We start from the raw sequence: 55,323 nt of genomic DNA on the forward strand, positions 1-55,323 counted from the left end.
GGCTCCCGCTGCCCCGGCCGCTCCGGCTCCGGTCGCCGCTCCGGCCGCTCCGGTTGCCGCCCCGGCGCCGGTCGCCGCTGCCCCGGCCGCCCCGGCGCCGGCCCCGGTCGCCGCCCCGGCGCCCGTTGCCGCTCCGGCTCCGGTTGCTGCTCCGGCTCCGGTTGCCGCCCCGGCCCCGGTTGCCGCCCCGGCCGCTCCGGTGGCCGACAGCGGTGACGCCTACGTCACCCCGCTGGTGCGCAAGCTCGCCGCCGAGCACGGTGTCGCGCTGGCCTCCGTCGCCGGCACCGGCGTCGGCGGCCGCATCCGCAAGCAGGACGTCATCGCCGCCGCGGAGGCCGCCAAGGCCGCTCCGGCCCCGGTCGCCGCTGCCGCCCCGGCCGCCGCGCCGAAGGCCGCCGCCTCGCCGTCCGCCCTGCGCGGCCAGACGGTCAAGATGACCCGCATGCGCAAGGTCATCGGCGACAACATGCTGAAGGCCCTGCACGAGCAGGCCCAGCTGACCAGCGTGGTCGAGGTGGACGTCACCAAGATCATGTCGCTGCGCGCCAAGGCCAAGGAGGGCTTCCTGGCCCGCGAGGGCGTCAAGCTCTCCCCGATGCCGTTCTTCGTCAAGGCCGCCGCCCAGGCGCTGAAGGTCCACGCGGTCGTCAACGCCCGGATCAACGACGCCGAGGGCACGGTCACCTACTTCGACACCGAGAACATCGGTATCGCGGTGGACTCCGAGAAGGGTCTGATGACCCCGGTCATCAAGGGTGCGGGCGACCTCAACATCGCCGGCATCTCGAAGAAGACCGCCGAGCTGGCCACCAAGGTCCGCGACAGCAAGATCACCCCGGACGAGCTGTCCGGCGCCACCTTCACCATCAGCAACACCGGCTCCCGCGGTGCGCTGTTCGACACCGTGATCGTGCCGCCGAACCAGGTCGCCATCCTGGGCATCGGTGCCACCGTCAAGCGCCCGGTGGTCATCGAGGCCGACGGCGGCACCGCCATCGGCATCCGCGACATGACCTACCTGTCGCTCTCCTACGACCACCGCCTGGTGGACGGCGCCGACGCCGCCCGCTACCTGGTCGCGGTCAAGGAGATCCTGGAGGCCGGCGAGTTCGAGGTCGAGCTCGGCCTCTGACCCCACCAGGTCCCCGCGGAACCCCGCGCACGGAACCCCGCGTCGTCCCCGGACGGCGCGGGGTTCCGCCGTTCCCGGCCCCCGGACACGCCGAGTCCCGGAGTCGCGCCGAGTCGCGGCATGCACGGACGCGGCGGAACGGGGATGCTGGAGCGGTGATGGACGAGACGGACTTCTGGCAGATCATCGACGACACCCGGGACGACGCCGACGGCGACCCCGACGAGCAGGCAGACCTCCTGGTGGAACGGCTCCTCCAGCTGACCCCGGACGATGTGATCGACTTCGCCCGGCTGTTCCAGGCGCGGTTCCAGCGCGCCTACCGCCACGACCTGTGGGGCGCGGCCTACCTGATGCTCGACGGCGCCTCCGACGACACCTTCGACTACTTCCGGTCCTGGCTGATCGGCCAGGGCCGGGAGGTCTTCGAGGGCGGGCTCACCGATCCGGACGACCTGGCGGACCTGCTGCCCGAGTTCGACGAGGAGGAGGACGGCGAGGCCGAGGACCTCGGCTACGCCGCCGACGAGGCGTACGAGCGGCTGACCGGGCTGCCGCTGCCCGAGGTGGGCGTGCGGCAGCCCGAGCGGCCGGCCGGGCCGGTGCTGGACTTCGACGATCCGGACGTCATGGCGAAGCGCTTCCCCAAGCTCTGGGAGCGGTACGGGGACTGAGGGCGGTCAGGTGCTGCTGCCGGAGGAGCTGTCCTGCTTGATGCCCTTGAGGATCTGGTCCAGCACCGCGAAGTCCGGCGCGGCCGGACTGTCGTCCACGCCGCCCTCCATGACCACGTAGCCACCGCCCTTGGCCGGGAGGGCGGCCAGCAGGACGTAGCCCTGGGTGCCGTCCGTGGTGCGGATGTGCCAGCGGGTGGCGTAGCCGAGCACTCCGGCCACGCTGATGTACCCGGAGCCGGCGTCGGTGTGCGAGCTGACGCCGGAGAAGACCTGCCCGGCGTAGGAGGGCATCTGGGCGTCGGCGGCGGCCTTGGGCGTGGTGCCCTGGACGATGTCCTTCTCGACCGAGAACTGGCCGCGGATGCAGGAGCTGCCGTCGGGGCAGGTGTAGCGGTCGGTGCCGAGGTAGACCGTCGAGTGCGGCGGGTTGTCGGACACCACCCAGCCGTCGAGGACCGACACGGTGATCGCGTGCTCCGGGTCGGGGACGGTGCTCTTGACCGCCGGCAGGGGCTTGGGCGCCGCGGGGCTGCTGGTGGGCGCGGTGGGGCTGGGGCTCGGCGTGGGGCTGCTGCTCCGGGGCGCGGTGACCGTGGGGTCCGGGGTCGGGTCCGCCCGGTGGTCGCCGCCGCTGTTGAAGACGACCCCGGCGACGATCCCGGCCACCGCCAGCACGGCGACCGCGATGCCGATGATCAGACCGGTCTTCGGTCGGGCCGGGCCGGCCGGCGGCGGGTAGCCCGGGCCCGGGTAGCCGTAACCGGGGCCGTAGCCGGGGCCCTGGGGCGGGTAACCGCCCTGGGGCGGGCCCGGATAGTCGCCCTGGGCCGGGCCGGGGTAGCCGCCCTGCGCCTGGTAACCGCCCTGGGCCTGGGCCTGGTACGCGTCCTGGCCGGGGTAGCCGTAGGCGGGTGCCTGGTGGGCGTCCTGGCCCGGGTAACCGTAGGTCGGGGCCGCCGGGCCGCCCGGGTACCCGTAGCCGGGCTTCCGGTCGGACGGCGACCCGGTCTGGGTGGGGGCGTCGGCGAGCCCGCCCGCGACGCCGCCCTGGAGCGGTCGGACCTCGGCCGTCCAGGCGTTGCCGTCCCACCAGCGCTCGTGACCGGGGGTGCCGTCCGCACCCGGGACCGGGTACCACCCGGGAGGCGTCGAGTTGCTCACGGGCGTACGGTACCCGGCACGGCGGCGCTCCAGACAGGTCGGGACCGTCACGACTCTGCACCGCCCGGCGAACGGCCAACCTCCCTTGGCGGCAAGCCTGTTCGAACGGCTGGCGCGCGGGCGGGACGGGAAGGTGCGGGCGGGACGGGAAGGTGCGGGCGGGACGGGAAGGTGCGGGCAGGGCGGCGCGGGCGCGGGTGCCCTGCCGCTCAGTCGGCCAGGCCGCGGGCCATCCAGATGTCGTCCACGTACCGGCCGTCGATCAGGAACTCCTCGGCCAGCGAGCCCTCGACGACGAAGCCGCAGCTCTCGTAGAGGCGGCGGGCCGGAGCGTTCCAGCCGAGCACCCGCAGGCTCATCTTGCGGGCGCCCTCGGCCCGGGCCGCCGCACAGGCCGCGTCGACCAGTCGGCGGCCGATGCCCCGGCCGCGGACGGTGCCGTCGACGGCCAGGCCCTGGATCTGCCGCACGTGCCGGTTGCTCGCCAGCCGGGTGGCCGGGACCTGCCGGATGTAACCGACGATCCGGCCGTCCAGCACGGCCAGCAGGTAGTGCTCGGGGGCGTGCCGCTCGTCGAAGAGCGGGTCCTCGACGGGCGGTTGCGGGGAGACGTCGGACAGGACGGACCAGGCCGCGTGGTTGAGGACGGCGAGTTCGCGCTCGTCCTCGCTCCGCGCCGTACGGATGATCAGATCGTCGTCAGGCATGCGCGTCATGCTAACGGCGCATGCGGAGGTGACGGCCGGTCGGGAACACCGCGGGAGCGCGCGGGAGCTGCGAGGATGGGCGCATGCGCATCGCTGTCACGGGTTCCACGGGTTTGATCGGTTCGGCGCTCGTCCGCTCCCTGCTGGCGGACGGCCACGAGGTGGTCCGGCTGGTCCGGCACCGCTCGAAGACCGGCCCACGGCCGGACGGCAGCACCGCGATCGGCTGGAACCCGCTGCTCGGCGAGGTCGAACGGGACGGACTGACCGGGGTTCAGGCCGTGGTGCACCTGGCCGGCGCCGGGGTCGGCGACCGCCGCTGGACGGACTCCTACAAGCGGGAGATCCGGGAGAGCCGGGTGTACGGCACCGAGACGCTGGCCGTCGCCCTGGCCGGGCTCAAGGAGCCGCCGCAGGTCCTGGTGAGCGCCTCCGCGGTCGGCTGGTACGGGCAGACCGGCGACCGGGTGATCGACGAGGACTCCCCCGCCGGCGACGACTTCCTGGCCGAGGTCTGCCGGGAGTGGGAGGACGCCGCCCGGCCGGCCGAGCGGGCCGGGATCCGGGTCGTCCACCCGCGCACCGGCATGGTGCTGTCCGCGGCCGGCGGGGCGGGCGGGCGGCTGTTCCCGCTGTTCAAGCTGGGTCTCGGCGGGCGGCTCGGCGACGGGCGGCAGTACTGGAGCTTCATCTCGCTGCACGACGAGGTGGCCGCGCTGCGGTTCCTGATCGACCACGACGACCTCTCCGGCGCCTTCAACCTCACCGCTCCGAACCCGGCGACCAACGCCGAGCTGACCACCGCGCTGGGCCGGGCGCTGCGGCGGCCGACGCCGTTCCCGGTGCCGGAGGCGGTGCTCAAGGCGGTACTGGGCGAGCTGGCGATCGAGGTGGTCGGCAGCCACCGGGTGGTGCCGCGACGGCTGCTGGACGCGGGCTTCCGCTTCACCCACCCGGACGTGTACTCGGCGGTGCTCGCCGCGATGTGACGGGTGCGCGGGGCGGCGTCAGGGGCACGCGCGGAGCGGGTGCCGGGTGCTGGCCGGCGGGGCGGGCGCGGTCGACGGGGCGGGCGCGGTCGGCGGGGCGGGTGCGCGGGTCGGTGCGGCCCCTGGGGCGGGTGCTGGGCGGCGGGCGCGCGGGGTGGCTGCGCGCGCCGGGAGGGTAGGCGGGCGCGCGGGTCGCGCGAAGCCCGTACGTACTCCGACGACGGTATCCGCCCTGGCCAGCGGCATATGCCGAGCGGGGCCCGAGGGGGCCCGAGGAGGGGGCGCACGGGAGCACATGGTGGGCGCGTCGCACGCCCCCGGTGACCGTACGCGCCCACCGACCCCCGAACCCGGCCACCACGGCGCACTGTCCGTGACCACTCCCCCGCCCGATGCCTCAGGACCCTCCGCGGCCTTCGGATCCGGCCCGATGCGCTTGTCTGATGCTCACACTGACTGGGCATCACCCTCCACGGACCGTGTCCCGGCACCCCGCTGCCTGCGTCGGCCGGAGCCCCGGGACCAGGGAGGGAGCACCCCAGTGCCCACGTACGACTTCACCCGCCGCGCCCGCCGGCCGTCCGACCCGGACGTCGTCGTGGTCGGCGCCGGACTCGCGGGCCTGGCCGCCGCCCGCGCGCTCACCGGCCACGGCCTCACCGTTCAGGTCCTGGAGACCACCGACCGGATCGGTGGCCGGATGGCCACCCGCGAACAGGACGGATTCCGGCTCGACGACGGCAGTCACCTGTTGAACACCGCCTTCCCCGAGCTGCGCCGCACGCTCGACCTCGACCGCCTCGACCTGCGCCCGCTCGCGCCCGGCGTGCTGGTGCACAGCGCCGGCCGCCGGTACCGCGCCGGGGACCCCCAGCTCACCGTCGCCCGGCAGGCCGCCGCCCGGTCCCCGCTCGGCAGCCCGCTGGACAAGGCCCGGCTGGCGGGCCGGCTCGGCCGGCTCGCCGCCACCCCGGTCGGCCGGCTCCAGGCCCGTCCGGAGACCACCGCCGCCCGCGCACTGACCGGCCACGGCCTGGCCCAGCGCACCGTGGACGGCTTCCTGCGACCGCTGCTCAGCGCCCTGCTCTCCGATCCGGCGCTCGGGACCAGCAGCCGGGTCGCCGACCTGGTGCTGCGCTCGTACGCGCGCGGGCGGCTCTGTCTGCCCGCCGCCGGGATCGCGGCGGTACCGGCCCAACTGGCCGCCGCCCTCCCCGCCGGCACCGTCCGCACCCGGGTGCGGGTCACCTCGATCGCCGCGGACGGCGTGGAGACCGCCGCGCACGGGCGGATCGGCGCCCAGGCCGTCATCGTCGCCACCGACGCCCGCTCCGCCGCCGAACTGCTGCCCGGGCTGCGGCTACCGGACTTCCACCCCGTCACGACCTTCTACCACGCCGCCGACGCCGCCCCGCTGGGCGAGGCCGTCCTGCTGCTCGACGGCGACCGGCCGAACGGGCACCCGCCGCTGGTCTCGCACTCACTGGTGCTCAGCGAGCTGCACCCGTCCTACGCCCCGGCCGGCCAGTCGCTGATCGCCACCACCGTGCTCGGGCGGCGCGCCTTCGACGTGGGCGGCCCGGCCGGTCTGGAGCCGGCCGTCCGGACCCGGCTGGCCGAGCTGTACGGCGGCTCGACGTCGGGCTGGCAGTTCCTCGGCGTGCGGCACGTCCCGGACGCGCTGCCCGCGATGCCGCCGCCGCACAACCCCCGCCGCCCGGTGCGGCTGCTGGCCGGGCTGTACGTCGCCGGGGACCACCGGGACACCAGCACCGTGCAGGGCGCGCTGGTCTCCGGGCGGCGGGCGGCACAGGCGGTGCTGGGCGACCTCGGTGTCCCCGCCGACGCCCGGGAGGCGGAGGCGGCGGCCTGACGACCGGGCCCGCGCCCGGGCACAGGCGCGGGCACGGCGAGCGGCATCGGCCGGCTCCTCGGCCTCGGCGGGCGTCGCGGCGCCCCGCCGGAACGACGGGCACCGCGTGGCCGGTGCCCGTGTTCCTGCCGCCGTTCCCAGCCGTTCCCGGCCGTTCCCGCCCGTCCGCGGGCCGCTCCGCGCCGGTGACGGCCGCCGCGGAACGGCCGGAGGTCCGGGCCGGGGCCGCTGGGCCCGGACCTCCGTGCGCCGGGTGCGTGGGGCGGGCCCCACCCGCCCTTCGGTCAGATCACCCCCGCCTGCCGGGCCGTCTCCTCGAAGGCGCGGGCCACCGGGCTGCCGCGGTAGGGGGTGAGGCGGCGGTGGAAGTCCCGGACGTACTCCAGCGAGCGGGCCGAGCGCATCTCCCCCGCCGCCCGCAGCGCGTCGGTGGCCATGGTGCAGGCCTCGTCGAGGTCCCCCATGCCGAGCCGGGCGGTGGCCAGCACCAGACGGCAGAAGATCCGGCTGCGGGCGTAGGCGGGCGAGCGCAGCCGCAGCGACTTCTCGGCGTGCTGCGCGGCCGTCCGCCACTGCTGGAGGTCGCGGTAGCAGTGGGCGAACTCGTCGGAGAGCTGGGCCTCGTCGAAGTACCGCGCCCAGGAGGGCAGTTCGTCGCCCGTCCGGGCCGCCGCCAGGGAGCGCTCGGCGCGCACCAGGGCGGTGGTGCAGGACCGGACGTCGCCCAGCAGCCCGTGCCCGCGCGCCTCGGCGGCGTGCATCAGCGACTGGACGACCGGCGGCACGGCGGTGCCCACGCCCTGCTGGGCGACCCGGGCGAGCTGGACCGCCTCCCGGCCGTGGCCCAGGTGGACGGCCTGCTGGCTCATCGTCACCAGCACGTAGCCGCCGAGCGCGCGGTCCCCGGCGGCCTGGGAGAGGCGCAGCGCCTGGACGAAGTAGCGCTGGGCGAGGCCGTGCGCGGCGATGTCGAAGGACGTCCAGCCGGCCAGCCTGGTGAGGTCGGCGACCGCGCCGAACAGGGCCCGGCCGATCTGTTCCCCGTAGCGGCCGCGCAGCATCGGCTCGGCCTCGCTCTCCAGGTAGCGGACCAGCGCCTGGCGGGCGTGGCCGCCGCCGTAGGCGTGGTCGAGCGCGCGGAAGAGGTCGCCGACGGCGCGGATGGCGGCGATGTCGCCGCGGCCGACCCGCAGGGTGGGGCGGGACTCGCGGGCCGGGTCGGTGTACGGCGGTTCGACGGCGACCGGCGGCCGGCGGCTCTGGATCGGCACCCGGCCGATGGTGGGGGCGGTGCCGGTGGTCCCGGCCGTGCTGCGGGCGGTGGGGGCCCCGGGGACGCCGGGGGCGGGGCCGCGTGCCGGGCTCCCGGGGGACGCGCCGGGCGCGCCCGGCGCCGGGGCGCCGGTGATGGCCGCGGAGGTGGCGCTGCCGGACGGCGGGCCGGCGGCGGCGTCCGAGCGGGTCAGGGTGGAGCCGTCCCGGGCGACCCGCTCGTCGGTGCGGCCGATCAGCCAGTCCCGGCTGGGGACGACCAGGCCGGCCGGGGTGAAGGCGATCCGGCGCAGCTCGGACTGCGGGCCGTTGTCCTTGCGCCACATGCTCGCCACGATGTCCACCGCTTCCTGCGGCGTCTCGGCGAACTCCAGGCCGGCGTAGACCGGGGCGCAGGCGTCCAGGCCGAGGTCCTGGGCGGTGAGGCGGCGGCCGAGGCGGCGGGTGAAGACCTCGGCGATCAGCGCCGGGGTGGCCCCGCGCGGCTGCTGGCCGCGCAGCCAGCGGGTGACCGAGGTCTTGTCGTAGCGCAGGTCCAGGCCGTGCTCCAGGCCGAGCTGGTCGACCCGGCGGGCGAGGCCCGCGTGCGAGAAGCCGGCCTCCTCGATCAGCGCCGCGAGCTGGCCGTTCTGCGGGGCCGGGCCGGAGTGGCCGGGGCCGCGGGGAGGGCCGGGCACGGGCGCGGCGGGGTTCTCGTGCCGGTCGGGTGTGGCCTGCACCGGCAGCCGCCGGTCCTCGGCGTCCGGGGCGTCGGCGGTCAGCGTGTCGGCGGTCAGGGCGTCGGGGGCGTCCGGAAGGGTCCGGCCGACCGTCCCTCGGTGCTGGCCGAGCGGGTCGAGCGGTCCGTACGCCGGGCTGTCGGTTGCAGGCCGTTGGGGCATGTCTGTCAACACCTCTCGGACGTCGCACCGGGCTTCACCAGCACTTCGGCGGCCCGGGGCGGCGCCCCCTGTCGGGAATCGGCGTGAATGTAGCGAGCATTCGGGCGCTATGGGTGGATCTGACCGAGCAATCCACCGAACGGGTGAAGCAACCGCGCCCATTTCGGGGAAGCGGGGCCATCTCGGGTTTGGTCGTCCGGGGTCGAACCACCGGCCGTTCCGAGGGCTTCCCCGAGGGCCTCTCCGAGGGTCGATCCACCGTTCGGACCCCGCTCCGGTGTCATGGCGGACAGCACCACAGCCCAACGGACTGCTGTGGCGTTCCGCCACATGGGAGCGGGGCCGCCGGATTCCTACCGTTCTCGGCCATGGACACCTCTACTGCCCGCCCGCTCGCCGGCCGCACGGCCATGGTCACCGGGGCCGCCTCGGGCATCGGCCGGGCCTGCGCCGAGGCCTTCGCCGGGGCCGGCGCCCGGGTCTACGTCGTCGACCTCGCGGCCGGCCCGGCCGAGGAACTCGCCGAGCGGATCGGCGGCCGCGCGATCGTCGCCGACCTCGCCGACCCCGGGGCCGTGGACGCCCTGCCGGACGACGCCGACATCGTCGTCAACAACGCCGGCCTTCAACACGTCGCGCCCGTGCACGAGTTCCCGCCAGACCGCTTCACGCTCATCCAGCGCGTCATGGTCGAGGCCCCGTTCCGCATCCTGCGCCGCACCCTGCCCCACATGTACGAGCAGGAGTGGGGCCGGGTCGTCAACGTCTCCTCCGTCCACGGCCTGCGCGCCAGCGCCTTCAAGTCCGCGTACGTCACCGCGAAGCACGCGCTGGAGGGCCTCAGCAAGACCGTCGCCCTGGAGGGCGCGCCGTACGGCGTCACCAGCAACTGCATCAACCCGGGCTACGTCCGGACTCCCCTGGTGGAGAAGCAGATCGCCGCCCAGGCGCTCGCCCACGGCATCCCCGAGGACGAGGTGGTCGAGCGGATCATGCTCGACCGCACCGCCGTGAAGCGCCTCATCGAACCCGACGAGGTCGCCCAACTCGCCCTCTGGCTCTGCTCCCCCACCGCCTCCTACATCACCGGCGCCAGCCTCCCCGTCGACGGCGGCTGGACCGCCCACTGAGCGGGGAGCGCCCGGCGGTCAGGCCTCCCCTCTCATAGGACAGGAAGGCACATTCGACCCCGGGACTGTGTGGGCCGTCCACATAGTCCCGGGGTCGAGTGCTTCCTACCTTGTGGCGACATCGTCTCCCCCCTGGTTCTGGAAGTGGTGGCCATGAGCACCTCCGCACGAGGTACGGCGGCGAGCAGTTCACTCCCGAGAGTGGTGGCTGCGAGCCTGATCGGCACGACCATCGAGTGGTACGACTACTTCTTGTACGGAACGGCGGCGGCGCTGGTGTTCGGGAAGCTGTTCTTCCCGCACAGCGATCCGCTGACCGGGACGCTGCTGTCCTTCCTGACCTACGCGATCGGGTTCGCGGCACGGCCGCTCGGGGCGCTGGTGTTCGGTCACTTCGGGGACCGGGTGGGACGGAAGAAGCTGCTGGTGGTGAGCCTGCTGCTGATGGGCGGGTCGACCACGGCGATCGGGCTGCTGCCGACGTACGACTCGATCGGGGTCGCGGCGCCGGTGCTGCTGACGGTGCTGCGGCTGGTGCAGGGCTTCGCACTCGGCGGCGAGTGGGGTGGCGCCGTGCTGCTGGTGTCGGAGCACGGGGACCAGCGGCGGCGCGGGTTCTGGGCGTCCTGGCCGCAGGGCGGGGCGCCGGCCGGGAACCTGCTGGCGGCCGGGGTGCTGTCGCTGATGACGGCGGTGCAGTCGGACGCGGCGTTCCTGGCGTGGGGCTGGCGGGTGCCGTTCCTGCTGTCGGCGGTGCTGGTCGTGGTCGGGATGTGGATCCGGCTCGCGGTGGACGAGTCGCCGCTGTTCAAGGAGGCGCTGGCGGCGCAGCACAAGCGCCAGGAGGAGCGGAACACGGCCGAACGGCTGCCGCTGGTGGAGGTGTTGCGGGACCACTGGCGGGAGGTGCTGGTGGCCATGGGCGCGCGGATGGCGGAGAACATCTCCTACTACGTGATGACCACGTTCGTGCTCACCTACGCCGTCACCCACGCCCACTTCTCCAAGCAGACCGCGCTGAACGCCGTCCTGATCGCCTCCGCGATCCAGTTCGCGCTGATCCCGCTGTTCGGCGCGCTGTCCGACCGGGTCGGGCGCAGGCCGGTGTACCTGGTGGGCGCGGTCGGGGTGGGCGCCTGGGCCTTCGTGTTCTTCGGGATGGTCGACACGAAGTCCTTCGGCTCGCTGGTCACCGCCGTGACCGTCGGCCTGGTCTTCCACAGCGCCATGTACGCGCCCCAGGCGGCCTTCTTCTCCGAGCTGTTCGCGACCCGGATGCGGTACTCGGGCGCCTCGATCGGCGCCCAGTTCTCCTCGGTGGCGGCCGGCGCCCCGGCGCCGCTGATCGCCACCGCGCTGCTCAAGGACTACGGCAGCTCCACGCCCATCGCGGTGTACGTCGCCATCGCGGCGGCGATCACCGTGCTGGCGGTGCTGTGCGGCCGGGAGACCAGGGGGCAGGACCTCATGGACGTCGAGGGACGGGACAACCGGGACGGCCGGGACGGCCGGGAGCCGGACACCTCCTCGGCCGAAAAGCCCGCCGTCGCCTGAGGAGCGAGTCGATACGATCACGGTTTCTCGGAACCGACGGAACCGACGCCGATTGGCAGCACGCACCATGAACCACCCTCACGAAAGCGCCGCGCCCGCGCTGCGGCGGCTGCTCGACCTGCTCGCCTCCGGAGCCGCCACCGAGGACTTCGCCGACGTGCTGGCCGACGCCCGCCGCCGCGGGGCGCCGGCCGCCGTCCTCGCCGAGATCGACGACGCCACCTGGCAGGCCCTGCGCGTCCACCGCACCCTGCGTCAACACCGGCGGCGCGAAGCCGAGTTGACGGCCCTGTTCGACACCGCCGGGGACCTCGCCGCCTCCCGGGACCTGGACGCCGTGCTCCAGGCGATCGTCCGCCGGGCCCGGATGCTGCTCGGCACCGACACCGCGTACCTGACCCTGCCGGACGAGGGCGCCGGCGACACCTACATGCGGGTCACCGACGGCTCGGTCTCCGTCCTGTTCCAGACCCTGCGGCTCAGCCTCGGCGACGGCCTGGGCGGGCTGGTCGCCCAGGCCGCCCGCCCGTACGCCACCCCCGACTACCGCACCGACGAACGCTTCCACCACACCGGCACGATCGACGCCGGTGTGCTGGACGAGGGCCTGGTGGCGATCATCGGGGTGCCGCTGCTGCTCGGCGGTCAGGTCATCGGTGTCCTGTTCGCCGCCGACCGCACGCCGCGTGCCTTCTCCCCCGACGAGGTCGCGCTGCTCTGCTCGCTGGCCGCGCACGCCGCGATCGCCCTGGACACCGCCAAGTCGCTGGCCGACACCCGGGCCGCGCTCGCCGAGCTGAACGCAGCCAACGAGCTGGTCCGGGCCCACTCCTCCGCCGTGCAGCGCGCCGAGCAGGCGCACGACCGGCTCACCGACCTGGTGCTGCGCGGCGCCGAGGTGCCGGACGTCGCCGCCGCCGTGGCCGCCCTGCTGGGCGGGGAGATAGCGGTCCTGGACGCCGAGGGCGAACCGCTGGCCGGCCGCTCCGCACCCGCCGCCGAACTGGCCGAGGCGGTCGCCGCCTCCCGCGCCGAGGGCCGGTCCGTACGGCACGGCGAGCAGTGGGTCTGCGCGGTGCTGGCCGGACACGACGCACTCGGCACCATGGTGCTGCGCGGCCGGCCCGACCTCGACGACGCCGACCGGCGGCTGTTCGAGCGGGCCAGCGTCGTCACCGCGCTGCTCCTGCTGCTGCGCCGCTCGGTCGCCGAGACCGAGAACCGGGTCCGCGGCGAACTGCTCACCGACCTGCTGACCGCCCCCGAGCGGGACCCGGGCGGGCTCACCGCGCGCGGCCGCCGGCTCGGCGTCGACCTCGCCCGGCCGCACCTGGTGCTGGTCGCGGAGCCCGCCGACGGGAAGGCCGACGACCGGGCACGGCTGGCCGGTGCGGCCCGGCGCTACCTGTTCGGCTCCCGGGGCGTCAGCGCCGAGCACGCCGAGACGGTGGTGCTGCTGGCGCCAGTCGAGAGCGGCGGCACCGACGACCCCGAGGAGACCGCCCGGCAGGCCGCCGAACGGCTGGCCCGGCTGGCCGGGTTCCCGGTCACCGTCGGCGCCGGCCGGCCGGCCGCCGGGCCGGCCGCGCTGGCCGCCTCCTACGGCGAGGGCGTGCGCTGCCTCCGGGCGCTGCGGGTGCTCGGCCGCGCCGGGGAGGGCGCCTCGGCCCGGGCGCTCGGCTTCCTCGGCGTGCTGCTCGGCGACGGCCACGACGTGGACGGCTTCGTCGGCGCGACGCTCGGCCCGCTCCTGGCGTACGACGCCCGGCGCGGCACCGAGCTGGTCCGCACCCTGCGCGCCTACTTCGACTGCGGCGGCAGCCTGACCCGGGCCAAGGACGAGCTGCACGTCCACGTGAACACCGTGGTCCAGCGGCTGGACCGGGTCGAGGCGCTGCTCGGGCGGGACTGGAACCAGCCGGAGCGGTCGCTGGAGCTCCAGCTCGCGCTGCGGCTGCAGCTGCTCGCGGGCGGCTGAGCCCGAACAGGCCGACGGCTCGCCCGGGGAGGGCTGCCGCCCCGGGCCGGGCCGCCGCCGACCGCTGCCGACCGCTGTCCCGGGGCCGGGCCGCTGCCGACCGCCGCCCCCGGGCCGGGCGACCGACCCCGGCAGGACGGCCGGACCCGGCAGGTCCGCTGCTCATGGGCGGCCGAGGGGGTTCGACCGGGCTGGGCGTACAGTGGCGAGGTTGGTCTCGAACGCCCGGCAAGGAGCGGCAACGGTGAGCGAGAACGTGCGTTTTGTTCGCATGGGCATAGGTGAGCGCACCGTGCCCTACCAGGAGGCCTGGGAGGAGCAGCAGCGGCTGCACGCGCTGCGGGTCGCGGACGAGATCCCCGACACCGTGCTGCTCCTGGAGCACCAGTCGGTGTACACCATGGGCAAGCGCACCAACCCCGCCGACCTGCCGCTGGACGGCACCCCGGTGGTCGAGGTCAACCGGGGCGGCGAGATCACCTGGCACGGCCCCGGCCAGCTGGTCGGCTACCCGATCGTCAAGCTGCCCGACCCGATCGACGTCATCGCCTACGTCCGCCGGCTGGAGGAGGCGCTGATCCGCACCGCCGGCGAGTTCGGCATCGGGTCCACCCGGGTCGAGGGCCGCAGCGGCGTCTGGGTGCTGGGCGAGTCCATCCCGGACGCCGTGGTGGATCCGGCGCAGGTGGTGGACATCGGCAGGCTGACCCTGCGGATGGGCCTGCCGCTGGGCATCGACCCGCGCCTGGCCGGCCCCGAGTACGCGCCCTCCAACGCCGGCCAGCGCGGTGACGACCGCAAGCTCGCCGCGATCGGCGTGCGGGTCGCCCGCGGGGTGACCATGCACGGTTTCGCGCTCAACTGCGACCCGGACATGACCTGGTTCGACAAGATCGTGCCGTGCGGCATCAGGGACGCGGGCGTCGCCTCGCTCACCGGCGAGCTGCGGCGCGGACTGTCCGCCGCCGAGGCCGCGCCGGTGGTCGAACGGCACCTGGCGGACGTCCTCGCCGAGCTGCCGGAACCGGTCCTCGGCCACTGACCCGCCGGGCAGCGCCGACGCACCTTCCGCCGACGGCCGCCGAAACTGCCGGCGGCCGCTGGGAATCTACCGACCGGTAGCCATGTTGCCCTGCGATTGCAGGGCGGCAGGCCCGGCGAAGGCCGTACAACCACAGGCGTACCCTGGGGGTACCCCGTCTAGTTCTAGGAGTCGCACGTGTCCGCTGTCGCGCCCGACGGCAGGAAGCTGCTCCGCCTGGAGGTCCGCAACAGCGAGACCCCCATCGAGCGGAAGCCCGAGTGGATCAAGACCCGCGCGAAGATGGGCCCGGAGTACAACGCCCTCCAGTCGCTGGTGAAGAAGGAGGGGCTGCACACGGTCTGCCAGGAGGCCGGCTGCCCCAACATCTTCGAGTGCTGGGAGGACCGCGAGGCGACCTTCCTCATCGGCGGTGACCAGTGCACCCGCCGCTGCGACTTCTGCCAGATCGACACCGGCAAGCCCGCCGAGTTCGACCGCGACGAGCCGCGCCGGGTCGCCGAGTCCATCGTCACGATGGACCTCAACTACGCCACCATCACCGGCGTCGCCCGTGACGACCTGGAGGACGGCGGCGCCTGGCTGTACGCCGAGACCGTGCGCCAGGTGCACGCGATGACCGCCGCCCGCGAGGCCGGCCGCACCGGCGTCGAGCTGCTCATCCCCGACTTCAACGCGGTGCCCGAGCAGCTGGCCGAGGTCTTCTCCTCCCGCCCCGAGGTGCTCGCGCACAACGTCGAGACCGTGCCGCGGATCTTCAAGCGGATCCGCCCGGCGTTCCGCTACGAGCGCTCGCTGGACGTCATCACCCAGGCGCGTGCGGCCGGACTGGTGACCAAGTCCAACCTGATCCTGGGCATGGGCGAGACCCGCGAGGAGGTCAGCCAGGCGCTGGCCGACCTGGTCGGCGCCGGCTGCGAGCTGATCACCATCACCCAGTACCTGCGCCCCTCGCTGCGCCACCACCCGGTCGAGCGCTGGGTGAAGCCGCAGGAGTTCGTCGAGCTCCAGGAGGAGGCCGAGGAGCTGGGCTTCGCCGGCGTCATGTCGGGCCCGCTGGTGCGTTCCTCGTACCGGGCCGGCCGGCTGTACCGGCAGGCGCTGGAGCGGCGCGCGCAGGCCGCGGTCTGATCGCGGTCTGATCGCGGTCCGGTCACGCGTGTGACGGCGGTCCGACGGCGGCCTCCCGGTCCACCGATCGGTTCGAGCCACGGGAAGGGCGGAGCTTCGGCTCCGCCCTTCCGGTTTTCACCACGCTTTGACTGGCTGGTCACGGGCTGGTAACACGGGGTGGGGACTCTGGACGCCTGGTGAGCGTTCGATTCTTCTCAGCCACGAGAGGAGCTGTTCGGCATGCGGGTTCAGATGCGGATCCGGTCGGTGGGGGTGGCGCTGCGGTTCGCCGAGAGCGTCCTGCTCGCTCCCGGCCAGCGGCACGCGCGCCGCAACGCGTGGGCGGCGGTGTGCGAGAACCGCCGGTACGCGGCGGACCGCAGGCACGACGACGCGGCGGCCCGGACGGCACAGCCGCGGCCGGTCCGGCGGTAGTGCTCCGGCGATGACGCATCGGCGTCGGCGGCAGTGCTCCGGCGGCAACGGATCGGCGTCGCCATCGGCGATAACGCTTCGACGTCGCAGGGCCCCCCGGCGTCGCTCTGTGCGACGGCGTGCGGGCACACGGGTCACGGTTGGGGCGAACGGGTACCCGGGCTTGGATATCCCGTACCCGTGCCACGTACCATGAGCGTTATGGCGAGGGAAACATCCGAGAACCCCGGGCGACTGAAGCAGATCCGCCTGGCGTACACCATGACCAAGAAGGTCGACACCAAGATCGGCCTGATCATCGCCGGCGTCGGCCTGCTGACCTTCGGCGTGTTCCTCGCCATCGGCTTCGCGATCGAGCATCCCGTCTACCTGGGCATCCTGGGCTTCATCGTGGCCGTGCTGGCCATGGCGATCGTCTTCGGGCGCCGGGCCGAGCGCGCCGCGTTCGGTCAGATGGAGGGGCAGCCGGGGGCAGTCGCCGCGGTGCTGAACAACATCCGGCGCGGCTGGAGCTCCAACAGCACCCCGGTGGCGGTCACCCGTAACCAGGACGCGGTCTACCGCGCCGTGGGCCGGGCCGGCATCGCGCTGATCGGGGAGGGCAACCCGAACCGGGTCCGCCAGCTGCTGGCCTCCGAGAAGAAGAAGATGGCCCGTGTGGTCGGCGACGTGCCGGTGCACGACATCGTGGTGGGCAACGGCGAGGGCGAGATCCCGCTGAAGAAGCTCCAGATCCACCTGATGCGCCTGCCCCGCGCCATCACCGCCGCCCAGGTCACCGAGACCAACGACCGCCTGCGCGCGCTGGGCGACCTGCTCTCCAAGGCGCCGATCCCCAAGGGTCCGATGCCGAAGGGCGCCCGGATGCCCAAGGGCGGCCAGGCCCGCTGACCCTCCCCCGCCCCTGACGACACGAGAACGGCCCCGCCGCGGAAGCTCCGCGGCGGGGCCGTTCCGACGTTCGTACGGCGTCGGGGTGCATCCCGGCCTCGACCAGGGCCGGGGCCGGGGGCCGGATCTCGGCCGGAGGCTGGATCCCGACCCCGACCGGAGGCTAGATCCGGACCTCGACGGTGCCGACCGCCTTGTCGTGCAGGCCGCGGGTGTCGCGGTCCCAGACCAGCGGCGGCACCACCAGGCAGAGCAACAGGGTGCGCAGCAGGACCTGCGGGATGGTCGCGCGGCGGCCGTCCAGCCGGACCACCCGGAGGCCGAACAGCCGCTTGCCGACCGTCGTGCCGGTGGTGGCCAGCAGCAGGGACGCGACCAGGAAGAACAGCGGGCTGGTCCACAGGTTGGCCTCGGCCTGGTCGCCGCGGGCGATCAGCCCGTACGAGATCAGGGCGACCAGCCAGCCGTCCACGAACAGGGCGCCGATCCGGCGGCCGGGGCCGGCGATCGAGCCGGGGCCCTCCTTGGGCAGCCCGAGGCGCTCGCCGCGGTGGCCGAAGTCGGCACCCATCTTCTCGGCGGCCGCCCGGGGGCCGTCGATCCACGATCCCAACGCTTCTCTGGTGTCCACGAATCCACACTAACCGGGCTGACGGCGTACGCCGCCACCGGCTCCCCTCCGGTCGGGGCATCACCCCCGACCGGGTGAATCGTCGTTCCGGCACCTTTCCAAGTGGTCCAGACCACTTGCGGGAGGGCGCCCAGCCGGGCAGGGTGATTTGTACCGTCCCGTACATCTTTGCCAGCCGCCCGGCAGCCGTGGTTAACATCTAGGAAACGAGCGGGTCACCGAGTGGAAACGACCCATTCCTATGGTGAGCCCAATTCGCACGCCGAGGAGGATGGATGTTCAACAACGCCGCCGAAGTGAAGCAGTTCATCCAGGACAACGACGTGAAGTTCGTCGACGTCCGCTTCTGTGACCTGCCGGGCGTCCTGCAGCACTTCTCCGTACCTGCGGCGACCTTCGACCCGTCCGAGATCCTGATGTTCGACGGCTCGTCGATCCGCGGCTTCCAGGCCATCCACGAGTCCGACATGGCCCTCGTGCCGGACCTCGCCACGGCCCGCCTCGACCCCTTCCGGGCCGAGAAGCACCTCAACATCAACTTCTTCATCCAGGACCCGGTCACCGGCGAGGCGTACAGCCGCGACCCGCGCAACGTCGCCAGGAAGGCCGAGGCCTACCTCGCCTCCTCCGGCATCGCCGACACCGCGTTCTTCGGGCCCGAGGCCGAGTTCTACGTCTTCGACTCGGTCCGCTTCGACACCAGCGCCAACGCGTCCTTCTACCACATCGACTCGGAGGCCGGTGCCTGGAACAGCGGCGCCGCCGAGGGCGACGTACGCGGCTACAAGGTCAAGTACAAGGGCGGGTACTTCCCCGTCCCGCCGGTCGACCACTTCGCCGACCTGCGCGCCGAGATGTCGCTGGAGCTCGCCAAGGCCGGACTGGAGGTCGAGCGCCAGCACCACGAGGTCGGCACGGCCGGCCAGGCCGAGATCAACTACAAGTTCAACACCCTGCTGCACGCCGCCGACGACCTGATGCTGTTCAAGTACATCATCAAGAACGTCGCCTGGCGGAACGGCAAGACCGCCACCTTCATGCCGAAGCCGATCTTCGGCGACAACGGCTCGGGCATGCACGTCCACCAGTCGCTGTGGAGCGAGGGCACCCCGCTCTTCTACGACGAGCAGGGCTACGCCGGCCTCTCCGACACCGCCCGCTACTACATCGGCGGGCTGCTGCGGCACGCCCCCTCGCTGCTGGCCTTCACCAACCCCTCGGTGAACTCCTACCACCGCCTGGTGCCGGGCTTCGAGGCGCCGGTCAACCTGGTCTACTCGCAGCGCAACCGCTCGGCCGCGATCCGCATCCCGATCACCGGCTCCAACGCCAAGGCCAAGCGCATCGAGTTCCGCGCGCCGGACCCGGCCTCCAACCCCTACCTGGCCTTCGCCGCCATGCTGATGGCCGGCCTCGACGGCATCCGCAACAAGATCGAGCCGCTGGAGCCGGTCGACAAGGACCTCTACGAGCTGGCCCCCGAGGAACACGCCAACGTCCCCCAGGTGCCCTCCTCCCTCCCCGCCGTCCTGGAGGCCCTGGAAGCCGACCACGAGTACCTCCTCGCCGGCAACGTCTTCACCCCGGACCTCATCGAGACCTGGATCGACTACAAGCGCACCAACGAGATCGCCCCGATCGCCCTGCGCCCCCACCCCCACGAGTTCGAGCTCTACTACGACCTGTAGAGGTAGCTCTGACCTGCGGAAACGCAGTTCGATCTCTCATCGTTTCCGCAGGTCGGCGCCTCGCCGACCTGCGGAAACGCTTTCTTCGAGCCTGCCATCGACCGCCTGGTGGTTCGCGATGTGAAATGAGAGTGAAACGGAGAACGGGCTCGTAGGGCGCCCGAGCCCATCAACTTTCTCCCGTGCGTGGCCGACAGGTGACCCTCGTCGGACGGGAAGCCGATACCGAGGATCTTGTTGCGCGCGCCGTGTTCGAGCCGTACCCCGGAAGCCGGACCTGGGACGGCTGGACCTGCGGCTGCTGGACAGGAGGGCGCTGGGCAAGGTTCGACCAGCGGCGCTCCTCTGTATCGGAAGCGTCGGGCAACTGGGCCGGGCCGTCTGCTCCGTTCGGTGCCCTCCTTGCAAGCAGGGATGTCCGCCGGCTATGGGAAGTGGCGGCTGCTGTGTGGGCCGTTTCCGCGATCGGTGGCCCGGGCCCGGGAGGGCCGCAGCCACCTGGCCCGCGGGCATCGAGGCTGACTATCCGCCAGTACAGCAGAGCAACCTGCACCGGCGCCCAGCTACACCGCCGAAACCCTCAAGGTGCTGTACGCGAGTGCTGCGCACTGCACTTACCCGACCTGCCACGAATCCTTGACCGTTCAAGACGGACAGGAACGTGAGCATCGCCGAGATCGCGCACACTCGGTTAGGGCAAAAGGGCGGGCCTCGCTACGACCCGACGTACCAGCAACTGCTCCCCAATCGCTCTGAGGACCTGCTAGGACCCCTGCATCGCCATGACCTGCGGACTCACGTGCTCACCTGGACTTTGCAACGGCCCTGGGCCGACGGCTACTAACGTTCCGATCTTTCGACCAGGTCCGCGACGCCAAGGGCACCAACTTCGAGCAGCTGGTCAATGAGATCGAGGACCTTCGCTCGCTTCGTTCGCATGGCGGCTTGGGCATATGCCCGAATGAGGAGCTTGCCGACATAACGAGCATCTCCTGCTGCACCGGTTCTCATGTCATCAGAATCTGCGCCCTTGACTTCAATAAAACGTTGCGAACAGGCCAAGACCAAGTCATCTACGCGATCAGGGGCATGCTCCAGAGTGATAAACAGCTGAGGCAATGCAGCTGAGAACGAAGCTGAGGAGATCAGGCGAGACAGGGGTTCAATCACGGGGCGAAGGCGCTTGCCGCGGAGTGCAGCAGCCGCTTCGCCAACCGCATTCTGCACTGCCTTGTCTGAATCATTCATAAACACCTCAAACGCGCGCCGGACAACAATAGAATCATTTACGTCCGACAATCTGTGGGCACACAGCCGTGCAGCACCCTCCCGTTGCGCCACATCGCCAGTGGATAGGATCGCATCAAGAAGGTCCGACACACTCCATTGCACTGCGGCCAGGGCGGCAAGTTGACCCGCAACTCTTCGCACTTCCGCTATCTGAGATTGAAGCATTCGTGCGATCACGGGGCGGACTACATCTGGATCTTCCGACCCAATGTAGACGATCAATTTGATGACTGTGTGGGTCGCGAAGAGGTTGTCGTCATCTGTCTCGATAAGATCAGCGAATGCATCAAATGCCTGTGGCCGCGCGTGCCGCATGGAAGCGTGAATTAGATGTGCAGCACATGAACGAACCGGGGTAGACGCATCTCCGGCTAGCTGATTCAGTATCGGAAGAATAAGTGAGGTACGACTTCCGTCCGTGTCGTAGATGAGGAGATCCCCCAATGTTTCAGCTGCCGCGCCACGAACCGAGTTTATTCCGGCCCCGTAGACATCACGACCGATGTTTCTATCGTCATCGGATGACCAAGTATCTGGATCTCTCCGACCAGGACTATCCGAACGAGCCGCGTAAGCAACAATCGTCTCTACGAGGTCCAGAGGGACTGACTTGTAGTAGTGCCGAAGTGCATGACCAACCCATCGAGAATTGTCGTCGCGGTCAAATGATGAGATGTGACGGACGGCATCGAATACTGGAGCCCCGTTATCGAGGGCCTCTGCTGCCCCCAAAGCTATGAGAAGCGCAGTTCCATAAGCTGGGTGCGTGCTACGGTCAAAACGCAGGGCGAGGGCCGAGAATCTTGCAGGATCACGCTCCGCTTCCTGGCGCAACACGCTTGAAAGCTCCTGGGCACCACCCGTGAATGTGCTCCAGTTAGTTCTATCTGCACTGTGCTTGGCAAGAGCACCTAGCCATTGCTGATCGGTCATTCGCTGAGCGGATTCCGGGGGAATCGGAGATCCAATGCCCCCTCCCGTTACACCTTCGGGCTCAGGTGGCTGCTCCATACCTGCAGCTCTCCGCAGCTCGCCTAGACGACGCTTGGCTACATCAGAAAGACGCTGCTCATCCATCCCGGACAGGAGGTTAAACATGTACCAACCTGGCCGCCGGCCTTCCCATGGGAAGCGGAGAGCTAGAATCGATGCTTCTAGCTCGCGGTACGACTCCTCGGTGCAAAAAGGGCTCGTCGCCTGGATCAGCTGACGCGCCGTCCATACACCATTCGAAGAGTACCCACTCATGAAGCGGTGGGTTCCCTCTAGCAGGAGGCGAGTCGCCCACTGCGCGTACCGCTTACCATCTACCCGCAAGCCCTCGTACAAGAGCCATTGCGCCGCCTCATAGTGACTCGACGCAAGAGTCTCAAGAATAGGCTGAGCCAGTTCCGAGTCCTGTAGAACCAAGCTGCGGATGGCGGAAGCCATCCCAGCCAGGATGGCTTCTTCGAGCTCATGCGCATTGAGATCCGGATAGCGATGTGCAAAGTGTCGATCGAAAGTTGGCCGCTCATCACCCTCATAAGAGGTTACTGCCATTACACGGAGCATGTATGGCAGCAGTAGGTCACAAAATGAACCAGGAGCACCCTCAGCCCCGAGCCGCACCAGTTCAATCGCACTGTGCTCTCTACTCACTAGGGCTGCAACCTTATTGTTTGAATCTACGACCATAGAATTAGGACGATCGGCGAGGTAGGCGGCGAGGAGTTCAACTGCCCAAGCAGGCTGATGCTCCGCAAGGTCGTGGGATGAAATCCAAAGATCGTGCTCTGCATCTCCATCATAGTGCCCGTTGCGAACTGCGTGCAGAACCAATTCAAATAGGGGGCGACTTTCGTGGATGTCAGCAAATCGAGTCACCCACCGCAGTCGAGCAGGAAAATCACTTTCAGTAACATATGCCTGAAGAAGCGCGGCCAGGCGGTCGGGGTAAACTTTAGCTGCCCCTCCCATGATTTCAAGCGCCCGCCCTATTTCAGCACCATCACCACTCGTCAGCCACTCCTCAATGAGGCCTTCCGCATCAATGCGTTCAAACCACTCAGCCCCACGCAACGAGCGCCACAGCCGCTCCCCAAAGGAGGGATGCGTTTCCAGTACATCAGTCACCATCTCCCATTCTTGCGAGGTCGGTTTTGTCAGTGCACTCAAAAGGGTGAGGATGACATCCTTGATGTGAAACCGGACGTCAGGGCTTGTCAACGTATCCGCTACTTCAGTCACAAACCGATCCGGCTCAAGTTCACGCAAGTGATTCAGAATCTGCCGTACTTGTGCACGCCGAAAGAGTTCCTGCTCTCCACTCTTCAGGAAGTCGAGGAGAGATTCGTTGCGATCGACCCATCCACGCGCGAATGCGTAGTCGAAAAATGCCTCATGGAAGAATGCGATCTCTTGGCCGTCTCGAACCAACATGTGCTCAGATACCAGTACGCCGGCATCGACAGCGAGATTGGCCCGGTCAAGAACAGTTGCGGGAACCGATAGGCGCTGTCGAACACTAATCGCCCCCGCGAGTGTTGAAATCACCTCGTCAAATCTCACCGTATCGCGCCTCTGTGTGCAGTCAATCAGTTTACGCTGCCAGAAGGCGTCGAAGAGATTCTTAGTCGTCTGGAATGCGAGAGCCTCAGAATCAGCACCAGCCCCTCGCAACAAGACGAGATTCAATGGTGACCGGAGGAGGTTCTTCTGGTGAGTACTCAGAGCAGCAACATCCAGCCCCATAGCCTTGACAGCCTCAGTGACTTGAGCCTCGGAAAGCTCCTGTACTTCGACGCGCTCACACTGCTTAGCATCGAGCAGCTCCCGAATACGGTGATCATTCTCGACATCGAATTTCCGGCAGACCAGTAGTACCCGCATCTTCGGAAAGGCAGACGCCTCACGGACAAGGTCAGCCACTGAGTCAAAGTTTCTGGGCATACGTCCTGATACCAGGCTGACGGCATCAACCTGGTCCACGATAAGTACGCAGGGGCGTTCCCTAGCTACAGATGCCAGGGCTGCCACAGGTGAGATATCTAGCCCGATCCGCTGACCTAGCTCTGTGGTCGATGCGAAGGGTTCGAGTCTGTCAAGCCGAAAACTCAGGAGGGGGATTTCTCGCTCCTGAAGGGTCTGAACGGCCTGGAGCAGAGTGGCGCTCTTTCCGCCACCTGCTGCCCCCATCAGAAGCGTCAGCCTTTCTGAATCCGTATCGAGAAGCTCAACAAGTTTATCAGCTTCAGTGCGTCGGATTGCAGGCCGAAGAAGCTCACGTTCGACGCTGGCAGCCCATCCCGCCGTAACCTCACGAACCTTGTTGGAGACGGTGGTCCCAAAGAGGAGTGCTGAGCAGCGAAGGCCATACTCTTCCAGCCAAGACTCGATGGCTGCGGAATCCAGCGTGGAGCCAAGACCGTAATAGTTAGCTAGATCCCCGAGCCCGACAGCTGCGAGACGTCCGGTCGCGCCGCTTAGAAGAAGCTCTGCAAGGGCTGCATTTCCGCGGACGAGATCATTTTCGTCCGGCCAAGAGACCCAGAGGCCTCGTAGCACCTTCCAAGCTACGTCAGCCGATCCATAGATAGCAGAGGATGAAAGCTCATCGAACGCATCTTTGAGTCCCTTCGTCAGCCGATCGCTGATGAACTCCATGAGATCATCAGCACTTCTGGCTCTTTCGGTGAGCTCCTGGATGGGGCGAGCAGGAACAACGGATACAAAGTGAAAATGCCGTCCTCGCTCCACGTGATAGCGAGCGTTCTCCCAAATCTCCTTCTTGTGTAGAGATTTTACATTCCAGCTATTAGCATTGCCGTTTTGGCGTTTAACCTGATGAACCTCGACAGTGTCACCGTGCCGGTACGTGAACTCAGCACCCTTGCCTAGAGCGTCGATGTCTTCAATCTTGATGGATTGAGCATTCCCCAGAAGTACGTACAACAGGTGTCGGACTGTCCAGACGCCCTCGTATCGGTTACCGAACTTATCGGTCTCTCCGCCGGCGCGAGGGCTCACTTCAAGCTCCTATTTTGAGTGTTCGTCGTCCATGGGCTCATCAGCGCCACTATGATACTGCCTTGTGCTACACAAGCGCTACGAACTGTGAATTTGCCCGCGTGACTTCCGCCAGGGGCGGAGTCGATGTCTTTCCCTGACGCTCGCATCGTCAAACCTTCATCGCGAGAGACAGGGCGATCCCTAGGCTGACTCCTATCGCAAGAAGAGAAAGATTCTCGATGATTGCAGGTTGATTCGAAGCGCGTACAGCGTTTACTTATCCACGCCTCAGATGACTCCACCTCTGTGGCAGGGTGCTTCAAATTCCCGGTGATCAGGTGAGTCCGCAGGCGCGGCGGTACGAGGGGTATGGACTGGGATCGTCACGAACACATCGAAGCTTCGATTGAACGGGGCAACCTTCCCAAGTCGCCCTGAACTGCTGGAGCTTCGATGTGCCGCCAATCTGGCACCGTCTGCCTGACCAAGTCGCTCGCTCTCGACAGCGTGGCGGGATTGTCGCTGCTGGAACGGTGGCGGGTGCTGCGCGATCTGCGTCGGCGTCGAGGACTCTGTCACCCGTTCGTAGCGGTGCTGCCGGTCGCCGCCTCGGCGCCAGGGTCGTGGGCGCGTTCGGGCGTGCTGTTCGCACCGAGTACCACCCCGATCCGGCGGGTCGTGGCCCTCGTCTGCCCGGCGTCCTGGCCGACCTGACCGGCGCCGATCTCGCAGGCTCGTACTCGGTAGCCGTGGACGACAAGACCACCCGCGGCGCCCAGCACGGCGCCTCACCCGCCGCCCACCTGCTGGCTGCGATGACCGGCGACGGCCGCACCGTCACCCAGCTACGGGTTCCCGGCAAGACCAACGAGATCACTTGCTTCGCCCTGCTGTTGAAGCCCTTCGACCTGGCCGGGGTCGCCGTCACGGCCGACGCCCTGTACACCCAGCGTACCCACGTGCGCTTCCTGGTCGAAGAGAAGAAGGCCCACTATCTGCTGGTGGTCAAGGCCGAGCAGCCCGAACTCCATCGCCGGCTTCGGTCTCTGCCGTGGAAGGACGTCACTGCACACCGCTACGACCGCAAGATCGGCCACGATCGCAGGGAGACCCGTGAACAGGGCACTCACCGTCACCGCCTCGGCCTGCCCTCCAGGCCGTCCGCCTCCTGCGCCACCGCACCGATCTCAAGACCGGCACGGTCAGCCACCGGACCGTCTGCGCGATCACCGACCTGACCTCACAGGAAACCTCGCCCCAGCGCTTCGGCCAGCTCGCCAGGTCGCAGTGGACCATCGAGAACCGGCCCCACTTCGTCCGCGACACCACCTTCGCCGAGGATGCCTCGAAGATCCGTCTCGGCCACGGCCCGGAGAACATAGCGACCCTGCGCGCAGCCTCCCGATCAACACCATCCGCGCCGCCGGGCATCGCTACATCGCCGCCGGTATCCGGCACGCTCCTACGAGCCCTTCACCCGCCCGCTCGACCTGCTGGACATTATCTGACCAGCGCAATCTCGCAGGGGAACGAAAGACACGTGGCGTGCCCGAACGGGGTGGCGGGCGTCCAGTGGCACCAGCGCCGTTCCAGAACTGGAGTGCCGACCATCCGGGTCCGGTTCTCCAGGTCGACTGCCTGTCCTGCCCTGCGCTGCGGGAGTCCGTCAACCCGCCCAGAGCGGAGCGCCGGGAAATCAACCTGCACACCGGCGAGCTCCAGCAGAGCGACGAGTGGTAGGCCCGGTACGAGATCCGCGCTTGTGCCGAGAGAACGATCTCCCAAGTGGTCAGGGCCTGCGACCTGCGCAGAGCCCGTTGCCGAGACACGGCGAAGACAAGCCCCAGCACCGACTGACCGGCGCGGCGATCAACCTCATCCACCTCGCCGCCTGGCTCACCGACACACACCCCACGCCCGGCCCCGCACCAGCACCCTGGAGCACTTCGGACAGAAGCGGTCGCTGTCCCTGACCATCGGCTGCCAAGGCAGCACTCGAGCACCCGGAGTATTTGTGACCACGAACACCGTCCATCGGGCCACCCGGTTCGCCGCCGTCTACGCGTTGCTCAGAGCTTCGGCGGACGTGGCCGACCACTGGATCCAGACCGACCACCAGGCCGCCACCAAAGCTCAGCGGGACGGCGTACCAGGGCAGTCCGGAGCAGCCGGCCGCCGGGCCTGTGCCGCCCATGTGGCGTCCTACACCGCGACACAGGCCGCTGCCCTGCTGTTCGCGAACCGAGCCCTCGTGCTCGGGCTACGACCCTCCCGCATCGCGGTCGCGCTGCTCCTCTCTGCCACCAGCCACTTCGCGGCCGACCGCCGCGAGTTACTGCGCCGGCTGGCCCGCGCCACCAAGGGCGGCCGCTTCATCGACCTCGCGGACGGCGGGTTGAACGGCGTCTACCTGATGGACCAGGCCTGGCACCACGGGTTCGAGGCATGCGCTGCGTTCGTCGCCTCGGGCTGATCGGCAGCCCGGTCAGGTCAAGGCTTGCGAGTCAGCCGCGCAGTCCGGACACGCGCTCCGCCCAACGTGCCAGGTCGATCGTCAGCATCCCCTTGCTGTGGAAGCGCCCGATCCAGAGGTCGTCCAGCAGTCCCCGAGCCCTGCGGTGCCCTAGCTGGAGCCCCTGAGCCAGATGATCCCGGCTGACCTTTAGTACCACCTGGCCGGTCCGGCCGCCGGTCTTACGGAGTTGGTCGCGGACGAGCGGCCGCACCAGGGTGGCCAGCCGGACCTCCGCGTCCCCGCGCCCCTGGACCACTGACATCTCGTGCGCTCGGTGCGCGAGGTATGTGGTCAATAGACGCTCAGCTTTCTTGAGTACCAGGAAGCGGTTGAGGCGTTCAGCTTGTCCGACCAGCACCACCACCCGTGTGTGCGCAACGACCTGGGCTGTCCTCGGTGCTTCCGGCTCGATCATGGGCGTCTCTCCGACCAGGTCATCGCTGGCCCGGAAAGCCAGCACCGCCGGCTGGTCGCGATCGTCCTCCCAGCGCTCGATCCTGAGGGCGCCGCGCTGCACCGCGAAGACCTCGTTCGAGGAGGAACCCTGGAAGATCAACGGATCGCCCGCTTCGAGCTCCTTGGACCGCCATCCGTCGGTCATTTCCTTCCACCAACCACCCATCAGGCCCCGAAAGGTTGTGTCCCCTGAGAGGGCGCAACGTTCATCCCCACTGTCGTACATGCCCAGCAAGATATGGCATTTCTTCCCACGTCCCGTTGATTCGACGGGTGTTGACGAGTTCTCGGACTGATTCCACTCTCCGGTGCTATTCTTCCGGGCTCTTTCCGGGCGCGAGCTTCACCTCTTCTCACCGCGCGCGTAGCACTCCTCGATCCCGCGTCGTACTGCCAACGGCACCAAGCCACGGCCCCTCGCTGCCCCACACTCGTGAAGGACGAGACCGGACGGCCGGACCGGCAATCCGCTGCCGGCCGGGACAGCACGCGCCCAGGAGGCTCGATGACCAACCCTGCCCATAGCGACCGCACCTTCCGGGGCATGCCGCTGCCCGACCACCGCGGCGTCGTCGTTCTGGACCAGGAGGCGTTCACCCAGCAGCCGGGTTCAATCCAGGCCGAATTCGCCACGGTGATCGGCGAACTGACCGACGAGGCGCTTTCCCGTGCCGGCCTTGAGTCGGTCCGGGAGAACAAGTTGTTCCTCCGCGACAGCGGCGACGGGTTCGTCTTCGGATGCTCGCCGAAGCACCTTCCGGGACTGTTGGACCAGTTCCTCCCCGAGCTTCAGGCGGGCCTCGCCCGCCACAACACTACGCCCGGTAGTCGGCAGTTGCGGCTGCGGGCGGCCATCGCATGCGGCCCGCTGCCCGCCGAGGGCGGGCCAAGTGATGGTTACGGCGCGGCCCGCAACGAGGCCCACCGGTTGGTGGATGCCGGCATGCTCAAGTGGGCCATGGCAGAGGCGAGTCCGGACGCAACCCACCTGGGGGCGATCGTCTCGGACCGCGTGTACCAGGACGTCGTGGTCGGCAGATACTGTGCACTGCACCCAGACCGGTTCGTCAAGATCATCGCTACCGTGCCGGGCAAGACGTTTCACGCACCAGCCTGGATCTACGTACCCGCCCCGTCTGGCGGCCTGCTCACCGTCCCGCCGGCCCCGCCCTGTTCATCGCCCGAGCCGGCGATGCCGAGCCCGCTCCCGGCAGGCGAGGGCCCCATCCGGGCCCCGGGGGCCCGGATGCGGACAGACACGGTTCAAGATGTGGGCCAGGGAGTGGCGTTGGCAAACAGTTCCACCGGGGACGTGACCCTCTCGTTCACCACGACGACGGACCGCGAGGGACTGCGCCAGTGACAGCGCCTCCTGCAATCCCGCCCCCGGGCCCGGCATCCACGACAGCCGATCACCCACCGGACTCCTTCCCGGCTGGCAGCTACCAGCAGTTGGTGCAATCCGTCAAGCAGGGCATGACCGTGAACAGCCTGACGGGCAACGTCACCATCACCTTCCAACTCCCCTGCCAGTGCGATCCGCCGCACTCCTGCGAACGTCGTACCTCTCACGCTGCACACGGCCTCACCGTCGGGCTCCAGGAGTTGTTCCACGAGCTGCGTGTGCAGTGGCGGCGGCTGGTCGACCCGGTCGGTCCAGGCACCCCGCCACCCGACCCTCCCGGGGACACCGACCCGCGAAGGTGATCCCCCGCGCTCCCGGCGTCACCTGTGGTGGCGCCGGCCCGGGGGACCCGCGCATCTCCCCAAATGGCCATGACAGTGCCTCACACCCAAACTAGTTGGAGGACTTCGTATGACCGCCGGTACCCCGTCCGCCCTCGTACTCGCCCAACCGACCGGGCCCGGACCGTTCACCGGTCCCGGGATTCGCACGGTCGACCAGTCGCAGAGCTGTTTCGTCATCGGCCCGGCCGGCGAGCCGCACACCGAGATCGACTCACTCACCCAACCGGCTCGTGCGACCGCCCTGCTGGTCTTCGAGATGATCGTCGAGCCGGCCTGTGCCCGGCTCGACATCGGACCGATGCGGTCCAACCAGATCTCCCGAACCGGCGAGATCACCGAGCAGGTCTGCCGGCAGCTACTGGCAGCCGATCTGGTGATCGCCGATGTGAGCGGCGGCAATCCGGGTGTCATGTATGGGCTGGGCCTGCGGCACGCCACGGGCAAGCCGGTCATTCAACTCGGGGAGACTGGTCAACTTCCTTTCAATAGCGCACTGTTCCGAACCATCACCTTCAGGCGGTCGCCCGCCGGGATGGTCGAGGCCAGGAACGAGCTGGCCGAGGCGCTCTCTCTAGTGCTGCGTGAGGGCTTCGACCCGCTCATCCCCGCCCGTGCCCTCCGTAGCGCGACCAGGCCTGACACCGAGGGGCCGCTGGCCGGGCGCCCGGCCGGGACTGCGGCCCCCTCAGGGGATCTTCCTCCCGGCCTGCTGGAACGGTTCGCCGAGCTGGCACCTGACTTGGAGGCAACGTCCAGCCACATCGCGGCGATCATCGCGCTGGTCACCGACATCGCTGCAGCAGCCGAGCAGTTCGGCCCCGACATGCGGCGTGCGGCCCGGGACGGAAGTCCGATGAGCGTCCAACTCGCCTTTACCAAGCGGCTGTCGGCCGCACTCATCGGTCCGGCCGCCGAGCTGAGGGAGTCCGCGCAGCGGTTCACCGAGCGCATGGCCGACATCGACGCCACCGTACAGGCCGCGCTCGACCTCTTCGAAAGGGTCCTGCCGGCTCATTGGAACGCCGATGACTGGGGGTTCCTGAGCCGGCTCGTCGACGTCTCCGCTGTCGCCCGCCAGGGCACAGAGACGCTCGCCTTGTTCCGAACCATCACCGACGTGATGATCGCCGTGCATCGCGAACTCCGGGGTCCAGTCCGGGACATCGCCACTGCAGTGGAACGACTCGGTGATGCGATGGCTGTGCTGGAGACATGGGCCCAGCGGGCCAAGCGGCTGGCGGCCTGAGCACGGACTCGAACACGGACTCTCGAGGACAGCAACCGCCGTTCACTGCGGCCTGTCCGACGAGGGGTCGGCTCTCTGCAGTTCTCTCCACTCTTCTCATGAATCAGATCGGACACCCGAGGACCGGATGTCGAAATCCGGCGATGGGCGACAACCACGGATTGAGGCGCGCAGCATGTCAGGCATCTTCCATCAGATCGAGTCGAGCGCCCGGAAGATCTTCGGGGACGAACCGGTCTGCGTGCACGTGGGGAATGTCCAGGACTGCGACATCAAGCGGCACCCCACGTATCCGAAGTTCCGCACCGAGGCAATCCTGGCGGGGGTCCGCTCCGCTCCGAGTTCCCGGCTCTGGGAGTCCTTGATCGCCATGGGTAGGTTGTGCGACCTGGACGGTGACGACACCTGGCGGCTGGTCATCCTCGACTGCATCGTCCCCTGTTTCCGTTCGCTCTCCACCCGGATCGCCCGGGACTTCCGGGTCGAGCTCGAGGAGATCCGCTCGGCGATGGTGGTGACCGCACTGGAAGTCTGGGCCGCCACTGCTGCGGGCGTTCCACCACGCCTCGTGAGGGATCGCATCGTGAAGGCGGCCTTCGAGGTCGCCTTCCAGCGGGGGAAGACCAGCTCACCGGAGCTCATGACAGACCAGCTCGACGTCTTTGCCCCACCGGAGATTCCCGTAGTCGACCACTCCATGCAGGCGTCCTCGATCATCGACGTCAGCCGTGTCCGTAGTGCGGAGGTCGCGGAGCAGATCAGGGGCGAGCGACTCGGAGCACTTCTCCACGGACTGGGCTGCTTCGACGCCGTGCAGGACTTCCACGAGGACATGCGCGCCGGCCGCCGATCGGGGTCGATCAGCCAGGCAGTCAAGGCCACAGGCCTGTCCCGCTCGCGGTTCTCCAACAGCAACCTCTACTACTACGCCTCGGACCTCTACCCGTCGTTCATCGGGCTCCGGGAGGCAGCTGGCGTGATTGGGCTCCCGGAGTCCACCGCGTACCGGCTGATCCGGGCGGGCCAATTCCCCCTTCCGGTGGCGAGGGCGGGCCGCAGCTACAAGGTCTCTGTCAGGGCCCTCATGCACTTCACGGATATCCCGGACGCCATCGTCCACGCCGACGACATCGAGAACGGCGCTCTCCACGCGAGGGGCGCCGCGCAATGAGCGCCTCTCGCCAAGCCCGGATCGAGTACGGCCGGATGTCAGTAGCGGCTCAGCCGGCGAACGGGTCGACGAGGCACATCAGGGTACGTGCCACCTTCAGTGCACTGTCCGGGAAGCGTATTCCGACCGTGTAGTACCCGGCTCGAGAACGGCCGACCGGTTCGAGTATCCGGGCGGTGACCAGCGCGCGCAGATCCCGCTGCGCCTGCTGCACGCTCCGGCCCTCCGCGCGCTCATAGTGCGAACGCCTCACACGGCCGGCCATGGCGACATCGTGCAGAGTCGTCACCCACCCACTCGTCCGTACCAGCAACCTCGACGAGGCCAGCGAGCAGACCCCAGACCGCGCCGACCTGTCTATCCGGACCTGCACGGTCTGCGCCGCCTGCTGGTGGTAGGTAGTCAAGTTGGAACGGGCCCGGCTGGAGGCGTCCTGGTCGGACAGGCACTCGGAGCCCCGGCGCGCCTAGTCCCGTTCGCCGACTCGCGGCAGCCCACGCACAGCGGGCCATCGTGCCCCGGCGGGTGGAGGGTCGCCGACGCGCTTGATTTCGGTCTAATTCTAGAACGCTGCGTAGCGACCTACGACGAGCGGCCGACACGATCTCCTCGTCACCACTCGGTACTTATCAGCGCGCCTCATCAGTTGTGGCAGCGGCGTGTGCACTGGTTGCGAAACGATCTTCCCCCGGGGCTCATGTTTCCACAGGTCAGAGGCGAGTTCGAGCTCTACTACGACCTGTAGAGGGCCGCGGGGCTGGCAGTACGCGCCGGGCGGGCGGTTCGACGGAGGTCGGGCCGGCCGCCCGGCGCGTGCTGTTTCCGGGCGCGGGGGTGGGGCGAGGTCAGTAGGAGTCGGGGGTGTGCTGCTGCGGCGGGTGGGTGTCCCTGGGGGTGAAGGCGGTGGCCCAGGGAGTGGTGACGGTTTCCAGGGCGCCGGGGGTCCGGGCCGGCGCCGGGGCGGGCTGCGGGGGGAGGGGTTCGGCGGCGCGGAGCTCGTCGATGCTCCTGGTCATGCCCGTCTTGAGACGGGGTGTCAGGGGCTTCTCGATGAGGCGGTGGGCCAGCCAGGAGGCGACGAGCATGCCGGCGGTGACGACGGCGACCGCCGTCCAGGGCTTGACGTCGCGCTCGTGGAGGGCGCGCAGGGCGGTCCAGCCCATGGTCTCGTGGAGGAGGTAGAGGGGATAGGTGAGGGCGCCGGCGAAGGTGAGCCAGCGCCACTGGATCCGGGAGCCCCAGCCCAGGGCGACCACGATCATGACGAGGTAGGAGAGGCTGGTCAGCAGGACGGCGGGCCAGGTCGGCAGGTCGACGCGACCGAGGTAGGGGTTCACGTCCTTCTGGTGCTGGATGGTGTAGAGCACCGAGAGGATCCAGCTGATCCCGACGATGCCGAAGAGCATGAGGTTGGGACCGTACCGGTGGACCAGGTAGAGCGCGAGGCCGGCGACGAAGAACGAGGAGACCTGAGACATCGCGAAGAAGTCGAGCACCGGCCACTTGGTGCTCGCCGCGACGATGCCGGCGACCGTCCAGATCGAGCAGAAGGCCACGATCCGCCGGTAGGTCACGCCCTGCCAGACCACGATGGCGAACAGCAGGTAGAAGCGCAGCTCGATCCAGAGCGTCCAGTAGACGGCATCGACGTCCTTGATGCCCAGGCCCTCCTGGAACATCGTCAGGTTGGCGAGCACCTGCTCCGAGGGGAGCGGCTGGCGTACGAGCGGCCACACCGTGACGACCGCGGTGGTGAGCAGGACGGCGAACCAGTACGCGGGGTAGAGCCGGATGACCCGGGAGCGGACGAAGTCGCCCACCGGACGGCCCCAGCTGCTCATGCAGATCACGAAGCCGCTGATCACGAAGAACAGGCAGATGCCGGTCCACAGATAGGCGCCGAGAAAGGAAGCGCGGTGGAACACCTGATCGACCGGCTTGCCCCAGGCACTGTCCTCGGGCTTGGTACCGCCGCCGTAGCCGACGTAGTGGTGGAAGACCACCATCAGCGCGGCCAGGATGCGCAATCCGTCCAGGACCGCGAGACGGCCGCCCTTGGCGGACTTGCGGCGGCCCGAGGAACCTGATCGTTGCCGGGGGAAAATGCTCACGGCAGAAGATAGCGCACACACGTTCAATTGCCCGGTGCAGGCCCGGAAGCCCGCTCACTCCGGGAGGCTCGGCGGCACGGTCCGGACGACGGCCAGGGACGCCACGGCGGCCGCGAAGCCGAGCAGCGCGCCCGCCGCGACATCCCCCGGGTAGTGCACGCCGGTGTGGACCCGGGAGTAGCCGACCGCGGTCGCCAGCGCGCCGAGCGGCAGCGCCAGCGGTGGCAGCAGCACGCCGACGGCGGTGGCGAAGGCCGTCGCCGAGGCCGTGTGCCCGGACGGGAAGGAGGCCGACTCCGGCATCGCCACCTGCCGGCCGACGGTCACCCTCGCCAGCTCCCGGTCGGGCCGGGGGCGGTGGACCAGCTGTTTGCCGACCAGGTTCGCCGCCACCGAGGCCAGCGCCACCGCGCCGACCCCGGCCACCGCCGCCTGCCGGGGGCGGCCGGGCCGCAGGGCGAGCAGGGCGGAGACGGCCAACGAGATCTTCGAGTGGTCGGCGGCCCTGGAGAGCCGGCGCAGCGCGGAGTCGAGCGTCGGGGTGGAGGTGGCGGCGACGGCCGCGTAGACGGCTCCGTCGAGCGCCCGCAGGTCGGTGAGTACGGACGGCGGGACGGACGGCGGGACGGGCGGCGGGACGGGCGGCGGGACGGGAGGGGTGGCGTCGTGGTCCGGGTGGTCAGTCACGGGTCGGCCCCTCCGCAGTCGGGTCGGAGCGGCCGAACGCGAGGGCGGCCAGCCGGCGCCAGTTCACGGACGGCACGGGGGCGGGGACGCCGGGGCGGTCGCGCGGCACCAGGACCCGCAGGGCCCGCGGGCGCAGCGTGCACACGACCGGGACGGGCATCCGCAGCGTCTCGCCGTCGACCGCCACCGGGATCTCGTCCTCCTCCGCGGTCACCTCCACCCGCCGCGCGGTCAGCGCGGTCAGCCCGGTGGACTGCGTGCCGCGCACGGCCAGGTCCGCGGCCTGTGCCGCGCCCTCCACCCGGATGCCCAGGACACCGAGCAGGCCGCTGTCGAGCCGGGGTCGGCGGCCGCCGATGCCGAGGTCGTCCGTCGAGCCGTACGGGTTGTTGCTGACCAGCAGCGCCTGCTGGGCGGTGAGCGCGGTGGCGTCGGCCCTCACGTCGACCCGCCGTACGCCCTCGCCGACCAGCAGGTCCGGCAGCAGGCCGAGCGCGGTGCCGGCCTTGGCGTCGCGGTACTCGGGGCGCTCCACGACGTCGGCGTACACCCCGAAGGAGACGGTGTTGACGAAGGCCCGGCCCGCGACCTCGCCGAGGTCGACCCGCAGTTCCTCGCCGTCGGTCAGCGCGTCCAGGCAGCGGGAGGGGTCGTCGCGGTCGAGGCCGAGGTCCATGGCGAAGTGGTTGCGGGTGCCGGCGGAGATCACCAGGAACGGCAGACCGTGCTCGGCGGCGACCGCCGCGACCAGCGCCTGGGTGCCGTCGCCGCCCGCCACGCCGAGCAGGTCCGCGCCCTCGGCCACGGCCGTGCGGGCCAGCTCGGCGACGTCGGCGGGGGCGGCGGGGTCGAGCAGGACCACCCGGGCGCCGAGTCCCTCCGCCCGCTCGACGAGCCCGAAGCGGCCGACCTTCCCGTCGCCGGACTTCGGGTTCATGATCAGGACCGGTCGCAGCGGCCGGGTCGCGGCACGCCCCCGCATCGGCGGCTCCGGGCGGGCGCGGCGCAGCGCGGCACGGGCGAGGGCCAGCGCGATGCCCCAGACCAGGACGAGGAGCAGGGCCGTCAGCCACAGCCGGTGGTGGGCGAAGAACACCAGCACCGCGACCGGCGCCGCGATCGCGACGAGCAGCCCGAACACCCGGACCGCGCCCCGGTAGGCCAGGAACCACCAGACGCCGGCGGCCCAGACGACCAGTCCGAGCAGCCCGGCCCCGAGCACCAGCAGCCCGCCCTCCCCCAGCGCGAAGAGCAGCACCCCGACGGCCCCCGCGACCGTCAGCAGGGCGCAGCGGGCGAGCAGCGTCGCGCCCGCTCCCCCGGCGTGGTCCGCCGTCCGTGTCCTGTCGATCTCGTCCTCCCGTGCCGCACCCGGCGGCAATTGTCAGACACGCCCCAGGGGCCGTCCACCCCGGGCCCGGTCGGGCCCGGTCGTTGCCAGCAGCCTGCGCACTCCCGCGCCCGGGGGCATCCCCGGCGGGCCCGTCCGGGTGACCGGGGCGACGGGTGGCGGGAAGAACGACGGGCGACGGGCGACAGGAAGGACGAGGGCCGGAAAAGCGGTTGCCGGGCCGAGTTGGATGGGGGCCATGGGACGCAGGGAGAAGGTCACCCCGACGGTGTACGTGTCGGTGGACGTGGAGTCGGACGGGCCGATCCCGGGGCCGTACTCGATGCTGAGCTTCGGGGCCGTGGTGGCCGGCCGGCACGACGGGGAGGGGTTCCGGCGGCCGCCGGCGGGGGCGGCGGCGTTCTACCGGGAGCTGCGGCCGATCAGCGCGGAGTACGTCCCGGAGGCGCTGGCGGTGTCGGGGCTGGACCGGGCGGCGCTGCAGGCGGACGGGGCCGATCCGGCGGCGGCGATGCGGGAGTTCGGCCGCTGGGTGGAGGGGGTGCGGCGCGGGCCGGGCGGGCGGCGGTACCGGCCGGTGATGGTGGGCTACCCGGCGGTGTACGACTGGCAGTTCCTCCACTGGTACCTGGTGCGGTTCACCGGCTCCAGCCCGTTCGGGCACTCCGGCTGCCTGGATCTGAAGACGCTGTACGCGGCGCGGGCCGGGGTGCCGTTCGCCGGGATCGGCAAGCGGTCGATGCCGCCGGAGCTGCTGCCGGACCTGCCGCACACGCACCACGCCCTGGACGACGCCCGGGAGCAGGCGGAGCTGTTCGCGAACCTCTGGGAGTGGTCCGGGCCTACGGGACGTCCGGAGTGAGGGCGAGGACGGCGAGGTCGTCGGCGAGCAGGCCGGCGTACCGGTGGACGTCCTGGGCCAGGAAGGAGACCACCCGGTCGGGGGCGGTGGTGCCGAGGGCGGCGAGGCGGGGGGCCAGCGGGTAGAAGGCGCCGGCGGTGTCGCGGGCCTCGCTGACGCCGTCGGTGTAGAGCAGGACGGTGTGGCCCGGGGGCAGCGCCACGGCGACCGCCTTGCTGCGCTCGTCGGCGGGGCCGAGGTGGCCGAGGCCGAGCGGGAGCTCGTCGGCGCAGGACACCGGGATGATGCCGCCCCCGCCGAGGAGCAGCGGGGTGGTGTGACCGCGGTTGACGATCTCCACGCAGTCCGAGCCGGGCCGGTACTGGAGCAGGACGGCGGTGACGAACAGCTCGTCGTCGCCGCGGTCGGCGGCGTCGCGCAGCACCGCGCGGTCCAGCTGGTCGGCGAGTTCGACCAGCCCGGGGGTGTCGTACGCGGCCGCCCGGAACGCGCCTAGGACGTCGGCGACGGTGCGGACCGCGCCCAGGCCCTTGCCCCGGACGTCGCCGAGCAGCACCCGCACGCCGAAGCGGGTGTCGCAGACCTCGTACAGGTCCCCGCCGACCAGCACGTCGGCCTGGGCCGGGCGGTAGAGACCGGCCACCCGCAGCCCGCCGGCCCGCTCGGGCACCGGACGCAGCACCGTGCGCTGCAGGGTCTCGGCGACCGTACGGGCCTGGAGCAGGTTGCGGTTCTGCCGGGTGCGCTGCCAGGACAGCGCGGTGCCCATGACGCCGGAGAGCAGGGTGGCGATGTAGACCCAGACGTGGTGCTGCTCGTTGACGTGGTCCGCGCGCAGCGCCAGGCCGAGCTGGAGAGCCAGGGAGCCGGCCGTCGTGACGGCGGTCAGCACCGGGCCGTAGCTGAAGGCGGCCACCACGGGCAGTGCGGTGAGCAGGAAGCCGGCGGCGACGGCGTCCGGGACGACGGCCTCGGCGACCAGGTCCAGCACCAGCAGGAGCACCGGCAGCCAGGGCACCCAGCGCGGAACCCTGGGTTCCAGCGCCGCGGGGCGCGGCGGGCGGGGTGCTGTGCGCACGGTGGGACCTCCTGGCAGGTGGCCGTTCCGGGTGATCGGTCCGGATTGGCCGCTTTCGTCCCTCCATGCTCTCCCACGAACGGCCCAGCCACGAACGGCCGAACGTCCCGGTCCCCGGGGCCGGAGGAGCCAAATCCCCGACCCCGGGGACCGCGCGTCACCGGACGGTCACCGGACGGTCACCGGCAGGGTCTCGTAGCCGCGCAGCACCAGGCGGTCGCGCCGGGTCGGGACGCCGCCCGGGGCGAGCCGGGGGAAGCGGTCGAGCAGGGCGGGCACCGCGACCTCGGCCTCCAGCCGGGCCAGCTGGGAGCCCAGGCAGAAGTGGGTGCCGCCGCCGAAGCTGAGCGGCTGGCTGTCGGTGCGGGTCGGGTCGAACACCTCGGGGCGCTCGTACCGGGCCGGGTCGTGGTTGGCCGAGCCGATCAGCAGGGTCACCGCGTGGCCGGGCGGGATCGGCAGGCCCTCGACACTCAGGCCCTCCTCCAGCGCGACCCGGCCGGTGGCCTGCACCGGGGAGTCGAAGCGCAGCACCTCGTCGGTGAACCCGGCCGGGGTGATCGCGCCGCTGCGCAGCCCGGCGGCCGCCTCGGGGTGGCGGAACAGCAGGGCCAGGCCGTTGCCGAGCAGATTGGTGGTGGTCTCGAAGCCGGCCACCAGCAGCAGCACCAAGTTGGCCAGCAGCTCCTCGGCGGAGAGCCGCTCGTCGTCCGCGGCGGCGATCCGGGCCAGGTCGGTGACCAGGTCGTCCTGCGGCCGGGCCAGTCGCTCGGCGGCCAGCTCGGTGAAGTAGCGGGCCAGCTCGTCGGCGGCCTCGTCGGCGGCGGCCAGCTCGTCCAGGTCCTGGATGATCTCCAGCGCGACGGTCAGGTCGGAGGCGAGGTCGCGGAAGCGGTAGCGGTCCTGCTCGGGGACGCCGAGCAGCTCGCAGATCACCCCGACCGGCAGCCGGAAGGCGAAGGCGTCCATGAAGTCCACCGGCGAGCCGTCGGCGCCCTGCTCGGCCATGCCGCCCAGCAGCCGGTCGACCGCCGCCTCCACGGCCGGGCGCAGCGCGGCGACCCGGCGGGCGGTGAACACCGAGGCGATCAGCGAGCGGACCCGGGGCTGGTCGGGGGCGTTGCGCTGGAGGATCGAGCGGCCGAACAGGGCCAGCGAGGAGTGCACGGCGTACTCGGGGGCCAGTCCGGCCATCATCTCGGCGGTCGCCACCCCGAAGGCGGGCGTGCGCAGCACCTTGTTGACCGCCGCGTAGCCGCTCACCACGAACATGCCGTCCCCGGCCGGGACCACCGGGCCCAGCTCGCGGGCCCTGGCGTACAGCGGGTACGGATCGGTCCTGACCTCCGTGGTCATCAGCTGTTCGATGATCGCCGCGCCGTCCATCCGGTGCTCCCCTCCCGAGATCACGCTTCCTGTCCGGTCAACCGCCGTCGGGCGCGGCGGAGTTCCCGTACCCACCGGAATCGCGCGGCGGGGCGGGGCGGGCCGATGCGCGCGGCGCGGCGGGGCGGGCGCGGACGGCTCGGTAGGGTGACCGGCATGGAGATCTGGATCAACCCGCGGTGCGGCAAGTGCCGGACCGCACTCGGCGAGCTGGACGGCGCCGGAGTCGAGTACACCGTGCGGCGCTACCTGGAGCAGCCGCCCACCGCGGCCGAGCTGGTACAGGTGCTGGAGCGTCTGGGCCTGGAGCCGTGGGACATCACCCGCACCGACGAGCAGGTCGCGAAGGACCTGGGGATGAAGGGCTGGCCCCGGGAGGCGGGTGAGCGCGACCGCTGGATCGCGGCGATGGCCGAGCACCCGATCCTGATCCAGCGCCCGATCATCACCGCGGACGACGGGCACGCCGTCGTGGCCCGCACCCCCGAGGCCCTCAAGTCCGTCCTGCCGTAGGGGCCTTGCGGCCGGATCGGCCGGTCAGTGGACCTGGATCCGCTCCACCGGCCGACCCGGGTGCCAGTTGTGCACGAGCAGGTGGTCGCCCTCCACGGAGGTGTGCACCACCTGGTCGAGCTCCAGCCGGAACGCGTGGAACGGGCCGGGCGGCGCCTCGGGCAGATCGGCGGCGAAGGCGGCGAGTTCGGTCTCGTCGGTGACCTCCACCGCCTTGCCGGAGACCTTGGAGTCCCCGCCGGCCATGGTCTCGTCCCCCGGGTGCGCGTGCAGTGCGAAGCGGGCGTCGCGCTGGAGGTCACGCGCCTTGACCGCGCCGTACATCGACCCGATCCACAGGTCGGCGCCGACGAATTCGACCTCCGTGCCGCTGACCCGGGGCGATCCGTCCTTGCGCAGCGTCGCCATGACGTGGTGCTTGTTCGCCTCGAACCGGGCCCGGACCAGGGGCGCCAGATCGGGGGCCTCGTGCTCGAAATCCTGCCAGGTAGCCATGGCGCCAGTCTGGCACCCGGCACCGACGGCCGCCGTGCGCGGACGACCGGACGGGCGGGGGCCGGGACCCGAAGGCGGGCGGGCAGGACAGCGGGCGGCACGCGACAGCACGCGGGACGCGACAGCGGGCGGCCGGGCGGGGCGGTCCTGCGGACCGGGGGCGCCGGGCCGCTGTCGGTGGCCGGTGCCACACTGGCCGGGTGACCACCACGACCACGTACATCGCCTTCCTGCGGGCCGTCAACGTCGGCGGCCGGACGGTGCGGATGGAGCGGCTGCGGGCGCTGTTCACCGAGCTCGGCCTGGGGAACGTCCGCTCCTACATCCAGAGCGGCAACGTCTTCTTCAGCACCGACGAGCCGGACCGCGCGGCGCTGACCGCGCGGATCGAGGAGCACCTGGAGCAGGCGCTCGGGTACCCGGTGCCGGCGCTGCTGCGGACGGTGGACGAGGTGGCCGGCCTGCTCGCCGCCGAGCCCTTCCGGGGCGTCGAGGTGACACCGGACGTCCGGCTGGTCGTCGCCTTCCTCTCCGAGCCGCTGCCGGGCGGATTCACCTTCCCGTACCGCTCGCCGAAGGGCGACGTCGAGGTGCTCGGCGCCGACCCGGGGGCCGCGTACGTGGTGATCCACCTCCGGGACGGCAAGTGGGTCACCAAGGACATGTTCGGCAAGGCCTACCGGGGCACGGTCACCTCCCGGTTCCTGCACACCACGGAGAAGATCCTGGCCGCCGCCCGCAAGGACTGACGGCCCGTACGGCGCCCCGGAACGGGCCGGGCGGCACGGCCGGAGCACCCCGCCCCGGGCGGCCCGGAACACGCGGAACCGCCCGGCCGGAAAGGGCGTCTGGACTGCCGTGACGTACGAACCCCGCGCCCGTGCACGGCGTGATCTGGACAGCCTGAGTCGGCCGCGCCGACAATTTGGCCATGACGACTCCTGAGCTCCCCACCGGCGCGGCCGGTCCGACCGGCGCGGTCCGACCCTCCGACGCCGAGCGGGACCAGGCGCTCGGGGTGCTGCGGGACGGCGCGGGCAGCGGGCGACTCTCGCACGACACCTTCCTCGGCCGGATGGACATCGTCCTGCAGGCCACCAGCCGCGGCGAGTTGGACGCGGCGGTGGCCGGGCTGCCCACCGGCGGGCCGGTCGAGCGCTTCGTGCTGCGCACGGTCGGGCGGGCGTCCGCCTTCGGCGACCGGCTTGGCCGGGCCTGGCGCACCGAGCGGCTGCCGGGGCTGAGCCTGCCGCAGGCCGGGGCCGGGCAGTTGACGATCGGCCGGATCCCCGGTTCGGGACTGCGGCTGCACGACGCCTCGGTGTCCCGGCACCACGCCGAACTGCGGCACGAGCAGGGCAGCTGGGTGCTGTACGACCTCGGCTCGACCAACGGCACCCATGTGAACGGGCGCCGGATAGCGGGCGGCGTACGGGTCGGCCCGGGCGACCAGGTGCGGTTCGGGAACCTGGAGTTCCGGCTCGCCGCGTTCTGACCGGCGTTCCGCGTCCGCGCCCGCGCTCCGGGTCAGTGCGGGAACTGCCGGGGCGGCCGCTGGCGGGGCAGCTCGTCCTGGAACTCGGCGATCACGGTGGCGATCTGGCGGGTCACCACGGTGTGCTCCAGCCGGTCCAGGTACCGGTTCTCGGCGGCCAGCGCCTCGACCGTGACGCCGAAGTAGAGCGTCATCAGCGGATTGACGAAGAGCTGCTCGTCCTTGGTCCGCTCGGTGAAGCGGACGTCGCCGAACTCGCCGCGCAGCGCCGCCGCCACCGATCCGTTGACGATGCTGGGGTGGTCCGGGAAGGCGGCCCTGGCGTGCTCGACGGCGTCCAGGTAGAGCACGCCCTCCCGGCTGTCGCGCGGGATGGAGAAGGCGCCGAGGTAGCCGCCGGCCCGGTCGATCGCGGCGAGGTTCTCCAGCACCAGGGAGTGGTTGACGCCGTGGTAGGCGTCGATGCCGAAGCCGAGGCAGGCGACCAGCCGCTCGGGCACCTCGGACAGGCCGGCCACCGCGCCCAGGCTCGCCATGTCCTCCTCCGGGGTGCCGAGTCCGACCTCGTCGCCGCGCATCAGGATGTCGGTGCCGCCGTCGACCAGCAGGATCGCGTCCACGCCCAGGCGGGCGACCAGCGCGCGGTAGGCCTCGCGCAGCGGCTGCACGCCCACCGTCGGGAAGGCCCACACGGTGTCGGGCATGCCGTGCCGGTTCAGCCAGCGGGCCAGGGTGCGCTCCGGGAAGTAGCCCTCGGGGGCGGCGGTGTCCGGCCCGATCCGGGCCACGTCGGGCTCCGCCCAGACGTCGAGGGGCAGGCCGTAGAGGTGGGTGAAGGAGAGGTTGGCCAGGTGCACCTCCTTGCCCGCGGCCCGCAGGGCGAGGGCGATCGGCAGCCCCGCGTACACGTCGAAGCCGCCGCCGGCTCCGGCGATCAGAATGCGCTCGGCGGCCAGCAGCCGGGTGATCAGCGGTGGTTGCAGCAGAGAAGTCACCGGCGGACGGTAGCAGGGCGGTGTCGGGACGGCGGCGCCGGAGGCCCGGGCGTCGCACCGCAGGCCCGGGCGTTGTCGGTGGCGGGTGCGAGGATGCGGGCATGACCGAGGAGACGGTTCCCACCCCCGACGTGCTGCGCGAAGCCCAGGAGCGGGCCCGCGAGTTGATCCGGTGCGGCTTCCAGGAGCCGGACGAGATGGCCGGGTCCCTGGTCGAGCACCTCGACGACCAGGGGCTGACGCAGGAGGAGGCGGAGCGGATCCTCGCCCCGCTGTGGACCGAGCGGCTGGCCGAGCAGGCGGCCTGGCCGGAGACCACCGACGTGGACCGGCTGGCGGACGCCTTCGACGCGCTGGAGGACCGGGGCATCGTCGCGGCGATGGACTTCACCTGCTGCGCGGGCTGCGGCTACGCGGAGATCGGCGGCGAGGCCGGGACGGACTCGGTCGGCTTCGTCTTCTTCCACCAGCAGGACACCGAGGCGGCGGCCGCCGGGCGGGGGCTGATGCTGCGCTACGGCGGGTTCCGCGCCGGGGAGGAGACGGCCGAGGTGTCGGAGCGCCGGACGGTGGAGGTCGGGCGGGCGGTGGTCGCCGCACTGGAGGCGGTCGGGCTTCCGGCGGAGTGGGACGGCTCGCCGCACACGGCGATCCGGGTCGCCCCGATGGAGTGGCTCAACCGCCTGCCGGGGTAGGCGCCGGGGAGCGCTTCGTCGTGGCGGGGCGCTTCGTCGTGGCGGGGCGGTCAGTCCCGCTCGATGTGCACTTCGGCGTAGTGGTCGTCCTTGTTCGTCTTGCGCAGGGTGATCCTGACGCCGCCGACGGAGGTCTCGGAGTCCTTGGTGGCGGTCTTCCTGTCGTCGCCGACGGTCACCTCGGCCGAGTTGTCGCCGATGTGGCCGACGGTCATCCTCATCGGGTTGTCGCCGCCGAAGACCTTGACGGTCTTGGTGCCGTCGGCCTTGTCGGTCTTGATGCCGACGGTGCACTTGTGGTCGTCCAGGCAGAGGGCCACGCCGCCCTCGCAGGCGGTCAGTCCGGCGCCGAGCACCAGGACGGCGCCGGCGACGAGGAATGCGGGGCCGCGTCGGAGGCGGGTCCCGGGGCGGGTGCGGTGCGGGCCGGGTGTGCTGCGCGCTGTGGTCATGCGGTCGACGGTAGTGCGGCGGGCACGGCCCGCCATCAGCCGTCGGCGTGACGCCTTCCCTGGTGCGGCCCGGAGCGGCCGGGGCGGCCCGACCCCGAGAGCGGTGGGTCGAATCCCCTAGGGGGAGTGGGGAGTTGAGCTCTTCCCCGCACTGGGGACCGGCTCGGCATATGCCACCGTCCCCTGCCTCCGGCTCATGCCACGCGCGTAGATCAAGGGCCCGCGAAGAGCCCCGGAGTCAGTCCGCGATGCGCCCCAGGCCGTCGAGGCCGAGACCGGCGCCGGCGGCCGGAGCGTCCGGCGGGCCCCACAGCGGCGAGGTGCAGCGCTGATAGGTCGCGTGCCAGTGCGGCCAGTTGCGGGCCACGTCGTCGTCGCACTCGGCCAGCAGCCGCTCGACCAGTTCGGGCTCCACGCCCTCCAGGAGCCAGGCCAGCGCGTCCGCCGTGCCGGGGCCGTCGGCCAGGCGCAGCAGATCCAGCAGCTCGCCCAGCCCGCCGAGCCGGGAGCCGTCGGCGATCACCCGCTCCATCCGGGGCAGCAACTGCCGCTCCTCGATCCGCAGGTGGGTCTCCAGCCGGGCCGCGAGGTCCTCCATCGCGTACGCGACCGGCCAGGCGCTGCCGGTGTCCCGGCTGGCGATCCGCACCAGCGTGGTGACCCGGGTGAAGGAGTGGTCCAGGTTGTGGTGGTCGTCCTCCAGCCAGTTGAGCAGCAGCCGCAGCTCGGGCGCGAAGCGGCGCACGATCGGCCACAGCCGGGTGTCCTGCTGCTCGTGGTGGCAGGTGAGCATCGCGGTGATGAAGTTCCAGTGCCGCAGCAGGGCCTCGCCCTTGTCGTCCTCGTCGGGCTGGAGCAGCCGCAGCGCGTTGGGCAGCCGGGCGAGGTCCCGGCGCAGCGCGGCGTGCACCAGGCGGAGCCCGGAGAACCGCAGGACGGCCGGCTCGTCGGCCGCGACCCGTCCGTACGTGTCCGCGCCCAGCGAGGCGGCTCCGGACTTGCCCTGCGCGGGCACGGTGGGGACGGGCTGGGGCACCAGGTGGATCGGCATGGCACTCTCTTCACGGCTTGGGGCACGGCGGGTGGTGGCGGCCGGTGGAGGACCGCCCCAGCCAAGGTGCTCGCAGTCGATCAGAAGCGAATCAATGTCCGATTGACGCGCAGGTCACGGGCCTGCGGACGGGCGGCGCGACCCGCTCGGAGCCGCCGGAAAGCAGGACCGCCGGCGTCGGGAGCGCGAACGCGTCCCGGCACCGGCGGTACGGGTGAGAGCAGTGCGGCAGTCCGAGCAGTGCGGCAGCAGCGCGGGCAGCACGGGCAGCACGGGCAGCCGAAGGGCAGGCCCTCAGTCGGCCGCCGGCCCCGCCAGGTGGGCGGAGAGCCACACCAGGGTGTCCGGGATCATCTTCTTGAAGTCCGAGGTCAGGTGCTTGCCGCCGGGCTGCTCGTGGTACTGGAGGCTCACCGGCGGGACCGCCTTGTCCACCCAGCTCTTGACCACCTTGGTCTCGTACGGGTTGGCGCCGCCCGCGGTGACCAGCATGCTCACGTCGGCCTTGCCCTGGGCGACCAGCACGTCCGGGTTGTTGGCGGCCCGCTCCGCGTCGTGGCCCTTCCACAGCCCCGAGTCCGGGATGAAGTAGCCGTCGATCGGCACCGCGGCCTTGTAGACCTGCGGGTACTGGAGGGCGAGCTTGGCGCTGCAGAAGCCGCCGGTGGAGGCGCCCATCACGCCCCAGCCGTCGCGGCCCTTCACGGTGCGGAAGTTGGCGCGGACGAAGTCCGGGAGGTCCTCGGCCATCCAGGTGGCCATCTTGGGCTGGCCCGGGATGTCGGAGCAGTCCAGCGCGTTCTTCTCGTCGCTGTTGAAGTTCTGCACCGGCATGATCATGATGAACGGGTGGGACTTGCCCTCCTTGACCAGCCGCTCGTTCTCCTCCTGGATCGGCAGCTGGTTGTCGGTCCAGGTGTTGTAGCCGTTGCTCTGGCCGCCCGCGAACAGGGTCAGCACCGGGAAGCCGGTCTTGGCGAACTTGGGGTCGTTGTACTCGGGCGGCAGCCAGACCCAGACCTGGCCGGTGACGCCGGACTTGGCGCCGGTCACCTTGGTCATCATGATCGGGCCGGCGCCGGTGTCCCGGACCTTGTTGAGGGCGGCGGCGGGCCCGGTGGGCATCAGCACCTTGCCGGAGGAGGCCGCGGTGGCGGTGCCGGTCGCGGCCGGGCTGGTGCCGCCGGCGCTCGGGCTGCCCGCCGAGCTGCTGCCGCCGGCCGGGGTGGCGCTCTTGGCGCTGTCCCCCTTCCCACCGCCGGAACTCCCGCAGGCCGCGAGCGAGGCGGCCAGGGCGAGCACGGCGGCGCCGGACAGGACGGCGCGGGAACGGGACGACTGCCTAAGCACGGTGAGGACTCTCCGACCGATGTCGCGCCCGGTCCGTCTGACCGGGCGGCGGCCCCCCGGTGGGGCCGGACAGACCGGGGGCACAGCGCTGGTGCGTCCCCCGGAGCGATGGCGCGCCGCCCCTCGCGGGGGTGCGCCTTCCTGCGATCTTATGACGTGGGCCCGGGTGGCCCGGTTGCGCGGTGGCCACCGGAAATCCAATGTTTGTTCGCGATCGGGTAAAGGCCTTCACCACTCCCCCCGGTCGGCGGGGGTCGGATGGCGGGGGTGGCCGCCGGGCTCCCGCCGAGCCGTCCGGATTTTGGTGGCTTTGACCAGTGACGGCGGGTCGCCGGTCCGCGACGATCTCCAGGGCACGCCCAGGGCCGACCGGGAACAGTCATCGAGGAGGGTGCCATGAACCAGCGGATCGCCGTCGTCACCGGAGCCGGGAGCGGCGTCGGCCGCGCCGTGGCGGTCGAACTGGCCGCGGACGGCTGGCGGACGGTGCTGGCCGGCCGGCGGCCCGGAGCGCTGCGGGAGACCGCCCGGCTCTGCGCCGCCCCGGCCGACGTGGTGCCGGCCGACGTCACCGACCCGGAGGCGGTGGACGCGCTGTTCGCCGCGGCCGCCGGGCGTCACGGCCGGGTGGACCTGCTGTTCAACAACGCCGGCGCCTTCGGCCCGGCCGTCCCGCTGGAGGAGCTGTCGGTCGAGGACTGGCGGGCCGTCGTCGACCTCAACCTGACCGGCGCCTTCCTCTGCGCCCGGGCCGCGTTCCGGCAGATGAAGGCGCAGGACCCGCAGGGCGGCCGGATCATCAACAACGGTTCGATCTCCGCGCACGTCCCGCGCCCGCACTCGATCGCCTACACCGCGACCAAGCACGCCGTCACCGGCCTGACCAAGTCGCTGTCGCTGGACGGCCGCCCGTACCGGATCGCCTGCGGGCAGATCGACATCGGCAACGCGGCGACCGACATGACGGCGGCGATGGGCGCGGGCGTGCGTCAGGCGGACGGCCGGATCGCCCCCGAGCCGACCATGGACGTGGCCGACGTGGCGCGCACCGTGCGGCACATGGCCGGGCTGCCGCTGGAGGCCAATGTGCAGTTCGCCACCGTGCTGGCGACGGCCATGCCGTACATCGGGCGGGGGTGACGGACGGCCGCGCCGCCCGCCTCCCGGCCGCCCTCGCGGGGGATCCCCGCCGGAGCGGGCCGACGGGGATCCGGGGCGGGCCTGGGCCCGCGGCTCACGGCCGCCAGGTGTCGTTCAGCGCGACGGTCCCGCCCGAGGGCACCGTCGCCGTCCGGTTGGCGCCGGACTCCCAGGTGACCGCGCCGCTCGCGTCCTTGCGGACGTACTTGTACTGGAAGGACGTGCCGGCCGGCAGCGACAGCGCCAGCGACCAGACCGGGTAGCCGGCCGAGGAGAGCGGCAGGGCCTTCGCCGGGTCCCAGGCGCCGAGCGCCGCCGCGTCGCCGACCACGTAGACGTTCTGCCCGACCGAGGTGGTCGCGTTGACGTTGAAGGAGGCGCCGGAGACGCTCGCGCCGGACTGGACGTACAGCGCGACCGCGTCGCCGGCGCCGACCGTCGCGGTGAACTGCCCGTTGGCGCCCACCTGGTACGTCGGGCCGGTGCAGCCGCCGCCGGACTGCGGGTCGCCGTGCTGGACGTCGCAGTAGGTGCCGGCCGGCAGCCCGGTCTGGAAGGTCCGGGTGATCGCGCCGCCCTCGTGGTTGATCGCGACGTAGCCCTTGTTGCCGCGTCCGAAGGCGATCGCGTTGCCGCCGTTGGACCACCAGTCGGTCACTCCGGTGCCCGCCACCGCGTTGCGGAAGCCGACCATGTTGGCTATCTGCCGCCAGGCGTGGGTGCAGTTCCAGCCGTCCTGGTAGCAGGCGTTGACGGTGCCGCCGTTCGGCGGGCCGTCGTCCTTGTTGGCGAAGGAGTAGCCGGAGTGGATGTCGGGGGCGCCGTACGGCGAGGCCAGCAGGAAGACGTTGGCCAGCGTGTAGGTGTTGCCGTAGGTGTAGTTGAGGGTGGAGCCGTTGCGCTCGGTGTCCCAGTTGTCGACGAAGGCGCGCGCCTGCCCGTTCGGCAGGTAGCCCCAGGAGGCGCCCCAGCCGCTGAGGTTGGCGAGCTTGTCGGTGGTGAACATCCGCTTGAGGTCCGTGCCGACCCGGAACTCGTCCACGTCGCCGGTGCCGGTGTACTCGGTGGGCTGGACCGGCTCGCCGGCGCCGTAGATGACCTCCTGGACCCAGTAGTCCGCGGGGTTGGCCATCCTGGCCTTGATCGCCGCGAGGTCGGCGGCGGCGATGTGCTTGGCGGCGTCGATCCGGTAGCCGTCGACGCCGAGCGAGGCGAGGTCGTCCAGGTAGTGCGCGATGGTGGTCTGGACGTACGCGCTGCCGGTGTTCAGGTCGGAGAGGTTCTCCAGCTCGCAGTTCTGGACGTTGCCGCGGTCCTGGTAGTTGGTGATCGGCTGGCGGCAGGTGTGGAAGTCCTGGTCCTGGTAGGTGCCGGGGTAGGTGTACTTGGTGTACGCGGTACCGCCGGTGCCGGTGCCGGAGCCCGCCGACATGTGGTTGACCACCGCGTCGGCGATCACCTTGACGCCGGCCGCGTGGCAGGCGGCGACCATGTTCTTGAAGGACGTGCGGTCGCCGAGCCGTCCGGCGATCTTGTAGCTGACCGGCTGGTAGGAGGTCCACCACTGCGCGCCCTGGATGTGCTCCTGCGGCGGGGAGACCTCGACGAAGCCGTAGCCCTTGGGGCCGAGGGTCGAGGTGCAGGCCTGGGCGACGGAGTCGAAGCGCCACTCGAAGAGGGTGGCGGTGACGTCCTTGCCCTTGTTGGCCGGCGGGGCGGCCTGGGCGGCGGGGGCGCCCAGGGAGGTGCCGAGCGAGAGCGCGAGCGCCGCCGAGGCGGCGAGCGCACCGGCCGCGCGGGCGGGCCTGGGGGTCCTCCCGGCCGAGGGCCGGGGCAGGGTGGGGGCGGTGGTGACCACGTCGTCTCCTGAGGGGGTGGCTGGGGTGGGGCAGCCGGAGGTGAAGCCTGCAGGAAGTTTCTGCAACTTGCCGGAAACTTGCAGCGCCGAACCTAGAGGCGCCCGCGAGGGCCGTCAAGACCTCGGCCGAAACCCCGGACGGCACGACAAGGGCCCGGCGGCCGTAGCCGCCGGGCCCCTCACCTGTCCTGGTTCACCGGCCCGTCAGGAGCCGGCCCGGGGTCAGCCGGTCTGGACGGAGGTGTCGTCGATCACGAAGCTGGTCTGGAGCGAGGCGTCCTCGGTCCCGGCGAACTTCACGGTGACCGTCTGGCCCGCGTAGGCCGACAGGTCGAAGGTGCGCTGCTGGTAGCCGGCCGCGGCGTCCACGTTGGAGTAGGTCTTCAGCGCGGTGCCGTTGACCGACACGGTCAGCTTGTCGTACGCGGTGCTGCCCGACTCGGCGGTGTCGATGTGCAGCCAGAAGCTCAGCGTCGCCTTGCAGCCCGACGGGATGCTCACCGTCTGCGACAGCGAGTCCGAGTGGGTCGAGCCGTAGCCGTTCATCCACGCCTTCCAGGAGCCGCCGTGGGCCGCCTGGGAGGAGCTGTTGTCCACCACGCCGCTGGACGCCGTCCACGGGGTGGCGGTGCCGGTCTCGAAGCCCGCGTTGCCCAGCAGCTGCGCCGGGGTGCAGCTGCCGCCACCGGTGGAGACGGTCCAGGTGAAGCTGGTGCTGCCGGTCTTGCCGGCCGAGTCCTTCGCCGTGACGGTCACGTTGTAGGTGCCCGCGGTGGAGGCGGTACCGGTGATCGCGCCGGAGGAGGAGATCGACAGGCCGGTGGGCAGGCCGGTCGCGGTGTAGGTCAGCGGGGCGGTGCCACCGGTGGCGCTGACCTGGAGGTTCACCGCACCGCCGACGGCGGTGGACTGGTTGCCCGGGTTGGTGACGGTGACGCCGCCGCTGGGCGCGGTGCCGACGTTGACGCCCGCCCAGGCGGTGCTGACCGCGGTCAGCTCGGCGCTGCCGGCGCCGTACAGGTCGGTGGCCGCCTTCTCCGTCGCGACGCGCGCCGCGGCGTAGTTGGTGCTGGAGGTCATGTAGGTGGTCAGCGCGCGGTACCAGACGGCCGCGGCCTTGTCCCGGCCGATGCCGGTGACCGTGATGTTGCCCTGGGTCGGCGAGTCGTAGCTGACGCCGTTGATGACCTTCGCGCCGCTGCCCTCGGACAGCAGGTAGAAGAAGTGGTTGGCGACGCCGGACGAGTAGTGGACGTCCTTGTTGCCGACGGTGGAGGACCAGTAGTCGGCCGAGGCACCGTCCTTGGACGGCTTGTCCATGTAGCGCAGCGGGGTGCCGTCGCCGTTGATGTTGATCAACTCACCGATCAGGTAATCGGGGTTGTCGGTGGGGATGTTGGCGGAGAACTCGACCATGGTGCCGAAGATGTCCGAGGTGGCCTCGTTGAGGCCGCCGGACTCGCCGGAGTAGGTCAGGTTGGCGGTGGCCGCGGTGACGCCGTGGCTCATCTCGTGGCCCGCGACGTCCAGCTCGGTGAGCGGCGCGGTGTTGTTGCTGCCGTCGCCGTACGTCATGCAGAAGCAGGAGTCGTCCCAGAACGCGTTCACGTAGTTGTTGCCGTAGTGGACGCGGCTGTAGGCGCCGACACCGTCGTTGCGGATGCCGTTGCGGCCGAAGGTGTTCTTGTAGTAGTCCCAGGTGGCCGCGACGCCGAAGTGGGCGTCGACCGCGGCGGACTCGCCGTTGTTGACGGTGCCGTCGCCCCAGGTGTCGGTCGCCTTGCTGTACAGCGTGCCGGTGCCCGAGGACCCGTGGTTCAGGTTGGTGGTGTACATCCCACCGCGGGTGGTGTCCTTCATCTGGAACGTCGAGCCCGACTGGGTCGTGCCGATGGTGACGTTGCCGACGAAGACGCCCTTGCCGGAGCCGGTCTCGATGCCGTCCCACTGCTGGATGACCTGGCCGCTGGTGGCGTCGGTGACGACGTGCATCTTGCTCGGGGTGCCGTCCGACTTGGTGGAGGAGACGACGGTCTCCCAGGCCAGCCGGGGGGTGTTGTCCCCGGCCCAGACCACCAGGCGCGGCGCGGTGTCGACCGCGGTGCCCGACTCGGCGGCGAGCGCGGCGCTCTGCGCGGCCGGCGCGGCCAGCTTCGGCGTGGTGCTCACACCGCTCAGCGAGGCGGTGCTGGCCCGGTCAACGCTCTTGGTCGCACCGGTGGGCGCCTGGTGCACCACCAGGTCCCCACCCAGGACGGGCAGTCCGTCGAGGGTGCGCTCGTACCGCAGGTGGCGGGTGCCGTCCGCGTCCTGGATGACGTCCCTGGTGACCAGCTTCTCGGTGCCGCTCAGGCCCAGGGTCTGGGCGAGGGAGGCGGTCTGCTGGTTCGCGGCGGAGATCAGCTGGGCGCGGCTCGCCTGCTGGGCCGCGACGGCGGCCGGCGCGTCCGGCGTGGCCGCCTGGGCAATCACCGGTATGCCGGTGACCAGCAGCGCGGTGGAGGCGGCCATGACAACCGCCGCCTTCCGGGCGTGAGCGTAACGGGACATGCGGACTCCTTTTCCGACCGGCGCTGGGTCGCGCACGGTGGAGAGAAACCTGGGCCGCGGTTGCGGCGCAGTGGGGGCCCCCGCCGGGTACGACGGGAGTGCGGATGCGTTGCTCACAACTCGTTTGCAGGGTCGGGACGCGCTGCACCTGAACTGGAACAGCTGCACCGGGGGGTGGGGCCCCCTCGTCTACAGCCGGGGGAATCGTGGCAGCTACCGAGCGGTTAATGACAGATGCATGCCACGGATTGGCCGATTCATTACCGAAACCGTATGCAGGACGGTTCGTCAGTTGTGTTACCCCGTGACGAACTCGTGAACACGGTTTTCATGCCCCGGACAAAGTTCGATCACTGCCGACGGTCGGTGACCAGCACTCAGGGCCGCTTCCCCCCGCGGAGAGCGGCCGCCAGCGCCCGGCGGACCCGGCACATCACAGTTCCGGCCGTGCCATCAACGGTTTTCGGCCATTGTGCGTCCGGAACGGAACCTTGCCGTCCCCGAACCGGAGCCGGGCCCCGCACCACCTGAACAGTGGTACGGAGCCCGGGAGTTGTCGCAGTGTACGAATCAGTGTTGGACGAACACCGCCACGGTTCGGCCCGGCACCGTGAAGGTGCCGGTCGCGGCCTCGAAGCCGGACCGCTGCACCACCCGGTCCGCCCCGCCCGCCTGGACGGGGTGCAGCGCCTGGCCGGTGCCCCGCAGGGCCGGCACGGTCTGCGCCTGCGCCGCGGGGGTGGCGTTGAAGACCACCGTGATGCCCTTCTCCGCCCCCGGCAGCCCGGTGCCGTCCAGGTGCAGGGTGATCACCCCGGGCGTCTCACCGGCGGTGCCGGAGAGCGGGTAGGAGAGCCGCTGCTGGACGGCGGCCAGGCTCGGCAGCGAGAACAGCGGCGAGGACCGCTTGATCCGCAGGAACTCCTGGTACTGCGCCGAGGCCGCCCGGATGTCGGCCGCGCCCACCGTCAGCCTCGGGTTCGCCAGCAGGGACCGCGCGGCCGTCCACTGCTCCTGGTTGTCCTTCGCCATCGGCAGGCCGCGGCCCCAGCCGTTGCCGTCCGCGGCGTCCCAGTGGATCGCGTTGAACCAGTCCCCCGAGTCGTAGGAGTTGGAGTCGAGCGACTTGGAGCGCAGCAGGTCGCTGCCGGCCTGGGCGAAGCCCGCGCCCTGGGTGAGCGTGGTCAGCGAGAGCGCGAGCGCCTGCATCCGGGCCCGGTCGGCGGGCGCGGTGCCGGTCGGCAGCTTGTACGCGAGGGCGTCGAAGAGGTCGGTGTTGTCGTGGGCGTCCACGTACTCCACCGCCTCGCCGGGCTTCGCCGCGTACCCGGTCGGGGCGCCGTTGTAGTCGACCTGGGCGCCGGTGACGGGCTTTCCGGAGCTGTCGGTGAAGGAGTAGCCGGCCAGGTTGCCGGTCAGTCCGACCTTCAGCTGGTCCATCCCGTGCAGCAGCCGGGCCTTCTGCTCCTCCGGGGTGCCGTTCGCGGCCGAGCCGTTCGGGTCGGTGTACAGGCCCGAGGCGAAGCCCTGCTGCGGGGCGGAGTTCAGCATGAAGTTGCCGCCGCGGGCGGCGTCCCGGATCCGGTCGTCGAAGGTGGCGATGCCGGTGCCGGCCATGTTGGCCTGGGTGGCCTGCTCGAACCGGGCGTTGTCGGCGACCGCGCCGAAGTTCCAGCCCTCGCCGTACAGGAAGACGTTCTTCCCGTCCACGCCGTCCGAGTCCGGCGTCATCCTCCGCAGCGCGGACTGCACGTCCAGCATGGTGGACTTCGGGTCCAGGCCCATCAGGTCGAAGCGGAAGCCGTCCACCTTGTACTCGCGCGCCCACAGCGTCACCGAGTCGACCACCAGCCGGTTCATCATGGCGTGCTCGGGCGCGGTGTCGGCGCAGCAGCTGTCCGTCGTCACCCTGCCGTCGGCGTCGAGCCGCTGGTAGTAGCCGGGGACCACCTTGTCCAGCACCGAGTGCTCGGCCTGGCCCGCGGCCGCGGTGTGGTTGTAGACCACGTCGAGCACCACCCGCAGCCCGGCCGCGTGCATCGCCTGCACCATCTGCCGGAACTGCACGGTGCGCGCCGTCCCCCCGGGGTCGGTGGCGTAGGAGCCCTCCGGCACGTTGTAGTGCAGCGGGTCGTAACCCCAGTTGTACGCGTCGTCGGCGGCGACGGCCGCCACGCACTCCTGCTGCTTCGGGCCGTCCGGGGGAAGGGACTTGAGGTCGCAGGCCGGCAGCTTCTGGTCGGCCCGGTTCTCCCGGACGGTGGCGATGTCGAAGGTCGGCAGCAGGTGGATCGTGGTCACCCCGGCATCGGCGAGCTCCCGCAGGTGCCGCATGCCGGCCGAGTTCGACTCGGTGAACGCCAGGTAGGTGCCGCGCTCGGCGGCCGGGACGGTGGGGTCCTCCACCGAGAAGTCCCGGACGTGCAGCTCCTGGATCTGCTGCTGCGCGGGCGGGACGGCCTGCGGGCGGGCGTGGTCGTCCCAGCCCGCGGGCTTGAGCTCCTTGGCGTCGAGGTCGGCGACCAGGCTGCGCCGGGAGTCGGTGGACAGCGCCACCGAGTACGGGTCGGTGACGGTGTTGACCACCAGCTGCTGGGTCGAGGGCGCCCAGACCTTCACCTGGTACAGGTAGTACTTGCCGTCCAACTCGCGCTTGTCACGGACGACTTCCCACACCCCGGTCTCGTCGTCGAGCTTCAGCGGCAGCGTCTTCGGGGTGCCCCCGGTGGCGCTGTCGAAGACCTGGACGGAGACCTCCTGCGCGGTCGGCGCCCACAGCGACAGCGCCACCTTGCCGTTGTAGTGGGCCGGCCCGAAGTCCACCTTGCCGGTCCGCCCGGCGTACAGGTCGTCCAGCACGCCCGGGATCTGCACCCCGGTGGCGGCCAGGACGGCGCCGCTGGGCAGGTGTTCGGTGAACAGCAGCTGGCCGCGCAGCGCGGCCGGGACGCGGGCGGCGTCCCGGGCGTCCACGGTGAAGGCCCGGTAGCCCGCCAGGTGCGGGTACTTCGCCTTCTGGGCTTCGGTCGGCCCGCCCTTGACCGGGGTGAGCCGCAGCCACTGGCCGGGCTTGGTCAGCACGCCCTTGTCGGCCTTGATGCCGCCGGCCGGGTCGTACACCAGCTGGGCGCTGGTGCCGCCGGCCAGGGCCTCGTCGCCCGCGCCGTAGGTCGCCGGGACGACGACGGTCCTCGCGTCGATCCACTGGGCCTTGGCCCCGGTGAGGTCGATCTGCGCGGAGGCGGCCGGGTTCTGCGGCAGCAGGTAGCCCTCGCGGCCGCCGAGGATCCAGACCTCCTTGCCGTTGACGGCGAGGTCCAGCGACTGGTCGGCGGGCAGGTCCTTGTCGTTGCCCTTGTGCAGGATGTAGCTGAGGCTGGTCGCCCCGGGGGCCAGCGGCACCTCGAAGACGGCGCCGAAGGCGTCGCGGCGCACCGGCGCCAGCGGCTTGCCCCAGTCGGTCGGGGTGGCCGCGCCGGTCCAGTCGTGCAGTCCCCAGCCTTCGTAGTCGCCGTCGGCCCGGTTGTAGTGGATGACGGCGGTGTTCGCGGGCTGGGTGTTGCCCGGGCCGGGGTCGGGGGGGGGGGCCGCCCGGGGGCCCCCCCCTCCCCCCCCCCCCCCCCCCCCTCCCCCCCCCCCGCACCCGCTTTCCTCTCCCCCCCCCCCCCCCCCCCCCCCCC

The 55,323-nt window shown here is 70.9% G+C and carries 44 protein-coding genes and 1 pseudogene; 25 read left to right on the plus strand and 20 right to left on the minus strand.

All coding sequences use genetic code 11. The features are described 5' to 3' along the window. Together sucB and ACFVGO_RS20820 are read left to right on the plus strand one after the other, a co-directional pair. Positions 1-1,135, plus strand: a 1,135-nt coding sequence (sucB, locus tag ACFVGO_RS20815) for a 2-oxoglutarate dehydrogenase, E2 component, dihydrolipoamide succinyltransferase (RefSeq protein ID WP_380633281.1), incomplete at its 5' end; no start/stop codon positions are given. Between the two features lie 158 nt (positions 1,136-1,293). Continuing rightward, positions 1,294-1,809: a DUF4240 domain-containing protein gene (locus tag ACFVGO_RS20820; protein ID WP_359897012.1), complete on the plus strand. Its 516-nt coding sequence runs from the start codon at positions 1,294-1,296 to the stop codon at positions 1,807-1,809. A gap of 6 nt (positions 1,810-1,815) precedes the next feature. Here the strand turns inward: ACFVGO_RS20820 and ACFVGO_RS20825 are convergent, their stop codons facing one another. After that, entirely contained in the window at positions 1,816-2,973 is a 1,158-nt protein-coding gene (locus ACFVGO_RS20825) for a DUF2510 domain-containing protein (protein WP_380633283.1), read from the minus strand. 209 nt (positions 2,974-3,182) lie between these two features. Next, positions 3,183-3,680 carry a GNAT family N-acetyltransferase gene (locus tag ACFVGO_RS20830; protein ID WP_359897009.1) on the minus strand — a complete coding sequence of 166 codons (498 nt, stop codon included), beginning with the start codon at positions 3,678-3,680 and terminating at the stop codon, positions 3,183-3,185. Positions 3,681-3,763: 83 nt separating this feature from the next. Between ACFVGO_RS20830 and ACFVGO_RS20835 the strand changes: the two genes are divergently transcribed. Together ACFVGO_RS20835 and ACFVGO_RS20840 are read left to right on the plus strand one after the other, a co-directional pair. Then, the gene (locus ACFVGO_RS20835; RefSeq protein WP_359897007.1) at positions 3,764-4,669 is read left to right on the plus strand and encodes a TIGR01777 family oxidoreductase; all 906 of its coding nucleotides are present in this window, start codon (positions 3,764-3,766) and stop codon (positions 4,667-4,669) included. A 541-nt stretch (positions 4,670-5,210) separates the two neighbouring features. Then, positions 5,211-6,542: an FAD-dependent oxidoreductase gene (locus ACFVGO_RS20840; RefSeq protein ID WP_359897005.1), complete on the plus strand. Its 1,332-nt coding sequence runs from the start codon at positions 5,211-5,213 to the stop codon at positions 6,540-6,542. A gap of 284 nt (positions 6,543-6,826) precedes the next feature. Here the strand turns inward: ACFVGO_RS20840 and ACFVGO_RS20845 are convergent, their stop codons facing one another. Next, complete coding sequence (locus ACFVGO_RS20845) at positions 6,827-8,695, minus strand: regulator (RefSeq protein WP_359897003.1); 1,869 nt, start codon at positions 8,693-8,695, stop codon at positions 6,827-6,829. Positions 8,696-9,063: 368 nt separating this feature from the next. Here ACFVGO_RS20845 and ACFVGO_RS20850 point away from each other — a divergent pair, with 368 nt between their 5' ends. The 7 genes from ACFVGO_RS20850 (at position 9,064) to ACFVGO_RS20880 (ending at position 16,838) form a co-directional block, all read left to right on the plus strand. Further along, positions 9,064-9,825 (plus strand): 3-hydroxybutyrate dehydrogenase, encoded by a 762-nt coding sequence (locus ACFVGO_RS20850; protein ID WP_359897001.1) that lies wholly within the window; start codon positions 9,064-9,066, stop codon positions 9,823-9,825. 153 nt (positions 9,826-9,978) lie between these two features. Beyond that, positions 9,979-11,379, plus strand: coding sequence for an MFS transporter (locus ACFVGO_RS20855; protein WP_380633287.1), 1,401 nt, complete (start codon positions 9,979-9,981; stop codon positions 11,377-11,379). A 67-nt stretch (positions 11,380-11,446) separates the two neighbouring features. Next, positions 11,447-13,357, plus strand: a complete 1,911-nt coding sequence (locus tag ACFVGO_RS20860) for a helix-turn-helix domain-containing protein (RefSeq protein WP_380633289.1) — start codon at positions 11,447-11,449, stop codon at positions 13,355-13,357. 271 nt (positions 13,358-13,628) lie between these two features. After that, positions 13,629-14,399 carry a lipoyl(octanoyl) transferase LipB gene (gene lipB, locus ACFVGO_RS20865; protein ID WP_380352416.1) on the plus strand — a complete coding sequence of 257 codons (771 nt, stop codon included), beginning with the start codon at positions 13,629-13,631 and terminating at the stop codon, positions 14,397-14,399. A 177-nt stretch (positions 14,400-14,576) separates the two neighbouring features. Further along, positions 14,577-15,530 carry a lipoyl synthase gene (gene lipA, locus ACFVGO_RS20870; protein WP_359896996.1) on the plus strand — a complete coding sequence of 318 codons (954 nt, stop codon included), beginning with the start codon at positions 14,577-14,579 and terminating at the stop codon, positions 15,528-15,530. Positions 15,531-15,752: 222 nt separating this feature from the next. Beyond that, complete coding sequence (locus ACFVGO_RS20875) at positions 15,753-15,947, plus strand: hypothetical protein (protein WP_359896994.1); 195 nt, start codon at positions 15,753-15,755, stop codon at positions 15,945-15,947. 192 nt (positions 15,948-16,139) lie between these two features. Continuing rightward, the gene (locus ACFVGO_RS20880; protein WP_380352414.1) at positions 16,140-16,838 is read left to right on the plus strand and encodes a DUF4191 domain-containing protein; all 699 of its coding nucleotides are present in this window, start codon (positions 16,140-16,142) and stop codon (positions 16,836-16,838) included. Positions 16,839-17,001: 163 nt separating this feature from the next. Here the strand turns inward: ACFVGO_RS20880 and ACFVGO_RS20885 are convergent, their stop codons facing one another. Then, entirely contained in the window at positions 17,002-17,469 is a 468-nt protein-coding gene (locus tag ACFVGO_RS20885; RefSeq protein ID WP_359896991.1) for an RDD family protein, read from the minus strand. A 275-nt stretch (positions 17,470-17,744) separates the two neighbouring features. Here ACFVGO_RS20885 and glnA point away from each other — a divergent pair, with 275 nt between their 5' ends. Beyond that, positions 17,745-19,157, plus strand: a complete 1,413-nt coding sequence (gene glnA, locus ACFVGO_RS20890) for a type I glutamate--ammonia ligase (protein WP_359896989.1) — start codon at positions 17,745-17,747, stop codon at positions 19,155-19,157. Between the two features lie 840 nt (positions 19,158-19,997). On the opposite strand, the gene ACFVGO_RS20895 is transcribed toward glnA, so the two are convergent. Then, positions 19,998-24,455, minus strand: coding sequence for an NACHT domain-containing protein (locus tag ACFVGO_RS20895; protein ID WP_380633292.1), 4,458 nt, complete (start codon positions 24,453-24,455; stop codon positions 19,998-20,000). Positions 24,456-24,890: 435 nt separating this feature from the next. Between ACFVGO_RS20895 and ACFVGO_RS20900 the strand changes: the two genes are divergently transcribed. The 4 genes from ACFVGO_RS20900 (at position 24,891) to ACFVGO_RS20915 (ending at position 26,910) form a co-directional block, all read left to right on the plus strand. Beyond that, positions 24,891-25,151 carry a hypothetical protein gene (locus ACFVGO_RS20900; RefSeq protein ID WP_380633294.1) on the plus strand — a complete coding sequence of 87 codons (261 nt, stop codon included), beginning with the start codon at positions 24,891-24,893 and terminating at the stop codon, positions 25,149-25,151. Positions 25,152-25,186: 35 nt separating this feature from the next. Beyond that, positions 25,187-25,675, plus strand: coding sequence for a transposase (locus tag ACFVGO_RS20905; protein ID WP_380633296.1), 489 nt, complete (start codon positions 25,187-25,189; stop codon positions 25,673-25,675). 334 nt (positions 25,676-26,009) lie between these two features. Further along, positions 26,010-26,177, plus strand: a complete 168-nt coding sequence (locus tag ACFVGO_RS20910) for a hypothetical protein (RefSeq protein WP_380633297.1) — start codon at positions 26,010-26,012, stop codon at positions 26,175-26,177. Positions 26,178-26,451: 274 nt separating this feature from the next. Next, the gene (locus ACFVGO_RS20915) at positions 26,452-26,910 is read left to right on the plus strand and encodes a hypothetical protein (RefSeq protein WP_380633299.1); all 459 of its coding nucleotides are present in this window, start codon (positions 26,452-26,454) and stop codon (positions 26,908-26,910) included. A 31-nt stretch (positions 26,911-26,941) separates the two neighbouring features. On the opposite strand, the gene ACFVGO_RS20920 is transcribed toward ACFVGO_RS20915, so the two are convergent. Next, positions 26,942-27,634 carry a Crp/Fnr family transcriptional regulator gene (locus ACFVGO_RS20920; RefSeq protein WP_380633301.1) on the minus strand — a complete coding sequence of 231 codons (693 nt, stop codon included), beginning with the start codon at positions 27,632-27,634 and terminating at the stop codon, positions 26,942-26,944. 279 nt (positions 27,635-27,913) lie between these two features. On the opposite strand from ACFVGO_RS20920, the gene ACFVGO_RS20925 reads away from it, so the two are divergent. The 3 genes from ACFVGO_RS20925 to ACFVGO_RS20935 all read left to right on the plus strand — a co-directional run bounded on the left by ACFVGO_RS20925 (position 27,914) and on the right by ACFVGO_RS20935 (position 31,574). After that, on the plus strand, positions 27,914-28,771 hold the full coding sequence (locus ACFVGO_RS20925; RefSeq protein ID WP_380633303.1) for a hypothetical protein: 858 nt from the start codon (positions 27,914-27,916) through the stop codon (positions 28,769-28,771). Between the two features lie 453 nt (positions 28,772-29,224). Beyond that, positions 29,225-30,403 carry a hypothetical protein gene (locus tag ACFVGO_RS20930; protein WP_380633305.1) on the plus strand — a complete coding sequence of 393 codons (1,179 nt, stop codon included), beginning with the start codon at positions 29,225-29,227 and terminating at the stop codon, positions 30,401-30,403. Positions 30,404-30,578: 175 nt separating this feature from the next. Then, positions 30,579-31,574, plus strand: a complete 996-nt coding sequence (locus ACFVGO_RS20935) for a helix-turn-helix transcriptional regulator (RefSeq protein WP_380633307.1) — start codon at positions 30,579-30,581, stop codon at positions 31,572-31,574. Between the two features lie 49 nt (positions 31,575-31,623). On the opposite strand, the gene ACFVGO_RS20940 is transcribed toward ACFVGO_RS20935, so the two are convergent. From ACFVGO_RS20940 to ACFVGO_RS20955, 4 genes are all read right to left on the minus strand, one after another. Further along, positions 31,624-31,788, minus strand: coding sequence for a hypothetical protein (locus tag ACFVGO_RS20940; RefSeq protein ID WP_380633309.1), 165 nt, complete (start codon positions 31,786-31,788; stop codon positions 31,624-31,626). 631 nt (positions 31,789-32,419) lie between these two features. After that, positions 32,420-33,685, minus strand: coding sequence for an acyltransferase family protein (locus ACFVGO_RS20945; protein ID WP_380633311.1), 1,266 nt, complete (start codon positions 33,683-33,685; stop codon positions 32,420-32,422). A 54-nt stretch (positions 33,686-33,739) separates the two neighbouring features. Next, positions 33,740-34,372, minus strand: a complete 633-nt coding sequence (locus tag ACFVGO_RS20950; RefSeq protein WP_380633313.1) for a phosphatase PAP2 family protein — start codon at positions 34,370-34,372, stop codon at positions 33,740-33,742. After that, entirely contained in the window at positions 34,365-35,723 is a 1,359-nt protein-coding gene (locus ACFVGO_RS20955) for a diacylglycerol kinase family protein (protein ID WP_359897132.1), read from the minus strand. The genes ACFVGO_RS20950 and ACFVGO_RS20955 overlap by 8 nt, the downstream gene beginning before the upstream one ends. A 238-nt stretch (positions 35,724-35,961) precedes the next feature. Between ACFVGO_RS20955 and ACFVGO_RS20960 the strand changes: the two genes are divergently transcribed. Continuing rightward, positions 35,962-36,585: an exonuclease gene (locus tag ACFVGO_RS20960; RefSeq protein WP_380633315.1), complete on the plus strand. Its 624-nt coding sequence runs from the start codon at positions 35,962-35,964 to the stop codon at positions 36,583-36,585. On the opposite strand, the gene ACFVGO_RS20965 is transcribed toward ACFVGO_RS20960, so the two are convergent. Further along, entirely contained in the window at positions 36,566-37,663 is a 1,098-nt protein-coding gene (locus ACFVGO_RS20965) for a PP2C family protein-serine/threonine phosphatase (protein ID WP_380633317.1), read from the minus strand. The genes ACFVGO_RS20960 and ACFVGO_RS20965 overlap by 20 nt on opposite strands. A gap of 168 nt (positions 37,664-37,831) precedes the next feature. Next, entirely contained in the window at positions 37,832-39,073 is a 1,242-nt protein-coding gene (locus ACFVGO_RS20970; RefSeq protein WP_380633319.1) for a cytochrome P450, read from the minus strand. A gap of 132 nt (positions 39,074-39,205) precedes the next feature. Here ACFVGO_RS20970 and ACFVGO_RS20975 point away from each other — a divergent pair, with 132 nt between their 5' ends. Then, a complete protein-coding gene (locus ACFVGO_RS20975) occupies positions 39,206-39,562 on the plus strand; it encodes an arsenate reductase family protein (RefSeq protein WP_380352397.1) in 357 nt (118 codons plus the stop codon). Positions 39,563-39,586: 24 nt separating this feature from the next. On the opposite strand, the gene ACFVGO_RS20980 is transcribed toward ACFVGO_RS20975, so the two are convergent. Then, positions 39,587-40,057 carry a pyridoxamine 5'-phosphate oxidase family protein gene (locus tag ACFVGO_RS20980; protein ID WP_380633322.1) on the minus strand — a complete coding sequence of 157 codons (471 nt, stop codon included), beginning with the start codon at positions 40,055-40,057 and terminating at the stop codon, positions 39,587-39,589. 200 nt (positions 40,058-40,257) lie between these two features. Between ACFVGO_RS20980 and ACFVGO_RS20985 the strand changes: the two genes are divergently transcribed. Then, positions 40,258-40,806, plus strand: a complete 549-nt coding sequence (locus tag ACFVGO_RS20985) for a DUF1697 domain-containing protein (protein ID WP_359896969.1) — start codon at positions 40,258-40,260, stop codon at positions 40,804-40,806. Positions 40,807-40,988: 182 nt separating this feature from the next. Further along, on the plus strand, positions 40,989-41,552 hold the full coding sequence (locus tag ACFVGO_RS20990; protein ID WP_359896967.1) for a DUF1707 and FHA domain-containing protein: 564 nt from the start codon (positions 40,989-40,991) through the stop codon (positions 41,550-41,552). Between the two features lie 32 nt (positions 41,553-41,584). Here the strand turns inward: ACFVGO_RS20990 and ACFVGO_RS20995 are convergent, their stop codons facing one another. Beyond that, positions 41,585-42,547, minus strand: coding sequence for a DUF1152 domain-containing protein (locus ACFVGO_RS20995; protein ID WP_359896965.1), 963 nt, complete (start codon positions 42,545-42,547; stop codon positions 41,585-41,587). A gap of 101 nt (positions 42,548-42,648) precedes the next feature. Between ACFVGO_RS20995 and ACFVGO_RS21000 the strand changes: the two genes are divergently transcribed. After that, complete coding sequence (locus ACFVGO_RS21000; RefSeq protein ID WP_380633325.1) at positions 42,649-43,242, plus strand: DUF6891 domain-containing protein; 594 nt, start codon at positions 42,649-42,651, stop codon at positions 43,240-43,242. A 50-nt stretch (positions 43,243-43,292) separates the two neighbouring features. Here the strand turns inward: ACFVGO_RS21000 and ACFVGO_RS21005 are convergent, their stop codons facing one another. From ACFVGO_RS21005 to ACFVGO_RS21015, 3 genes are all read right to left on the minus strand, one after another. Next, entirely contained in the window at positions 43,293-43,694 is a 402-nt protein-coding gene (locus ACFVGO_RS21005) for a hypothetical protein (protein ID WP_359896962.1), read from the minus strand. A 238-nt stretch (positions 43,695-43,932) separates the two neighbouring features. Further along, positions 43,933-44,745 (minus strand): hemerythrin domain-containing protein, encoded by an 813-nt coding sequence (locus tag ACFVGO_RS21010; RefSeq protein ID WP_380633327.1) that lies wholly within the window; start codon positions 44,743-44,745, stop codon positions 43,933-43,935. 294 nt (positions 44,746-45,039) lie between these two features. Then, positions 45,040-46,095 carry an alpha/beta hydrolase gene (locus ACFVGO_RS21015; protein WP_380352389.1) on the minus strand — a complete coding sequence of 352 codons (1,056 nt, stop codon included), beginning with the start codon at positions 46,093-46,095 and terminating at the stop codon, positions 45,040-45,042. A 396-nt stretch (positions 46,096-46,491) separates the two neighbouring features. Here ACFVGO_RS21015 and ACFVGO_RS21020 point away from each other — a divergent pair, with 396 nt between their 5' ends. Continuing rightward, positions 46,492-47,235 (plus strand): SDR family oxidoreductase, encoded by a 744-nt coding sequence (locus tag ACFVGO_RS21020; RefSeq protein WP_380352387.1) that lies wholly within the window; start codon positions 46,492-46,494, stop codon positions 47,233-47,235. A gap of 94 nt (positions 47,236-47,329) precedes the next feature. On the opposite strand, the gene ACFVGO_RS21025 is transcribed toward ACFVGO_RS21020, so the two are convergent. The 3 genes and pseudogenes from ACFVGO_RS21025 to pulA all read right to left on the minus strand — a co-directional run. Then, the gene (locus tag ACFVGO_RS21025; protein ID WP_380633329.1) at positions 47,330-49,093 is read right to left on the minus strand and encodes a carbohydrate-binding module family 20 domain-containing protein; all 1,764 of its coding nucleotides are present in this window, start codon (positions 49,091-49,093) and stop codon (positions 47,330-47,332) included. A 222-nt stretch (positions 49,094-49,315) separates the two neighbouring features. Then, positions 49,316-51,643, minus strand: coding sequence for a M4 family metallopeptidase (locus ACFVGO_RS21030; protein WP_359896955.1), 2,328 nt, complete (start codon positions 51,641-51,643; stop codon positions 49,316-49,318). 570 nt (positions 51,644-52,213) lie between these two features. Next, a pseudogene (pulA, locus tag ACFVGO_RS21035) lies at positions 52,214-55,201 on the minus strand (pullulanase-type alpha-1,6-glucosidase); the annotation flags it as partial. Between the last annotated feature and the right edge of the window lie 122 nt (positions 55,202-55,323).

This window comes from Kitasatospora sp. NPDC057738, from assembly GCF_042798815.1.
In the GTDB taxonomy this organism is placed as follows: Bacteria; Actinomycetota; Actinomycetes; order Streptomycetales; family Streptomycetaceae; genus Kitasatospora; species Kitasatospora lactacystinica.

Coding starts and splice junctions, on each gene's coding strand:
- ACFVGO_RS20990 (WP_359896967.1), top strand. CDS start 40,989: ATGACGACTCCTGAGCTCCCCACCGGCGCGGCCGGTCCGACCGGCGCG.
- ACFVGO_RS21020 (WP_380352387.1), top strand. CDS start 46,492: ATGAACCAGCGGATCGCCGTCGTCACCGGAGCCGGGAGCGGCGTCGGC.
- ACFVGO_RS20925 (WP_380633303.1), top strand. CDS start 27,914: ATGACCAACCCTGCCCATAGCGACCGCACCTTCCGGGGCATGCCGCTG.
- ACFVGO_RS20930 (WP_380633305.1), top strand. CDS start 29,225: ATGACCGCCGGTACCCCGTCCGCCCTCGTACTCGCCCAACCGACCGGG.
- ACFVGO_RS21005 (WP_359896962.1), bottom strand. CDS start 43,694: ATGACCACAGCGCGCAGCACACCCGGCCCGCACCGCACCCGCCCCGGG.
- ACFVGO_RS21030 (WP_359896955.1), bottom strand. CDS start 51,643: ATGTCCCGTTACGCTCACGCCCGGAAGGCGGCGGTTGTCATGGCCGCC.
- ACFVGO_RS20875 (WP_359896994.1), top strand. CDS start 15,753: ATGCGGGTTCAGATGCGGATCCGGTCGGTGGGGGTGGCGCTGCGGTTC.
- ACFVGO_RS20880 (WP_380352414.1), top strand. CDS start 16,140: ATGAGCGTTATGGCGAGGGAAACATCCGAGAACCCCGGGCGACTGAAG.
- ACFVGO_RS20820 (WP_359897012.1), top strand. CDS start 1,294: ATGGACGAGACGGACTTCTGGCAGATCATCGACGACACCCGGGACGAC.
- lipB (WP_380352416.1), top strand. CDS start 13,629: ATGGGCATAGGTGAGCGCACCGTGCCCTACCAGGAGGCCTGGGAGGAG.
- ACFVGO_RS20980 (WP_380633322.1), bottom strand. CDS start 40,057: ATGGCTACCTGGCAGGATTTCGAGCACGAGGCCCCCGATCTGGCGCCC.
- ACFVGO_RS20835 (WP_359897007.1), top strand. CDS start 3,764: ATGCGCATCGCTGTCACGGGTTCCACGGGTTTGATCGGTTCGGCGCTC.
- ACFVGO_RS20960 (WP_380633315.1), top strand. CDS start 35,962: ATGGGACGCAGGGAGAAGGTCACCCCGACGGTGTACGTGTCGGTGGAC.
- ACFVGO_RS21000 (WP_380633325.1), top strand. CDS start 42,649: ATGACCGAGGAGACGGTTCCCACCCCCGACGTGCTGCGCGAAGCCCAG.
- ACFVGO_RS20850 (WP_359897001.1), top strand. CDS start 9,064: ATGGACACCTCTACTGCCCGCCCGCTCGCCGGCCGCACGGCCATGGTC.
- ACFVGO_RS20860 (WP_380633289.1), top strand. CDS start 11,447: ATGAACCACCCTCACGAAAGCGCCGCGCCCGCGCTGCGGCGGCTGCTC.
- ACFVGO_RS20900 (WP_380633294.1), top strand. CDS start 24,891: ATGTGCCGCCAATCTGGCACCGTCTGCCTGACCAAGTCGCTCGCTCTC.
- ACFVGO_RS20920 (WP_380633301.1), bottom strand. CDS start 27,634: ATGTACGACAGTGGGGATGAACGTTGCGCCCTCTCAGGGGACACAACC.
- ACFVGO_RS21010 (WP_380633327.1), bottom strand. CDS start 44,745: ATGCCGATCCACCTGGTGCCCCAGCCCGTCCCCACCGTGCCCGCGCAG.
- glnA (WP_359896989.1), top strand. CDS start 17,745: ATGTTCAACAACGCCGCCGAAGTGAAGCAGTTCATCCAGGACAACGAC.
- ACFVGO_RS20935 (WP_380633307.1), top strand. CDS start 30,579: ATGTCAGGCATCTTCCATCAGATCGAGTCGAGCGCCCGGAAGATCTTC.
- ACFVGO_RS20845 (WP_359897003.1), bottom strand. CDS start 8,695: ATGCCCCAACGGCCTGCAACCGACAGCCCGGCGTACGGACCGCTCGAC.
- ACFVGO_RS20855 (WP_380633287.1), top strand. CDS start 9,979: ATGAGCACCTCCGCACGAGGTACGGCGGCGAGCAGTTCACTCCCGAGA.
- ACFVGO_RS20830 (WP_359897009.1), bottom strand. CDS start 3,680: ATGCCTGACGACGATCTGATCATCCGTACGGCGCGGAGCGAGGACGAG.
- ACFVGO_RS20975 (WP_380352397.1), top strand. CDS start 39,206: ATGGAGATCTGGATCAACCCGCGGTGCGGCAAGTGCCGGACCGCACTC.